Below are 48,362 nucleotides of genomic sequence, written 5' to 3'. Positions count from 1 at the left end.
CACCCACGGTCACCACGGTCACGGTTGAACCCACCGCGCTCGCCGCCCCGGTCGTCCCGACGCTCGAAGGAACGCCCACCACGGTCATCGCGACGGAAGCCGCCACGGTCGTTGTCCCGACGCTCGAACCCACGGTCACCACGGTCACGGTTGAACCCACCGCGCTCGCCGCCCCGGTCGTCCCGACGCTCGAAGGAACGCCCACCACGGTCATCGCGACGGTCGTCCCGACGGAAGCCGCCACGGTCGTTGTCCCGACGCTCACGACGCTCGTACGCCGGAGCCTCCGACTTGTCCACGTCCTGCGCCACCGGCTGCTCGGGCACGGCCACCTCGACGGCCTCGACCGCCGCGGCCTGCGCCTCGGCCACCGCGGCCTCCGGGTCCTCGCCCCGCTCACGCGCCGCGCGGGCGACGAGCCGGTCGGACTCCTCACGGAGCTCCGCGGCACGCCGCTGCGCCCGCTCCAGCTGCTTGGTGAGCTGGGCGACCTCGCGCTCGGCCTGCTGAGCGGCGTTGCCCGCCGACTCCGCCTGCACCTCGGTCATCGAACGGGCGCCGGTGATCTCGGCGACCTCCGGGTCGAACGCGGCCCCGCCCTGGATGATGTGGCGCGAGGCGTCGACGCCCGCGTCCTCCATCAGCCGGAAGATCTGGCGGCGCTGGTGCGGCAGGGACAGGGAGACGACCGTGCCGGAGCGGCCCGCGCGAGCGGTACGGCCGGAGCGGTGCAGGTAGTCCTTGTGGTCACCGGCCGGGTCCACGTTCAGGACGAGGTCGATGCCGTCGACGTGGATACCGCGGGCGGCGACATCGGTGGCGACGAGCGCGTTGACGTAACCGTCCTTGAAGTCGGCCAGCGTCCGCGTCCGCGCGCCCTGCGTCATACCGCCGTGCAGCGCGTCGGCCTTCACACCGGCGTCGCGCAGCTGCTCGGCGATTCGGTCGGCGCCCAGCTGGGTGCGGACGAAGATGATGGTGCGGCCCTTGCGGGAGGCGATCGCGGCGGTGACCGGCGCCTTGTCCTTGGGCTTCACGATCAGGATGTGGTGCGACATGGTCGTCACCGCGCCCTGCGCCGCGTCGACCTCGTGCAGGACCGGGTCCTTCAGGTACCGGTCGACGAGGGTCTTGATCTCGTTCTCCATCGTCGCGGAGAACAGCATCCGCTGACCGCCCGGCGGGACCTGGTCGAGCAGCTCGGTCACCTCGGGCAGGAAGCCCAGGTCGGACATCTGGTCGGCCTCGTCGAGCACGGCGACCTCGACGTGCTCCAGCGAGCAGGCGCCGCGGTTGATGATGTCGCGCAGCCGGCCCGGGGTCGCGACCAGCACGTCGACGCCCCGCTCCAGGGCGTAGATCTGGTTCCCCATCGACGTACCGCCGCAGACGACCTTCATCTTCAGGCCGAGCTGGTCGCCGTAGGGCTGGAGCGCGTCCGCGACCTGCATCGCGAGCTCACGGGTCGGGGTGAGGATGACGGCGCGCGGCTTGTGCTTCTCGGTGCGGCCGCCGGACAGCCGGGCCAGGGCCGGCAGACCGAACGACAGTGTCTTGCCGGAGCCGGTACGGCCACGGCCCAGGATGTCCTTGCCGGCCAGGGCGTCCGGGATGGTCGCGGCCTGGATCGGGAAGGGGGTGGTCACGCCGTTCTGCGCGAGCTTGCGCACGACTGCCTCGGGGAGACCGAGGTCGGCGAAGGTGACCGTGGGGGTCTCCTCGACGGGCTCGTTCTCGCCGTTCTCGGACACTACGACGTGATCAGTACTGGAAATGGACATGCGTAAGCGAAACCTTCCGGAGTCTCGTCGGCACGCGCCCGTCAACTCCGTGATTCGCATTACGACCGCCTCTATGCGGTCCGCCACGGCAAGGGAGAGTACGCGCCACACGGCGCGCTCTGCGTTGGCGCCGGGCAAATGGGATCAAACGATCTACCACCATACGCACCCCCAGCCCCCCAAGGCAAATCAACCGAGGCCGGTGTAGGCGACGTCACTCGCCGGACGTCACGCCGGCGTCCCCGCGGCCGGCGCCGGCTCCCGCTGGCCCAGCTGCGGCCCGGTCTCCTCGTGCGCGGACGAGGACGGCTCGGCCTCCGTGGGCGTGGGCGCGGCGGACGTCGGTTCCTGCGTCGGCGTCGGCTCCGGTTCCACCGTCCGGGTGGGCGTCGGCTCGGCCGTACGCGTGGGGCCCGGGTTCTCAGTCTGCCCCGGCCCGTCCGGCCTGCCGCCCCCCGCCGGAGCGGACACACTCACCTCGGCGGACGGCGAGGCCGAGGGAGGCGCCGACTTCGCGGCCCCCTTCGCGCCCTTCTTCCCCTTGTCCTTCGCCCTCCCCCGCTTGCCGTCGTCCGCGTGCGGCCCGTACCCGGACCCACCGCCCGACACGGCCGACCCCCCGTCGGGCGCCTCACCGCCTCGCTGCCCGGCGGAGTGCGACGGCTTCGCGCTTCCGCCTCCCTCGTCGTCGCCCACGCTCATACAGCCGGCGGCAGCCGCGACGGCGATGACCGTGGCGGCCAGACGGACAGGTACGTACAAGGGGCGCACGGCGGCCACCTCCAGTGGCGGGCGAAGAAGTCAACCTGCCCAACTCCCGCCGCCCACAAGAGGACACGCGCCCCGCGACACAGCCCGGCCGCACCTTCGTAACAGCGCTCGCTCACCCGTAACCGAGCGCGTGCAACCGCTCGTCATCGATCCCGAAGTGATGCGCGATCTCATGCACCACGGTCACCTCGGTCTCCTCGACGACCTCCTCCCGCGACGCACACATCCGCAGCGTCGGCCCCCGGTAGATCGTGATCCGATCCGGCAGCACCCCGGCGTACCACTCACCGCGATCCGTCAGCGGAGTCCCCTCGTACAACCCGAGCAGCTCGGGATCGTCCGCGGGCGGTTCGTCCTCGACGAACACCGCGACGTTGTCCATCAGCCGCGTCAGCTCCGGCGGAATCCGGTCCAGCGCCTCGGCGACCAGTTCCTCGAACTCCTCGCGCGTCATCTCCAGCACAGCCCCATTGTCGGGTACGACACCCCCGCGCAGGAGCCGCGAACGGCCCCGCATATCAGCCGCCGCGGTTGGGCATACGGGACCAATGGCCCGCGTCCCCGCCGCCGTAATGAAGGTTCTAGGTCACCTACCCAGGGCGCCACGCGCTCTCGCCCGCCGCTACGCCACCCGCCGCCCGCTCCCCACGCTGGAACTGGTCACCCAGCCGCACCCCTGGACCCGCGCCCTCGGCCTGGTCACCGTCGTCCTGCTCGGCGCCTGGCTGGGCCTGCTGATCGTCGGCAACGTACGCGTCCCGGTCGGCCCCATGAACACGACGATGACGCTGCGCCCGTCCATCACCGGCGGCACGAAGATCAACGTCTCCCCGCTCGGCGCCCTCCAGCTGGACAGCCACATCGCCCCGGTCCGCCTGGACGTCAACGTCGACCAGCTCGACCCCGCCCGCGCCCAGGCCCTGGTCGACCACCCCGAACGCCTCTCCGGCCTCCAGGACGAGGTCACCCAGGACGTCGCCGACGGCACCCGCGACCTGGCCGTACGCAGCTGCGTGGCCGTGGTCACCGGCGCCGCCGCCCTGGGCCTCGCGATCTACCGCCGCCCCCGCCGGGCCCTGGCCGCCGGCGGCCTCGCCCTGACCCTCCTGGCCGCGTCGGGCGGCACGGCGTACGCCACCTGGAACCCGGAGTCGGTCCTGGAACCGAAGTTCTCGGGCCTGCTCTCCTCCGCGCCGTCCCTGGTCGGCAACGCCCGCAGCATCGTCACCGAATTCGACGTCTACCAGAAGGAGTTGGCCCGCCTGGTCACCAACGTGACCAAGCTCTACGACGCCACCTCCACGCTCCCCGCCTACGCGCCCGACCCGAGCACCATCCGCGTCCTGCACGTCTCCGACATCCACCTCAACCCGGCGAGCTGGAAGATCATCGCCTCGCTCGTCGACCAGTACAAGGTCGACGTGATCGTCGACTCCGGGGACACCATGGACCACGGCACGGCCGCCGAGAACGGCTTCCTCGACCCCATCGAGGACCTCGACGCCCCCTACGTCTGGGTCCGCGGCAACCACGACTCAGGCTTGACCCAGCGTTACCTGGAGGACCTGAAGAACGTCCACGTCCTGGACGACGGCAAGGCGCAGACCATCGCCGGCCTGCGCTTCGCGGGCATCGGCGACCCCCAGTTCACCCCCGACCGCTCCCAGGTCGCCGGCGGCGACGCGGCGAACGAACTGGCGGGCGCCCGCCTCGCCACCTCCCTCCGCGACCAGGAAGCCGCCGGCACCCCCGTGGACGTCGCCATCGCCCACGAACCCGTCGCCGCCCGCCAGACGGACGGCGAGGTCCCACTGGCCCTGGCCGGCCACCTCCACCACCAGGAGATGGAAGTCATGCCGTACGGCACCCGCCTGCGCCTCGAAGGCTCCACCGGCGGCAGCGGCCTGCGCGCGGTCGAGGGCAAATACCCCGATCCCATCCAGACCTCGATCCTCTACTTCGACCGCGACACCCACCGCCTCCAGGCCTGGGACGAGATCGAACTGGGCGGCCTGGGCCTCACCACCGCGGAGGTGCGGCGCAACCTGGTGGAGGAGAACCAACCGGGCGCGACCGACTCCCCTACTCCCCCACCCAGCCCCTCCCCGTAAACCGTTTTGGCGATACCTCCCGCCATCCCATATGCTTCTCACGTCCCCGACGCGCTGAGAAGCGCCCAGGCGGGCCGATAGCCCTCATCGTCTAGCGGCCTAGGACGCCGCCCTTTCAAGGCGGTAGCACGGGTTCGAATCCCGTTGGGGGCACGCAGTACGGTGTGCGACACTGTCGTACGCATCGCAAGGTCCTGTGGAGCAGTTTGGAGTGCTCGCCACCCTGTCAAGGTGGAGGCCGCGGGTTCAAATCCCGTCAGGACCGCCGAGGCTTCCCCGGAAGCCTCGTGGCTGGGTAGCTCAGTTGGTACGAGCGATCGCCTGAAAAGCGATAGGTCGCCGGTTCGACCCCGGCCCCAGCCACAGAAAAGACCCCCGTCGATCAGATCGACGGGGGTCTTCTCGTGCCACCCGCGGCAAAACCGTTCGCCATGGATTTCGGGGGGATGAGATCCTGGATCCCGTATGTCTACGCACCCTGCCCCCGCCCTCGGCTCCCTGGCCCCCCGTCTGACCGAGCTCTCGCTGCGCGACGCACAGCGGCTCGGCCGGCGGCTCGAAGGTGCACGCAAGATCCGTAAGCCGGAGGCGCGTGCCGCCGTGCTCGCCGAGATCGAGACGGAGATCGCCAAGGGCGAGGAGCGCATAGCCGCTCGCCGTGCCCGCGTACCCGCCGTCACGTATCCCGAGCAGCTGCCGGTCAGCCAGAAGAAGGACGTGATCGCGGCCGCGATCCGCGATCACCAGGTCGTGATCGTCGCCGGTGAGACCGGTTCCGGGAAGACGACCCAGATCCCGAAGATCTGTGTCGAGCTCGGGCGCGGTGTCAGGGGAATGATCGGGCACACCCAGCCCCGCCGGATCGCGGCCCGTACGGTCGCCGAGCGGGTGGCGGAGGAACTGGACACCCCGCTCGGTGAATCCGTCGGCTGGAAGGTGCGGTTCACCGACCAGGTGAACCCGGACGGCACCTTCATCAAGCTGATGACCGACGGCATCCTGCTCGCCGAGATCCAGACCGACCGCGAGCTGCGCGCCTACGACACGATCATCATCGACGAGGCGCACGAGCGCTCGCTCAACATCGACTTCCTGCTCGGATATCTGGCTCAGCTGCTGCCCAAACGGCCGGATCTGAAGGTCGTCATCACCTCGGCGACCATCGATCCCGAGCGCTTCTCCCGGCACTTCGGCGACGCCCCGATCATCGAGGTCAGCGGGCGGACGTATCCGGTGGAGGTGCGCTATCGGCCGCTGCTGGAGGAGGATTCGGAGGATTCCGACCGCGACCAGATCACCGCGATCTGCGACGCGGTCGAGGAGCTGATGGGGGAGGGGAAGGGCGACATCCTCGTCTTTCTCTCCGGTGAGCGGGAGATCCGGGACACCGCGGACGCGCTGACGAAGAAGCAGTACCGCTTCACGGAGGTCCTGCCCCTCTACGCCCGCCTCTCACACGCCGAGCAGCACCGCGTCTTCCAGCCCCACACCGGCCGCAGGATCGTTCTGGCGACCAACGTCGCCGAGACCTCCCTCACGGTTCCGGGCATCAAGTACGTCATCGACCCCGGCTTCGCCCGGATCAGCCGGTACAGCCATCGCACCAAGGTGCAGCGGCTCCCCATCGAGCCGATCTCGCAGGCCAGCGCCAACCAGCGCAAGGGCCGCTGCGGCCGGACCAGCGACGGTATCTGCATCCGGCTGTACTCCGAGGACGACTTCCTCGCCCGCCCGGAGTTCACGGACGCGGAGATCCTGCGTACGAACCTCGCCTCCGTCATCCTGCAGATGACCGCGGCCGGCCTCGGCGACATCGAGAAGTTCCCGTTCATCGACCCGCCGGACCACCGCAACATCCGCGACGGCGTCCAGCTTCTGCAGGAGCTCGGCGCGATCGACCCGGCCGAGAAGGACGTACGCAAGCGGCTCACACAGACCGGCCGCAAGCTCGCGCAGCTCCCCGTCGACCCGCGGCTGGCCCGTATGGTCCTGGAGGCCGACAAGAACGGCTGTGTCCGCGAGGTCATGGTCATAGCGGCCGCGCTCTCCATCCAGGACCCGCGCGAGCGCCCGGCGGACAAGCAGACGCAGGCCGACCAGCAGCACGCGCGCTTCAGGGACGAGTCGAGCGACTTCCTCGCCTATCTCAACCTCTGGCGCTATGTCCGCGAGCAGCAGCACGAGCGCGGCTCGTCGTCCTTCCGCCGGATGTGCAAGCAGGAGTACCTGAACTTCCTGCGCATCCGCGAATGGCAGGACATCTACTCCCAGCTGCGCACGGTCGCCAAGCAGATGGGCATCCACCTCAACGAGGACGACGCCCCCGCCGACCGCGTACATGTCTCCCTCCTCGCGGGCCTCCTCTCCCACATCGGGATGAAGGACGTGAAGGAGGGCGCGAAGAACGATTACCTGGGCGCCCGGAACGCCAAGTTCGCGATCTTCCCCGGCTCGGCCCTCTTCAAGAAGCCCCCGCGCTTCGTGATGTCGGCTGAGCTGGTGGAGACGTCACGGCTCTGGGCCCGCGTCAACGCCAAGATCGAGCCCGAGTGGGTCGAACCGCTCGCCGAGCACCTCCTGAAGCGCACCTACTCCGAACCGCACTGGGAGAAGGACCAGGCGGCCGTGATGGCGTACGAGAAGGTGACGCTGTACGGCGTCCCGATCATCGCCCAGCGCAAGGTCAACTACGGCCGTATCGACCCGGAGGTCAGCCGGGAGCTGTTCATCCGCAACGCCCTCGTCGAGGGGGACTGGCGCACGCACCACAAGTTCTTCGCCGACAACCGCAAGCTCCTCAGCGAGGTCGAGGAGTTGGAGCATCGCGCGCGGCGCAGGGACATCGTCGTCGACGACGAGACGCTGTTCGACTTCTATGACCAGAGGGTGCCCGAACACGTCGTGTCGGGTGCCCACTTCGACTCCTGGTGGAAGCACAAGCGACACGAGGAGCCGGAGTTCCTGGACTTCGAGCGCGAGATGCTCATCCGGGAGTCGGCGGAGGCGGTCACCAAGGCCGACTATCCGGACTCGTGGCGGCAGGGGCAGCTGAAGTTCCGTGTCACCTACCAGTTCGAGCCGGGGGCGGACGCGGACGGTGTGACGGTCCACATTCCGCTCCAGGTCCTCAACCAGGTCACGGACGAGGGCTTCGACTGGCAGATCCCGGGTCTCAGGGAGGAGCTGGTGACGGAGCTGATCCGTTCCCTCCCCAAGCCGATCCGCCGCAACTACGTACCGGCGCCGAACTTCGCGAAGCGCTTCCTCGATACGGCCGTCCCGTTGCAGGAGCCGTTGCCGGTGACGATGGCCCGGGAACTGAAGCGCATGGTCGGAGTGCCCTTCACCGCCGACGACTTCGACTGGTCGAAGGTCCCCGAGCATCTGCGCATCACCTTCCGGATCGTCGACGAGCGCCGGCGCAAGCTGGCCGAGGACAAGGACCTGGAGGCCCTGAAGCTCCGCCTGAAGCCGAAGGCGCGCAAGGCCCTGTCGCAGGCCGCCGCGGCCACCGCCTCCCGCCAGGGCGGCGAGTCACTGGAGCGCAAGGGCCTGACCGACTGGACCATCGGCTCGCTCACCCGTGTCTTCGAGACCCGCCGGGCCGGGCAGCCCGTCAAGGCGTACCCGGCGCTGGTCGACGACGGCGACACGGTCTCGGTGCGCCTCTTCGACACGGAGGCGGAGCAGCAGCAGGCGATGTGGAAGGGCACGCGCCGCCTGATCCTCCGCAACATCCCGGTCAACCCGGCGAAATTCGCGAGCGATCACCTGACGAACGCGCAGAAGCTGGCGCTGTCGGCGAACCCGCACGGCTCGATCCAGGGCCTCTTCGACGACTGCGCGATGGCGGCGGCGGACAAGCTGATCGGTGACTTCGGGGGACCGGCGTGGGACGAGGAGTCGTACCGGAAGCTGTACGAGAAGGTGCGCGCCGAGATCGTCGACACGACGGTCCGTACGGTGGGCCAGGTGCAGCAGGTACTCGCCGCCTGGCAGGCCGCTGAACGCCGCCTGAAGGCCGTACGCAGCCCCGCGTTGCTGGCGAACCTCACGGACGTCCGCAAGCAGTTGGACGCCCTTGTGAAGCCCGGCTTCGTGACGGAGGCGGGGTTGCGGCGCATGCCCGACCTGATGCGCTACCTGATCGCGGTGGACCGCCGGCTCCAGCAGATGCCGACGAACGTCCAGCGGGACACCACGCGCATGGAGAAGGTCCACGAGATGCAGGACGAGTACGCCTGGCTCCTGGAGCAGATGCCGCAGGGGCGGCCGGTGCCCGCGCAGGTCCTGGACGTCCGCTGGATGCTGGAGGAGCTCCGCGTCAGCTATTTCGCGCACGCGCTCGGTACGGCGTATCCCATCTCGGACAAGCGGATCGTGAAGACGATCGACACTCTGGCACCGTAACGGGGCGCGCACGCTGGGTGAGTTCGACCAGCGGGCTCCCCCTCCTGTACAGTCTCTTCTCGCAGCGCAACGCACAAATGGCGCCGCGAAACCAGGTCCTGTGGAGCAGTTTGGAGTGCTCGCCACCCTGTCAAGGTGGAGGCCGCGGGTTCAAATCCCGTCAGGACCGCAGTAGAAGCGAGGCCCGCTTCCCGAGAGGGAAGCGGGCCTCGCTTGTTGCTTCGGTGGCCGGGAGAACCCGGCGCACGCCCCCCGCGCCGGGCGACCTGGCCCCCCAGGCCGCCTTGACGGCGTCGCATTCGCTCGGTACCCAGAAATCAGGGCCCTTCCCCGCGTGGCCCCTGGAGGTGGCGTATGGCGGCATCGGCGAGGCACGAGACGCGAGCACTGCTCCGCGCACACCTGGCGGCCGCTTCCCCCTACCGGCATCGCACCCGCCACTGCCCGATCTGCCGCCAACTGCTGCGCCTGGCGATGGACCCCGGCACCCGCAGCTACGAACCGGTCCCGGACGAGGTCATCGTCGACGAAGCCCCGTCCACCGCGTGACCCGGCATCGCGTCACCGACGCCAACTCCCGCCCGAGCAAGGGCCAATGGATCACTGGCCTCCCAATAGCGCACATAGGCCAGAGGCAACAAGCATCACGGCATGTGACGGGTGTCACCGCATAAGTTTCCGGGCAGGTAGGGCTTACACCTCTCCTACAACTGGTCAATTTAATATGTGCAATTGCACCAGCTTCCGGGGCTCACCCCAGCCCCCTCCAGCCCTGCCCCGCCGCCGTCCGACCGCACCCTCGGCGACCACGCAGAGTGAGTCCACAGGAGATCCGACAGCCCTCCCCAGACTCCGACAAGCCCACTCACAGGACCACCGCCGGCACACATCCCGCGCACAAAAAAGATCGCGCTGGACCCGGCGGAGTCCAGCGCGATCTACGACGCACCCTTGTTGCGTGCCTGAAGTGCTCTGACGGCTTGGGCGTGAGCTCTGTTGGGGCAGAACCCGCGTCGCTTGGAGCTAGAGTTCGGGCGCTGCGGCAAGTTGGGGGAACTGCCGGTTTGCCCGGTTATGCAGCTGTTCAGGCCTCGCTGCGCTGCTGCGGGATGCCCGCGAGCAGAGCGCGGACCTCAGCCTCGCGGTAACGGCGATGTCCGCCGAGCGTACGGATGGAAGTAAGCTTCCCGGCCTTCGCCCACCGCGTGACCGTCTTGGGGTCGACGCGGAACATCGTGGCGACCTCAGCCGGGGTCAGCAGCGGCTCGGCATCAGGGGTGCGAGCGGTCATGAGCGGCCTCCTCGGGAGAACCGAACCTTCTCGGTTCTTTCCTCTAAATTCTGCACCTTGACCCGCGTTGCCCGAAATGGCGGACGCGAGTCGAGTCGGTTATAGGACGAACGGCTTGTCCTCGGCACTACAACTACACCATCTGTCCAGCCGCGTCGGCCAAACCGATGGAATTGCCCTCCCAGGTGTTCATCAGCGACGGAAGCCGATGGACCATGCCATAGCGGACAGTCACGCCACTGTGACGATCAGTCACAGCGGCGTGCAGGAGTCACAAGACCCCCCAAAGTGTGCAATGTCGAGATGGAGTCCTCCCCGGACTCCTTGTCCTATTTTGGCACGAGGGGGGGTTGGGGGCGCAAGGGCCGCGTACGTGCGGTCCGTCACGCTTACGCGCGTTGAGGCACTCTTGATGCATACGCCCGGATCGGGTTCTACGTCCCTTGTTGACGAGGCATCAAGAACCTCAGAACGAGCACGAAACCCCAAAACGGGCGTGTCGTCAAACGCCAGTTCGTTACATCACACGGTGCGCTACATCACACCGGACGTCAGTTCGCCGACCGTCGGTCCCGCACCGAGCGCCACCGCTCCATGAGCCGCCCGTAGGCCTCCCCGGCGCCCGCCCCGTCGCCCTGCCGCAGCGCCTCGATGCCGTCGGCCACGTCCGCCGCCGAGTGGTCGTCCTCCAACTCGCCGGCCGGCAGGGTGTGCACCAGGCCGCCGTAGTCCAGCTCGACCAGCGAGCGCGGGTGGAACTCCTCCAGCCAGCGCCCGACGTCCACCAGGCCGTCGATGAGCGGCCCTTCGTCGACGGTGTCCCTCAGCGTCCGCAGCGCCCGCGCCACCCGTCGCCGCGCCTGCACCATCGGCGTCCGGTAGCGCAGCATCGGCGGGATCTCGCCCGAGCCCTTCTCGAAGCGCCGCTCCTCGTCCGACACCAGCACGAACCAGTGCAGCGGCACCTGCCAGGTCGAGGTGCGGATCCACGGCCGGGCGTCGGGGTTGCGGGCCAGCCAGCGCTCGTAGTCCTGGGCGGCCTGGCGCCGTACGACCTCCGGGAGCACCGCGTCCAGCACCGGCCCGGGCAGTTCGTCGGCCAGCTCCCCGAGGGCCTGCCAGCCGCGCAGCCGGGTGCGCCACGGGCACACGCACAGCACCCCGTCGATCTCCAGCACGAAGGCGTCGCCGCTCTCGTGCACCGGAACGGCGACGGGCGGGGTGGGCAGCAAGTCCGCCAGGGAACGGCGTAGTTCGTCCTGGTACGACGGCCGGTCGGCGTTGCGGGCGTAACGCGCCCAGTGGCCGCGCTCCGGTTCCGGGAAGGCCGCAAGCGGTTCGTACACCCGCAGATAGGTCGCGTACGGGACGATCACCGAGGACACCTTGGGCACGCCTGCTCCCTCCCCCGCCGTCTGCCAGGGAAACCTGCGAAACCCGCTTACAAACGTGCGGGAAAACTATGCAAATCGTCGCACGGCCGTACTCCGGGAGTGGGTGATCCTGAGCACTGCGGGTTGGACGAGCGCTCACGGGTCTAATCTCATGCTCACAGCTCCCGCCACCCGTACGGGAGCTCCGCTCCAACCGCCGCACCGTACTCAGGAGTCACCACAGTGACCGACGTAACACACGGCGTCCTGCACACCCTGTTCCACTCGGACCAGGGGGGTCATGAGCAAGTCGTGCTCTGCCAGGACCGCGCCAGCGGCCTCAAGGCCGTCATCGCCATCCACTCCACCGCCCTGGGCCCGGCCCTCGGCGGTACGCGCTTCTACCCGTACGCCACCGAGGAAGAGGCCGTCGCCGACGCGCTGAACCTCGCGCGCGGAATGTCGTACAAGAACGCCATGGCCGGGCTCGACCACGGCGGTGGCAAGGCCGTGATCATCGGCGACCCGCAGATGATCAAGTCAGAGGAGCTGCTGCTGGCCTACGGCCGGTTCGTGGCCTCGCTGGGCGGCCGCTACGTCACCGCGTGCGACGTCGGTACGTACGTCGCCGACATGGACGTCGTGGCCCGCGAGTGCCGCTGGACGACCGGCCGCTCCCCGGAGAACGGCGGCGCCGGCGACTCCTCGGTGCTCACCGCCTTCGGCGTCTACCAGGGCATGCGGGCCTCCGCCCAGCATCTGTGGGGCGACCCGTCCCTGCGTGGCCGCAAGGTCGGCATCGCGGGCGTCGGCAAGGTCGGCCACCACCTGGTGGAGCACCTGCGGGCGGAGGGCGCCGAGGTCGTCATCACGGACGTCCGCGAGGAGGCGGTCGGGCGGATCCTCGCGGCGCACCCGACGGGTGTGACGGCCGTCGCCGACACCGCGACTTTGATCCGCGTCGAGGACCTCGACATCTACGCCCCCTGCGCGCTCGGCGGGGCCCTGAACGACGACACCGTGCCCGCGCTGACCGCGAAGATCGTGTGCGGCGCCGCCAACAACCAGCTCGCCCACCCGGGCGTCGAGAAGGACGTCGCCGACCGCGGGATCCTCTACGCGCCCGACTACGTGGTGAACGCCGGCGGTGTCATCCAGGTCGCCGACGAGCTGCACGGCTTCGACTTCGACCGGTGCAAGGCGAAGGCCGCGAAGATCTACGACACCACGCTCGCCATATTCGCACGTGCGAAGACAGATGGGATTCCGCCGGCCGCCGCGGCCGACCGGATCGCCGAGCAGCGGATGGCGGAGGCACGCGGCGCGCACTGATCCGCCGTATCGAACCCCTGACCGGGGTTTGGCAGGGACCCGTCGGCGCACACTTAGAGAGAACTCTCACGTTCGTCGGCGGGTCGGCTGCCGAGAAGTGGTTAAAATCGCGGTTGACCAGCGAGGACAAGGCGCCTCGAGGGTCCTGGGCAGACGCGCGTGCTGCGGGCGACGTACCGTATGGGCGTGGGCTCAGGTACCGTGGAAGCCCTACGGACCGGTCTCTCCGAGGAGAGCCCGTTCCAGATCATGAACGCGTGTCAAGACTCTGGGGCCGTCGAGCCCCGTCACCGAGGGGGTCGAGCCATGGGGCGCGGCCGGGCCAAGGCCAAGCAGACGAAGGTCGCCCGCCAGCTGAAGTACAACAGCGGCGGGACTGACCTGTCGCGTCTGGCCAACGAGCTGGGCGCTTCGACTTCGAGCCAGCCGCCGAACGGCGAGCCGTTCGAGGACGACGAAGAAGACGACCCGTACGCCCAGTACGCGGATCTGTACAACAACGACGATGAGGACGAAGAGGACGACGAGTCCGGTCCCACGTCGCAACATCGCCGCGGCGCTTGACTATCCAGCAGTGCCTGACCCGGTCCTGAGCGGTTACCCGCCGGACCGGGTTTTGCGCTGCTTTCGCCGGTCTCAGCTCGCGGCGCGCTTAGCGCGCATACGTTCCGACCAGGGCGGCACCGGTGGTGTGCTCGCCCCGGTCCGTGATCTCGCCTGCGACCCAGGCGTCCACGCCTCGGTCGGCCAGCGTCGCCAGGGCCACGTCCGCGGACTCCTCCGGGAGGATCGCGATCATGCCCACGCCCATGTTCAGGGTCTTCTCCAGCTCCAGGCGCTCGACCTGACCGGTCTTGCCGACGAGGTCGAAGATCGGGGCCGGGGTCCAGGTGGAGCGGTCGACGATCGCGTGCAGACCGTCCGGGATCACCCGGGCCAGGTTGGCCGCGAGGCCGCCGCCGGTGATGTGCGAGAAGGCGTGCACGTCGGTGGTCCGGGTCAGCGCCAGACAGTCCAGCGAGTAGATCTTCGTGGGCTCCAGCAGCTCCTCGCCGAGGGTGCGGCCGAACTCCTCGATCCGCGCGTCCAGGGCGAGGCCGGCCTGGTTCAGCAGGACGTGCCGGACCAGCGAGTACCCGTTCGAGTGAAGCCCGGACGCCGCCATGGCGATCACCGCGTCACCCGTACGGATGCGATCGGCGCCCAGCAGCCGGTCGGCCTCCACGACGCCCGTACCGGCGCCGGCCGCGTCGAAGTCGTCCTCGCCCAGCAGACCCGGGTGCTCGGCCGTCTCGCCGCCCACCAGGGCACAGCCGGCGAGCACACAGCCCTCGGCGATGCCCTTGACGATGGCGGCGACCCGCTCGGGGTGGACCTTGCCGACGCAGATGTAGTCGGTCATGAACAGCGGCTCGGCGCCGCACACCACGATGTCGTCCATGACCATCGCGACCAGGTCGTGGCCGATCGTGTCGTAGACACCCATCTGGCGGGCGACGTCGACCTTGGTGCCGACTCCGTCGGTGGCGGAGGCGAGCAGCGGGCGCTCGTAGCGCTTGAGGGCGGAGGCGTCGAAGAGGCCGGCGAAACCGCCGAGGCCGCCGAGGACCTCGGGGCGCTGGGTCTTCTTCACCCACTCCTTCATCAGCTCTACCGCGCGGTCGCCCGCCTCGATGTCGACGCCCGCGGCTGCGTAGCTGGCACCAGTTGTCTCAGACATGGCTAATGAGAACCTTCGTGTCGTACGGCAGGTGTTACGGGCCGTCTACGGACGGCGGATGGCGTCGGCGGCGGCCGTGGCGGCCGGGCCGGCGGCCAGCTCCGTCTCCAGCAGCTGCTTGCCGAGCAGCTCGGGGTCGGGGAGCTCCATCGGGTACTCGCCGTCGAAGCAGGCGCGGCAGAGGTTCGGCTTGGCGATGGTGGTCGCCTCGATCATGCCGTCGATGGAGATGTAGGAGAGGGAGTCGGCACCCAGCGAGGTACCGATCTCGTCGATGGACATGCCGTTGGCGATGAGCTCGGCGCGGGTGGCGAAGTCGATGCCGAAGAAGCACGGCCACTTCACCGGCGGGGAGGAGATCCGGATGTGGACCTCCGCCGCGCCCGCCTCGCGGAGCATGCGGACCAGGGCGCGCTGGGTGTTGCCGCGCACGATCGAGTCGTCGACGACGACCAGCCGCTTGCCCTTGATGACTTCCTTCAGCGGGTTCAGCTTCAGGCGGATGCCGAGCTGGCGGATGGTCTGCGAGGGCTGGATGAACGTACGTCCGACGTAGGCGTTCTTCACCAGACCGGCGCCGAACGGGATGCCGCTGGCCTCCGCGTAGCCGATCGCGGCCGGGGTGCCGGACTCCGGGGTCGCTATGACCAGGTCGGCCTCGACCGGGGCTTCCTTCGCGAGCTTGCGGCCCATCTCCACACGGGAGAGGTAGACGTTCCGGCCGGCGATGTCGGTGTCCGGGCGGGCCAGGTACACATACTCGAAGACACAGCCCTTGGGCTTCGCTTCCGCGAATCGCGAGGTGCGCAGGCCGTTCTCGTCGATGGCGACGAACTCGCCCGGCTCGACCTCACGGACGTAGCTGGCACCGCAGATGTCGAGGGCGGCGGACTCGGAGGCGACGACCCAGCCACGCTCCAGGCGGCCGAGGACCAGCGGGCGGATGCCCTGCGGGTCACGGGCGGCGTAGAGGGTGTGCTCGTCCATGAAGACGAGGCTGAAGGCGCCCTTGACCTGGGGGAGGACCTGGTGGGCGGCCTCCTCGATGGTCAGCGGCTTGCCGTCCTCGTCGACCTGGGCCGCGAGCAGCGCGGTCAGCAGGTCGGTGTCGTTGGTGGCCGCGACGCGCGGGGTGCGGCCGCCCTCCTGCTTGGGCAGATCGGCGACCATCTCGGCGAGCTGGGCCGTGTTGACCAGGTTGCCGTTGTGGCCGAGCGCGATGGAGCCGTGGCCGGTGGCACGGAACGTCGGCTGGGCGTTCTCCCAGACGGAGGCGCCGGTGGTCGAGTAGCGGGCGTGACCCACCGCGATGTGACCCTGGAGCGAGCCGAGGGAGGTCTCGTCGAAGACCTGGGAGACCAGGCCCATGTCCTTGAAGACGAGGATCTGGGAGCCGTTGCTGACCGCGATTCCCGCGGATTCCTGGCCCCGATGCTGGAGGGCGTAGAGCCCGAAGTAAGTGAGCTTGGCGACCTCTTCGCCCGGAGCCCAGACACCGAAGACGCCGCAAGCGTCCTGGGGGCCTTTCTCACCGGGGAGCAGATCATGATTGAGTCGACCGTCACCACGTGGCACGGCACCGAGTGTAGGCGAGATCGACCACTGGTCCGAATTGGGGAATACCTGATCAGCGCTGTCGCAAAGGATCACTCTGCGGCGGTCGCGTTCACGCGCTCGCCGTTTTCGCTGGTCAGAGTGAGGTTGCGGTGATCGATCCGGTAATCGACGGTCCCGTCGAAGAGGCCCAGCAGGGCCTTCTCCGTCTTCATGAGTGAGGTGTCGCACATCATTCGTGTGGTGGACGCCGTGCCGAGCGTGATACTGCCGTCGCGGACCGTCGCCTCTGCCTTCACCTTGTTGCAGCCCAGGCTTCCGCTGACCTGTCCGGTCTTCGGGTCGATGGTGAGGTGGGCCTTGCCGTTCGCGTCGGGGCTGGTGACGGTCCACTTCGTGCCCTTGAGCGGGGCCGCCTTCTGCTTGCTGAGGGCCACGCGGTCGCCGTCCGCGGTGGTGAGGGTGAGCTTGTCGCCCTCGACCTCGGTCCTGAGGTCGCCGTCGGCGAGGGTGCGGGCGAGGGTCTGCTCGAAGTTCGCGGGGACGCCCTCGCAGGCCATCTCGGTCGCCTGCATCTGCTCGAAGGTGACCTGGCTGTCGGCGAAGGCGGCGTCGGCGCCGAAGTTGTTGCAGCCGAGGTTGCCCTTGACCGCGCCGCCGTCGGCGATCTTCAGCCAGGCGGTGCCCGGGGCGTCGCTCTTCTTCCCGTCGACGGTGATGTCGTCGACGGCCCAGTGGACGCCGGTGACCGAGGCCGCCGCCCCGGCACCGACCGATTCGCTGCCCGCGTCCTCGCTGCCGCAGGCGGCGGCGAGCGGGAGGAGGGTGAGCGCGGCGAGGGCGGCCAGTCGCTTTGTGTCCATGCCGAGTGTGTCCATGCCGGTGGGACGGGAGGGACACGGGACCGGTTCCGTTCGCCGCCCTCAGGGGTGTCACAGGGGTGTCACCCCATGAGCGGCAGCAGCCCGCCCAGGTCCGCCCGCTCCCCGCTCGCGCTCACCTTGGCCTCGGCGACGGCGTCCTTCCAGGCCACGCGCCCGGTCGCCAGCCGGATCCAGGTCAGCGGGTCGGTCTCGACGACGTTCGGCGGGGTGCCCCGGGTGTGCCGGGGTCCCTCGACGCACTGCACGACGGCGTACGGCGGGATCCGCACCTCGGTCGAACCGCCGGGCGCCTTCGCGGCGAGCGCGTCGGCGAGCAGGCGGGTGCAGGCGGCGAGGGCCTGGCGGTCGTAGGGGATGTCGAGGCCGGGGACGGCGGCGTTGAGGTCGTCGGTGTGGACGACCACTTCGACGGTTCGGGTGACCAGGTAGTCGGCGAGAGTCATCGCGCCGGTGCGGGCCGCGAGGAGGCGGTCGCCGGACACGTCCGCGAGCCTCTCGGTGAGCCGCTCCTCGGTACGGGCGTAGAGGGCGTCGAGGTCAGGGTTGGCGGCGGCGAGGTCCTGAGTGCGGTCGGCGATGTCGCCGGCCCGGGCGGCGGTGGCGAAGGGCCACTCCAGGAGGGTCAGTTCGGCCTTGCCCGGCTCGTCGCGGTCGAGGTTACGGCTGACGCTCTCCACGGCCATGGTCACGTGCGCGGCCAGGTCCCGCACGGTCCAGCCCGGCAGCCGGGTGGGCAGCGCGAGCTGCTCGTCGGTGAGGGTGCGTACGGCCTGCCGTACGTGCCCGAACTGGGTGAGCACCGCGGTGCGGATCCTGGCGGGGTCGTAGGCGCGGGCGCGCTTCTTGGCCGGGGGCATGGGGGGCAGCCTATGTGGGCTGCGATGCCGTCGTGGGCGGCTCGAAGATCTCACGGCCGCGGGGGACGCCGACTCCGCGCCAGGTGAAGGGGATACCGCGGGCGGTGTCCGGGTCGGCGCCGTTCATCAGCTGGAAGTGGAGGAGCGAGCCGCGCCGCAGGTGGACGTAGAGGGCGTGGGTGCCGTCGCCGAGGTCGAGGACGACGTGGTTGCCGACGACCCGCTTGACGCCGGACAGGTCGCGTACGGATGCCTCCACGATCATCAGGTACAGCAGCCCGAGGAGAGAGGTGCGGCTGAGGTGGTCGCGCTGGTCGTCGACGGCCCGTACGACGGTGGCGTCGGCCACGGCGTGGAGGGGGGCGCCGTAGGCGGGGAAGGCGCTGTTGCGGCGGGCGGGCGGCCACGGCGCGCGGAGCCCGGGGAGGGTGCCCGGCTCGGGCTCGGCGACGATGTCGATGGGGTAGGTCCGGCCGTATGCGTGGGTGCCGTGGCTCGGGGTGCGGGCGGCCGGGATGTTGAGCGCCGACCGGCGGCCGGCGACGGGCGGATCGGCCTCGATGGGCTCGCGGGCGAGCCGGGCGCCGAGTTTGGATCCATGGTCGGTCACCTGTCCGGGTGATCGGCTTTGGAAAACATCCCGCACCGCCGGATCCACCCCACACTGGTCTCCGCCTGGGAGGAGGGGAACATGACGGCTATGGCCGAGCGCACGTCTCAGATGTCGGTGGCGGAGTTCGAAACGATCGCCGCCGCCGCTCCCGAGACCGTCACGTTGGAGTTCATCAACGGACGGATCGGAGTCAAAGCGGCGACGGACGGGGGCCACAGCACCATCGTGTCCTGGCTGGCCCGGCGCTGTATGCAGACCCGGCCCGACCTGGACCTGTATCAAGGTCAAGGACTCCGGGTCGAGGCGTACCGGGAGGGCAGGGCGAAACCGGACGCGGTGCTCGCGCCCGAAGCGCACTTCGCGGGGCACGGCGAGTGGGCCGACCCCGACGGGGCTCTCATGGTCGTCGAGGTCACCTCGTACGACTCGGACACGGACCGCCGGGACCGGCACGAGAAGCCGGCCGCCTACGGCCAGTCCGGCATCCCGCTGTACCTCCTGATCGACCGCGACAGCTGCACGGTCACCGTGCACAGCTCCCCTGACCGGCAGGTCGGGGGCTATCGCGAAGTTCAGGTCGCGAAGTTCGGCGAAAACGTGGTCGTCCCCGACCCGATCGGCATCGAGCTCGACACGGAGATCCTCAAGAGCTACGTGCGGTGAGCCGAGAAGGTCCCGTCCGTTGACCGGACGGGACCTTCATGTCGTACTGCCGACTACGCCAGCAGCGCCGGAATCGTCGCCTCGTGCGTCTCGCGCAGCTCCTCCAGGGTGAGCGCGAACTCGCCCTGAAGCTCCACGGAGTCACCGTCGACGACACCGACGCGGGTGACCGGCAGGCCCCGCGCGCCGCACATGTCGTTGAAGCGGACCTCCTCCGAGCGCGGGACGGCCACGATGGCGCGGCCGGCCGACTCGGAGAAGAGGAAGGTGAACGCGTCCAGGCCGTCCGGGACGATCAGCCGCGCGCCCTTGCCGCCGAGCAGCGCCGACTCCACGACCGCCTGGATCAGACCGCCGTCGGACAGGTCGTGCGCCGAGTCGATCATGCCGTCGCGGGAGGCGGAGATCAGGATCTCGGCGAGCAGCCGCTCACGCTCCAGGTCGACCTTCGGGGGCAGCCCGCCGAGGTGGTCGTGGACCACCTGTGACCAGGCCGAGCCACTGAACTCCTCACGCGTGTCGCCGAGGAGGTACAGCAGCTGGCCCTCCTCCTGGAAGGCGACCGGCGTACGCCGGGCCACGTCGTCGATGACGCCGAGGACCGCGACGACCGGCGTCGGGTGGATGGCGACCTCGCCCGTCTGGTTGTAGAGCGAGACATTGCCGCCGGTCACCGGGGTGCCGAGCTGCTGGCAGGCGTCCGCCAGACCGCGCACGGCCTCCGCGAACTGCCACATGACGGCCGGGTCCTCGGGCGAGCCGAAGTTCAGGCAGTCGGAGACGGCCAGCGGCTTGGCGCCGGTGGTGGCGACGTTGCGGTACGCCTCGGCGAGGGCCAGCTGGGCGCCCGTGTACGGGTCCAGCTTGGCGTACCGGCCGTTGCCGTCCGTCGCGATGGCGACGCCGAGGCCGGTCTTCTCGTCGATGCGGATCATGCCGGAGTCCTCGGGCTGGGCGAGGACGGTGTTGCCCTGCACGAAGTGGTCGTACTGCGAGGTGACCCACTTCTTGGAGGCCTGGTTCGGGGAGCCGACCAGCTTCAGGACCTGGTCCTTCAGCTCGTCCGACGTCCCGGGCCGCGGCAGCTTGTTCGCGTCGTCGGCCTGGAGGGTGTCCTGCCAGTCCGGACGGGCGTACGGGCGCTCGTAGACCGGGCCCTCGTGCGCCACGGTCCGCGGGTCGACGTCGACGATCTTGCCGCCGTGCCAGTAGATCTCCAGGCGGTCGCCGTCCGTCACCTCACCGATGACGGTGGCGATGACGTCCCACTTCTCGCAGATCTCCAGGAACCGGTCGACCTTCTCCGGCTCGACGACCGCGCACATGCGCTCCTGCGACTCGCTCATGAGGATTTCCTCGGGCGAGAGCGTGGAGTCGCGGAGCGGGACGTCGTCCAGCGTCACGCGCATGCCGCCGGAACCGTTGGAGGCCAGCTCGGACGTGGCGCAGGACAGACCGGCCGCGCCGAGGTCCTGGATGCCGACGACCAGCTTCTCGGCGAACGCCTCCAGGGTGCACTCGATGAGGAGCTTCTCCTGGAAGGGGTCGCCGACCTGGACGGCCGGGCGCTTGGAGGGCTTGGCGTCGTCGAAGGTCTCGGACGCGAGGATCGACGCGCCACCGATGCCGTCACCACCCGTACGGGCCCCGTACAGGATGACCTTGTTGCCCGCGCCGGACGCCTTCGCGAGGTGGATGTCCTCGTGCCGCATCACACCGATGGCACCGGCGTTGACCAGCGGGTTTCCCTGGTAGCAGGCGTCGAAGACGACCTCGCCGCCGATGTTGGGCAGGCCCAGGCAGTTGCCGTAGCCGCCGATGCCGGCGACGACGCCCGGCAGGACACGCTTGGTGTCGGGGTGGTCGGCCGCGCCGAACCGCAGGGGGTCGACGACGGCCACCGGCCGCGCACCCATGGCGATGATGTCGCGCACGATGCCGCCGACGCCGGTCGCCGCGCCCTGGTAGGGCTCCACGTACGACGGGTGGTTGTGCGACTCGACCTTGAAGGTCACGGCGTAACCCTGGCCGACGTCCACGACACCGGCGTTCTCACCGATGCCGACGAGGAGGGCGTCGTTCTCGGGGGCCTTCTCGCCGAACTGGCGCAGATGGACCTTCGACGACTTGTAGGAGCAGTGCTCGGACCACATGACCGAGTACATGGCGAGCTCGGCACCGGTGGGCCGGCGGCCGAGGATCTCCACGACCCGCTCGTACTCGTCCTTCTTCAGGCCGAGTTCGGCCCAGGGCAGCTCGACGTCGGGGGTCGCGGCCGCGTGCTCGACCGTGTCCAGAGGCGTCCGGCTCATGCGTTGACCAGCTTCTTGAGGATCGAGGTGAAGAAGGGGAGGCCGTCGGTGCGGCCGGTGCCGATGAGCGGCTCCACGGCGTGCTCCGGGTGCGGCATCAGGCCTACGACATTCCCGGCCTCGTTGCTGATGCCGGCGATGTCGTTGAGCGAGCCGTTCGGGTTGAAGTCGAGGTACCGGAAGGCGACGCGGCCCTCGGCCTCCAGCTTGTCCAGCGTGTACCGGTCGGCGACATACCGGCCGTCCATGTTCTTGAGCGGGATGTGGATCTCCTGCCCGCTCTCGTAGTCGCTGGTCCAGGCAGTGGCGGCGTTCTCCACCCGCAGCTTCTGGTCGCGGCAGATGAAGTGCAGGTGGTCATTGCCGAGCATCCCCCCGGGCAGCAGGTGGGCCTCGGTGAGGATCTGGAAGCCGTTGCAGATACCCAGCACCGGAAGGCCGGCCTTCGCCTGCTCGATGACCGTGTCCATCACCGGCGAGAAGCGGGCGATGGCACCGGCGCGCAGATAGTCGCCGTAGGAGAAACCACCGCACAGCACCACGGCGTCGACCTGCTTGAGGTCCTTGTCCTTGTGCCAGAGGGCGACCGGTTCGGCGCCCGCGAGGCGGATCGCGCGCTGCGTGTCCCGGTCGTCAAGGCTCCCGGGGAAAGTGACGACGCCAATACGAGCGGTCACTTCGCGGCCTCCGCGACTTCCTCCACCTTGACGGTGAAGTCCTCGATCACGGTGTTGGCGAGGAAGGATTCCGCAAGATCGTGGATGCGGGCGAGCGCGGCGTCGTCGACCGGCCCGTCAACTTCCAGTTCGAAACGCTTTCCCTGACGGACGTCGGAGATGCCTTCGAATCCCAGCCGCGGCAGTGCGCGCTGCACCGCCTGGCCCTGGGGGTCGAGGATCTCCGGCTTGAGCATGACGTCGACTACGACGCGTGCCACGTGCACTCCCGGTGGTGTGGTGCTGAGCAGGTTCCTGCAGTGGTTTCAGACTACCTGCACAAAATTTCTACGCGCGTCGACTTGTAGGAATCTACGTGATGGCCATCACGGGCCGACGGAGGCGCGTCTGTCGATGAAAAGTTCCGGAAAAGATCCCGGATCGACACCTGATACCTATTGCGCATCGGACACGCGGGAGGATTTAGTCGAGCTTCACATTACATTGCCCGGCACTGTACAAATGAATTGTCTACGTGCCGTACGAAGGGACCGATATTCGTGGCGCAGAAGGTCGTGGTCACTCTCTTTGACGACATCGACGGCTCGGAAGCGGCGGAAACGATCGCCTTCGGACTCGACGGCAAGTCGTACGAGATCGACCTGAATGAAGCCAATGCCAAGAAACTGCGTAAGGCGCTCGCGCCCTACGTGGACGCCGGCCGCAAGCGGTCGAAGTCAGGCAAGGCGTACAAGCAGACCGAGGTCGCCCCGGATCCGGCGGCCGTCCGGGCCTGGGCGCAGGCCAACAAGATGGAGGTGCCGGCCCGCGGCCGCATCCCCAAGAAGGTCTACGAGGCGTTCGCCTCGGCGCAGTGAGGGGCCCGCGGGCCGCCCTCGGGGCCCTGCCCTCAGGGTCCGTCAGCATGCCCTGAGGGCGGCCGACTTGAGCCGGTGCGACAACCGACTTGCGCTACCCCCCTGCTGATCAGCTAATGTCTGGAGCACGCCGCCGGGCGGGGCAGAAAAAGCCCAGCTCGCCGAGCATGCGGGTGTAGTTCAGTAGCAGAACATCCCCCTTCCAGGGGGAAGGCGCAGTGTGCAATTCCTGTCACCCGCTCTGCACCGCCGTACTGAGCACTGATGTGGATCAGGTAGGCTGGTGCTCGCACCGATCGGTGAGAGCCGGTCGGGGGCAATGCGGACGTAGCTCAGTTGGTAGAGCGCAACCTTGCCAAGGTTGAGGTCGCGAGTTCGAGCCTCGTCGTCCGCTCGGGAATGAGACCCCCGGTCCTGATGGACCGGGGGTCTTTTCGTGTCCCGCGCCGGATCTCTGACATTTGTCATGCGGAGCGGTGACACCGCGCACTGCTGCCGGCTTCGATTCGCCGGGACGCTGATGTCATGGACATCAACGAACACGAACACGTGATTGAGGTCAGCGACCTGCGGCGTGTGTACGGGGGCGGGTTCGAGGCGGTGCGCGGCATCTCCTTCCACGTGGACCGCGGGGAGGTATTCGCGCTGCTCGGCACCAACGGCGCCGGCAAGACGTCGACCGTCGAGCTGCTGGAAGGGCTTGCCCGGCCGGCCAGGGGACGAGTGCGGGTGCTCGGGCACGATCCCCACGCCGAGCGGGACGTCGTACGGCCGCGGACCGGGGTGATGTTGCAGGACGGCGGCTTTCCGTCCGAGCTGACCGTCGCCGAGACCGCACGGATGTGGGCCGGGTGCGTGAGCGGGGCGCGGCCCCCGCTGGAGGTGCTGGAGCGGGTGCGGCTGGCCGGGAAGGCAGACGTACGGGTGAAGCAGTTGTCCGGGGGTGAGCGGCGGCGCCTGGACCTGGCGCTCGCGCTGCTCGGGAACCCCGAGGTGCTGTTCCTGGACGAGCCGACGACCGGGCTCGACGCCGAAGGGCGCCGGGACACCTGGGAGTTGGTGCGGGAGCTGCGCGACACCGGGACGACCGTGCTGCTGACCACGCACTACCTGGAGGAGGCCGAGGGTCTCGCCGACCGGCTCGCGATCCTGCACGACGGGCGGATCGCGGCCGCCGGGACGCCCGCGGAGGTGACCGCGGCCCAGCCGTCGCGGATCGCCTTCGAACTGCCCGAGGGCTACTTCCTGGGGGACCTGCCGCCGCTCGGTGAGCTGGGCGTGGCCGGGCACGAGGTCGACGGACGGGTCGTACGGCTGCGCACCCACCAGCTCCAGCGGGCGGCGACCCGGCTGCTGGTGTGGGCCGAGGAGGCCGGGGTGGAGCTGCGGCGGCTGGATGTGCGGTCGGCGTCGCTGGAGGAGGCGTTCCTGGGCATCGCCCGGGAGGCGGCAGGCGCCGCCGAGAAGAAGGAGTACGCGGCATGAGTGGGGTACGCGGCATGAGTACGGCGATGACCACCCCGGTGGGACGGATGGCGGCGTTGGCCCGCGCGGAGGTGACGCTGCTCGGACGCAGCAGGGGCACGCTGTTCGCGGCGCTGTTCGTGCCGCTGCTGCTGCCCTTCAGCGTGCGGGAGGCGGCGAAGGGGATGGACCTGGCGGAGGCCGGCCTCTCCCTCGGCGCGGTCATCCTGCCCGCCTCGATCGGCTTCTCACTGCTCTACGCGGTGTACGCGACGCTCGTCTCCGTCTACACCGCCCGGCGCGAGGAACTCGTCCTCAAACGGCTGCGCACGGGCGAGCTGAAGGACGCGGAGATCCTGGCCGGGGCCGCGCTGCCGGCCGTGGTCACGGGGATCGCACAGAGCATGGTGCTGGCGGTCGGCTGCGCCGTCCTGCTCGACGTGGGCGCGCCCGACGCTCCCCATCTCGCCGTGCTGGGCCTGCTGTTGGGGATCGTCCTGAGCGTGTCGCTGGCCGCCGTGACCGCGTCGTTCACCCGCACCGTCGAGAGTGCGCAGGTCACGACCCTGCCCGTGGTCTTCCTCTCCATGATCTTCTCCGGGATGTTCGTCCCCCTGGAGGTGCTGCCGGACCGGGTGGCGTCCGTATGCGAACTGCTGCCGCTGACGCCTGCGATCACCCTGCTGCGGGGTGGCTGGACCGGTGAGCTGTCGGCGTACGAGGTGATCGGTCCCGTGATGACCGGGCTGGCCTGGACGGCTCTGGGCGTGTTGGCTGTGCGGCGGTGGTTCCGTTGGGAGCCGCGGCGCTGAAGCAGGGGGACGGTACATGCGCGGGCCGGGGAGGATTTGGCGGGGCAAGAGCACGCCGGCGAAGGTCGAGACGTACACGCGGTGGTCGTTCCACTTCTTCGCGGTGATGGAGGTCGCGTCGACCGCATTACCGGTCACCGGCCAGGCGGGGCCCGAGCTGGGCGGCTGGCTGTTGCTCGCGGTGTGCGCGCACGCGGTGGTCTGCGCCCTGATCGTGTCGCGGGCGGTGGACTGGGTCTGCGGTCGGCGTGAGCAGCCCGTACGCCTGCTGTGGACGCTCGGCGCCATCACCGCGGCGGTCGCCGCCACGGCTCTCGCCCTTGTCGCGTACGGGCCGAAGGGCGATGGCGTCGACTCCGCGGCGGGCACCGTCTTCAGCGTCGTCACGTTCTTCGGGGTGGGCATCATCGCGCTGGGGGTGCGCGACCGCAGGCGCGTGATCGCCGTGGTCGTCGGCTTCGCGACGGGTGCGGGGCTCTTCGTACTCCTGATCAGCGGGTCCGCTTTCGCCGCGCTGGTCATCGCCCTGATCTCACTGCTCGGCAGCACCTTCATCGCCTTCGTCGCCGTCTTCTCCGTCTGGCTGCTCAGGGCCGTCTACGAACTCGACGAGGCCCGCGAGACCCGCGCCCGGCTCGCGGTCGCCGAGGAGCGGCTTCGGTTCGGGCGGGATCTGCACGACGTGATGGGGCGCAATCTCGCGGTCATCGCCCTCAAGAGCGAACTCGCCGTGCAACTCGCGCGGCGCGGACGGCCCGAGGCCGTGGAGCAGATGATCGAGGTGCAGCGGATCGCGCAGGAGTCGCAGCGCGAGGTGCGGGACGTCGTACGGGGGTACCGGGAGGCCGACCTGGAGGTCGAACTCGCCGGTGCGCAGGGGGTGTTGACGGCGGCCGGGATCGAGTGCGAGGTGACCGGCCGGGCGGCCGGGCTGCCTGTCGAGGTGCAGTCGGCGCTGGCCTGGGTGGTGCGGGAGGCGACCACCAATGTGCTGCGGCACGGGAATGCCGGGCGGTGCTCGGTGGGAGTACGGGTGCACGAGGGACGTGTGGTGCTGACGGTGGAGAACGACGGGGCCTCCGGGGCCGGCGACGCAGGTGGCGGCTCCGGGCTCACCGGGCTGCGGGAGCGGCTGGCCGCGGTGGAGGGGACGCTGGAGGCCGGTCGGGTCGGCGAGGGGGTGTTCCGGTTGGTGGCGGAGGTGCCGTTGGCCGGGGCCGGTGTGCGGGAGGTCACCGTATGAGCGGGCCGGTGCGGCTGCTGCTCGCCGACGACGAGCATCTGATCCGGGGCGCGCTCGCCACGCTGCTCTCCCTGGAGGACGACCTCGTGATCGTCGCCGAGGCGGCCACTGGGCCCGAGGCGCTGGCGATGGCCCGTGCCCACGTGCCCGATGTCGCCGTACTGGATCTGCAGATGCCCGGGGCGGACGGTGTGAGGGTCGCCACATCCCTGCGCGCCGAACTGCCCGGCTGCCAGGTGCTGATCGTGACCAGCCACGGGCGGCCCGGGCATCTGAAGCGAGCGCTTGCGGCAGGTGTGCGCGGGTTCGTCCCGAAGACCGTCAGCGCTCAGCGGCTCGCGGAGATCATCCGTACCGTGCACGCCGGAAACCGCTACGTCGACCCCGAGTTGGCCGCCGACGCCATCGCCGCCGGGGACTCGCCGCTGACCGCGCGGGAGGCCGAGGTGCTGGAACTCGCCGCCGACGGGGCGCCCGTCGCGGAGATCGCGGAGCGGGCGGCGCTGTCGCAGGGGACCGTGCGGAACTATCTGTCGTCGGCCGTCTCGAAGCTGGGGGCGGAGAACCGGCACGCGGCGGTGCGGCTCGCGCGTGAGCGAGGTTGGGTATAGTTGCTCTCGCGCCACGGCGCAGTGCGGACGTAGCTCAGTTGGTAGAGCGCAACCTTGCCAAGGTTGAGGTCGCGAGTTCGAGCCTCGTCGTCCGCTCTCTTTCGAAAGGCCCCCGGTTCTCCGGGGGCCTTTTCCGTTACGCCCAGCTCGTGCCCGTCAGGCGCTCGTACGCCTCCACGTACTTCGCCCGGGTCGCGTCCACGACCTCCTGCGGCAGCGGCGGCGGGGGCTGCTCGCTCTTACGGTCCCAGCCGGAAACCGGCGAGGTCAGCCAGTCACGGACGAACTGCTTGTCGTACGACGGCTGCGCCCGGCCCGGCTCCCACTGGTCGGCCGGCCAGAAGCGGGACGAGTCCGGGGTGAGCACCTCGTCGGCGATGACCAGGGTCTCCCCGTCGAAGCCGAACTCGAACTTGGTGTCCGCGAGGATGATGCCCCGCTCACGGGCGATGTCCCGGCCTCGGGAGTAGACGGCGAGGGTGGCCTGGCGCAGCCGGGCGGCAGTGTCGGCGCCGACCTGGCGGGCGACCTCCTCGTAGGAGACGTTCTCGTCGTGCTCGCCGACCGCGGCCTTGGTGGCCGGGGTGAAGATCGAGGCGGGCAGCTCGCTGCCGTCGACGAGGCCCTCGGGGAGGGCGAGGCCGCAGACCGTGCGGGAGTCGTTGTACTCGACCAGGCCGGAGCCGGTGAGATAGCCGCGGGCCACGGCCTCCACCGGGATCATGCTCAGGGACTTGCAGATCATGGTGCGGCCCGCCCAGTCGGCGGGGGCGCCCGCGGGCACGTCGGTGCTGATCACGTGGTTGGGGACCAGGTCGGCGAGCTGGTCGAACCACCACAGGGAGAGCTGGGTGAGGACGCGGCCCTTGTCGGGGATCTCGGTCGGCAGCACCCAGTCGTAGGCGGACATACGGTCACTGGCGACCATCACGAGGTCGCCCGCCTCGTTCTGGTACAGCTCGCGCACCTTTCCGGTGTGCAGATGCACCAAGCCCGGAACCTGGATCGGCTCGGGCTTTTCTACGAATCCGGACACGGTTCCTCCCCGTGGTTCTGTCCAACGGGTCGATTGTCCCGTATGGGCCGCTGACCTTGGACTTGGGGGTGTGTTGGGTGAGGGGCTGGGGTGTGCTGGGTGAGGTGTTGGGGCGCGCTTGGTGAGGTGCTGGGGGCGTGCTGGGTGTGAGGCTGGGGCGTGCTGGGTGAGCTCAGTCACGTTTGCAGATGCGGTCCAGGAGGTTCGCGGTGGCGCGCTGGACGCGGGCGTCGACATGGCCCGGGCGGTCCAGCGCCGGGGACCAGGCGAATGTTCCGGACGCGAAGACCAGGGCGCCCGAGGGGGATCGGTACAGGGACGTCTCCTGGTGGCGGAGGACCCCCTCCTTGTCGGTGTACGGGGAGTGCGCGAGCAGGATGCGCTCCTCGTGCTCGGGCAACCGAGCGCGTGGGAAGTAGCGGTCGGCCTCGCCGGCGACCAGGCCCTCGATCTCGTCGCCCTCTTGGGCGCCGGTCGCCTCCCACAGCCAGTGGTCGGCGTTGCGGACGATCAGGGGGTGCGGCTCCGGGACCTGGCCCGCGTACTGGATTCCGATCAGCTCCTGCTCGGGGCGGTCGATCTCCCGCCACAGGACCGGGCGGCCGGGGCCCTTGCGCTTGCGGCAGGTGAGCAGGCGGTCGGGGACGCCGGACGGGGAGGGGCCCAACTCCACCTGCCAGTACATGGAGTTGGCGGAGAGGAAGACGAGGGAGGTGCCGTTCTCGCGGGCGAGCTCTACGGTGCGGCGCATGTTCGACGACCAGTACTCGTCGTGGCCGGGGAAGACCAGGCCGCGGTAGCGAGTGGGGTCGACATGGCCGCCGTGCAGGTCGCGTGCGTCGGCGTAGGCGATGTCGTAGCCGTAGCGCTCGGCCCAGCGGATGAAGTCGTAGGCGTGGCCGACATGCATGGGCAGGCCCGCGCCCGCGTACGGGCGGTCGAAGGAGACGGTCGTGGCGGCGTCGGCCTCGCCGAGCAGCCGGCCGTCCCCGTCCCAGGCGTGGTAGAGGCTGGCGCCGGTGCGGCCGTCCTCGGGGTAGAGGTTGTAGGCCTGCCAGGTGACGTCGGGCAGGAGCAGAAGCAGGTCCGCGGGGTGGTTGTCGCGGACGGTGAAGGGGATGTGGGAGCGGTAGCCGTCGGCGGTGGTGAGGACGGCGACGTACGCGCCGATGCTCCAGAACGAGGGGATCTGCAGGCGCCAGGACAGCCACCAGTGATGGCAGGAGACCGTGCGGTCGGCGGTGAGCGGCCGGGGCTGGACGATGCCGGAGAGGCGAGGGCTGGTGGTGATCTTGGCCGCGCCGTCGCCGCCGTAGTGGCCGATCCGGTAGATGTCGACGCTGAACTCCTGGGGCGGGTCCACGGTGATGTGGAAGTCGACCGCCTCCCCGGGGGAGACCGCGCCGGTGGAGGTGAAGCCCTTGATCTGACGGCGGACGTCATCGGCGGAGCGCGGGCCGGCACTGCGGGGGGCGGGGACCCTGGGGGTGTCCGACGTCGGCGGGTGGGCCTGGCCGTCGACGTACCAGGGGACGACCTGGCCGGTGTCGTCGAAGTACGTGACGTTTCCGCGCAGCCAGGGGACCGGGCCCTGGCCGAAGGGGTCCGTCACGGCGTGCGCGAGTGCTCCGGACTCCCAGCGGCGGATCTGCTCCGACCCCATGGCCATACCCCTCCCTCGTCCCCCGTGGTGGTGCAGCGAGCGTTGTGTGGTGCGTTGTCTGGTGCGTGCTGTGTGGGTGTGTGCTGTGTGGCGTGGGCTTTCGCATGGCTGCCGTATGGCTGTCGTATGACGTAAGCCCTTGCCATTTGCGCTATCGGTCCCAGCACATCACATTACGCACGCATGCTGTCACTATTCGTTGCGAATTGGCCGAAAGTGGAACCGGGGACTCCGGCCGCGAACGGCACGTACGGCTTCGCGTATGTGGTGTGATGCTGCCGGATCCGCCGGTGTGCGGAGGTCGCACATGCGTCGGTCACACCAGGCGCACCGGCTTCTCCGGGCGTATCCCCGACTCCACGAGCCAGGCGCGCAGAGGTGCCGGGTCGCCGTCCTCGATGAGGCTGAGGACTCGGGGGGTCAGATCGGCGGCCCGTTCGCCGTTGATGAGAAGCGTGGGGCCGTCGAGCCAGTCCAGGCCGGGGGCCGCGCCCGCGGTGTCCATCGCCGCGCAGCAGACCATCGCCGTCACATGGTCGGTGAGCAACTCACGCGAGGTGCGCGGCGGTTGGAGCGGGAAGAGGGGGAGCGCACCGATGTCCAGAAGCGTGTTGCCGGGGTCGGGGGACGCCGTCCGCTCCGCGGGGGCCGCGGCCTCCTCGCGGGCCAGCTCGGCGGTCAGGCCGGCGGCCAGTGCGGAGCTTCGCTCGGTTTCGGGGTCGTCGGTGGGGTGGTCCTCGGCCATGGCGGCGTAGGGGGGTTTGGGGAGCTTGGGGGGCTTGGGGGGCTTGGGGAGGTTGAGGGGAGGGGACGGGGCGGAGGGGCTCGGGGTGTTGGGGGCGACGTCGGAGGGCGTTGGGGCGTCGGCGTCGGTGTTGTCGCGGGAGAGCCTCGGGGCGCCGGTGTCGGCGTCGGCGTCGGCGTCGGGGTCGGCGTCGGTGTCGGGGTCGGCGTCGGTGTCGGGGTCGGCGTCGGTGTCGGAGAGGCTTTGCGCGTGGCCGTTGGAAGGCTCGGCGGGCTGGGGTGGGGTGTCGGTCGGTGGGGTCGACAGGTGGTCCAGGACGCGGGCCAGGGTGGGGCCGTCGGTCTCCAGGGAGGTGTCGTCGGTGGTGCGGCGGACGCCCAGGGCGTCGAGGACGCGGTGCAGGCGGGCCGCGTCGGTGCGCCACTTCCGGTCGACGACCTCCTCCGGATACTCCTGCCACTCCACCGGGGACCAGTCCGGGCCGCGCTCGGCGGGGCCGCCGTGGAACAGACGGGCGGCGAGGAGTGAGGCGGCCTCGTCGACCGTGCCGGGCTCTTCGAGCAGGTCACAGGCGGGGCGCTCACCCAGCCGGGAGGCGAAGCCCTCGGCCAGCCGGTCCCGCCGGGACAGCTCGGTGAGAGCGGCCACGACGCCCGCGTCCAGCCGGGACGGCCAGCGGCCCATCCGCCAGGCCGGCAGCGCGACCCGCGTGAGCAGCCGGTCCCAGCCCGCGTACGCCAGCCCGACCTGCTCCTGGGCGACGATCCGCAGTCCGTAATCCACAGCCTGTGCACGCTCGGCGGCCGCGGCGGCCACGCCCCGCTCCATCTCCGTGGCGTGCTCCCGGCAGCTGCGCAACAGCAGCCGTGCGACCCAGCCGAGGCCCGCGCACACCGCACGCGACCCCGGGCAGCGGCCGCGCGTCGAGGCGACGGCCACCGTGGCGTCCAGGCCCCGGACGAAGCGCCGGGCCTGGGCTATGTCCGGATGCGCCGAAGGTCCCGTACCGGCGACGACGGGGGCGAGGACCGCGCGCAGCTCGCCCACGCGCATCCACCACAGGAACGGGGAGCCGATGACGAGGACGGGGGCTGCGGTCGTACGGCGATGAGTGGCGCGCGTGCTTCCGCCATGCAGGCCGTTGAGCCCGTCGTCGTCACCCTCGGCCGGGGGCGGGCCGTGAGCCCGGTGGGTGCGGTCCTCCAGCCAGCTGTCGCAGTCCGGGGTGAGCGCTATCGCGGACGGGGCGGGGACGGCGAGGCGGTCGGCGAGGTCGCGCACCATCCGGTACAGGTCCGGGGCCTGTTCCTCGGCGATGGGGACCGTCGGGCTGACGGCGGGGCGGGCGCGGGCGACGACCAGGGCGATGCCGGCCGCGGCGAGCAGGACGAGGGCGGCGACCGGAGTGAGGACCCAGCGGGCGGCGTGCCAACCCGGGCCCACGAAATGTCCGGTGGAGACGCCGGCGAGCAGCACCACGGCGACCGCCGCGGGCAACAGGGCGACGGCCAGCGCTCGGCTGCGAATGCGCAGCACCACGAGGGCCCGGGCACGCGCTGCCTGCGCACCCGCCTCCACACCCATACCGGTCACGGCCGGACCTCACCCCCTCCCCACTGCCCTGGCTGTCCGGACTGTCCTGGCTTTGCTCACTCCCCCACTGTGGCACCCACCACTGACATCGCAATGCCGGTGGGCCAAGTGCCGGAACGCTTGCGCCGCACCCTAGTTGGGGCGTCGACCCACGTCAGCCGGATGGGGCATCGGTCACTCGATGGAATGGCTTTGGGGAGAGGTGGCTGACGGAATGCAAGGATCAGGCCCCGAATCCTGAGACGGACTCGGGGCCTGCCGGGTTTATCGGGAGCGGGATTTCGAAGGAGCGTCGTGGCTACGCGCCGGCCACCTTCGCCGCGATGTCCGTGCGGTACTGGGAGCCGTCGAGCTTGATGCGGGCGACTGCCTGGTACGCGCGGTCGCGGGCCGTGGTGAGGTCCTTGCCGGTCGCCGTGACGGACAGGACGCGGCCACCGGCGCTGACGACCGCGTCGCCGTCCTGCTTGGTGCCGGCGTGGAGGACGTAGGCGTGCGGGGCGTCCTCGGCGGCCACCTCGTCGAGGCCGGTGATCGGGTCGCCGGTGCGCGGGGTGCCGGGGTAGTTGTGCGAGGCGACGACCACGGTGACCGCGGCGTCGTCGCTCCAGCGCAGGCGCTCCAGGGCGGCGAGCTCGCCCTTGGCGGCGGCCAGCAGTACACCGGCCAGCGGGGTCTTCAGACGGGCCAGGACGACCTGCGTCTCGGGGTCGCCGAAGCGGGCGTTGAACTCGATCACCCGCACGCCCCGCGAAGTGATCGCAAGGCCGGCGTAGAGCAGTCCGGAGAACGGGGTGCCGCGGCGGCGCATCTCGTCGACGGTCGGCTGCAGCACCGTCTCCATGACTTCCTCGACCAGCTTCGGGTCGGCCCACGGAAGCGGGGAGTACGCGCCCATGCCGCCGGTGTTCGGACCCTCGTCCCCGTCGAGCGCCCGCTTGAAGTCCTGGGCGGGCTGGAGCGGGACCACCGTCAGGCCGTCGGTGATGGCGAAGAGGGAGACCTCGGGGCCGTCGAGGAACTCCTCGATGACGACGCGCTCGCAGGAGTTGGCGTGCGCCCTGGCCGTCTCGAGGTCGGCGGTCACGACGACGCCCTTGCCGGCGGCGAGGCCGTCGTCCTTGACCACGTACGGGGCGCCGAAGGCGTCGAGGGCCTCGTCGACCTCGTCGGGGGTCGTGCAGACGTAGGAGCGGGCCGTCGGGACGGCGGCCGCCGCCATCACGTCCTTCGCGAACGCCTTGGAGCCCTCGATCTGCGCGGCCTCCCCGGAAGGGCCGAAGACCGGGATGCCCGCCTCGCGCACCGCGTCGGCGACCCCGGCGACAAGGGGTGCCTCCGGGCCCACGACCACGAGGCCGGCGCCGAGCTGTTCGGCCAGCGCGGTTACGGCCGCGCCGTCCAGGGCGTCGACCTGGTGCAGCTCGGCGACCTCGGCGATACCGGCGTTGCCGGGGGCGCAGTGCAGCGCGGTGACGTCGGGGTCGAGGGACAGGGAGCGGCACAGGGCGTGTTCGCGGGCGCCGCTGCCGATGACGAGGACCTTCACGGGGGTCAGCCTAACGGGGTTTTTGTGCGGGGTGCCGAGGGGCTGGGGGTTGGTGACCTGTACGTTCCTCCAAGCCGACGTCCGGATCGGGGGCGCAGAGGGCGTGATGGATGCCGCCGCTGGGGGCTTGCCGCCCTGGCTCCGACCCCCTCCCCCGGAGTCCCTACTCGTGTGTGATCTCCTCCACCACCGTCGCCCCCAGCTCTCGCACGATCAGGTCGTGGCCGGACAGCGCCGACTCGTTGAGGTCGGGGTCGTCGTCCTCGGGGATGTCGTCCTCGGGGGCGACCGGGTGCGGAGGCTCCGGGGCGGAGGTCCTGGACGGCTGGGGGGCCGGGGTGGGCGCGGCGGTGGATCCCGTCGGGGCCGCCGGCGGTGGGGTGGGTGTGGCGGACGTCGTCGGCTCGGGAGCGGGCGGGCGCTGGGCGGTCGTACCGCCACCGCCGTAGCCACTGTTGCCGCCGCCACCGCCGTAACCGCCGGCGCTGCCTCCGCCGTAGCCACCGCCTCCGCCGCCGAAGCCGGAGGAACCGGAGGAACCGCCTGTGCCGCCGCTCGGCGGGGGCGCCGAACTGCCGCCCGACGGGTCGATGATCGACTCGATCTTCCACTGGACGTTGAACTGCTCCGCCAGCGCCTGTCGCAGCACGTCCTCGCTGCCGCTGCTCGCGAAGTTGTCGCGCGCGCCGGCGTTGACGAAGCCGAGTTGGAGGGTGGTGCCGTCGAAGCCTGCCACCTGGGCGTTCTGGCTGAGCAGGATCCAGGTGAAGCGGCGACGGTTCTTGACCGCCTCCAGGATGTTCGGCCAGAGCATGCGGGGGTCGAGGCCGCCGCTCGGGGTGGGGGTGGGGCCTGGTGCGGGGGCAGGCGTGGGGGCGGGAGCCGCGGGCTGCGGAGCGGGCGCGGGGGTGCTGCCGGGTCCGGCCTGGGACTGGGCGCCGCCACCCGCCGGGGCCGCCGTGGGCCAGCCTCCGGGGCGCCGGCCACCGCCTGCGGGCGCGGCGGTGGGCCACGCGCCGGGGGCGGGGGCGGAGGCCGGGGGTGCCTGCGGGGGCGCGGCGGCCGGGGCGGGCGTGGGCGCCGGGGTGGGGGGAGCCTGCTGCGGCTGCGGCTGTGGCTGCTCGCTCTGCGGTGCTCCGGCGGGGGGCTGCCCCGTCGGAGCCGCGGCCGCACCGGCACCGGCGCTGGCCCCGGCGCCGGCCGGAGGCGGGCCGGAAGCCCGTACGGCAGCCCGGGCCGCGGCCGGCCCGCCGCCCGGCGGAACCGGCGCGGCGGCCGCTCCGCCGTGCGCGTCGGGACCGGGCACGTACCCCATCGCGGGCATGCCACCGCCCCCGGAGAAGTTGACGCCCCGCTCCAGCCGGTCGAGCCGGGCCATGACCGAGCGCTCGTCCCCGTACGCGGCCGGCAGCAGCACGCGCGCGCAGATCAGTTCGAGCTGCAGTCGGGGCGAGGTGGCGCCCCGCATCTCGGTCAGGCCCTCGTTGACCAGATCGGCGGCACGGCTCAGCTCGGCGGCGCCGAAGGTGCCGGCCTGGGCCCGCATACGCTCCAGGACGTCGGCAGGCGCGTCGAAGAGGCCCTTCTCGGTCGCGTCCGGCACGGCGGCGAGGATCACGAGGTCCCGCAGCCGCTCCAGCAGGTCGGCGACGAAGCGCCGGGGGTCGTTGCCACCCTCGATGACACGGTCCACGACCTCGAAGGCGGCGGCGCCGTCACCGGTGGCGAAGGCTTCGACGACGGAGTCGAGGAGCGACCCGTCGGTGTACCCGAGGAGAGAGGTGGCCATGGCATACGTCACACCCTCCTCTCCCGCTCCGGCGAGCAGCTGGTCCATGACGGACATGGAGTCACGCACGGACCCGGCGCCCGCGCGGACGACGAGCGGCAGCACGCCCTCCTCGACGGGGATGTTCTCGCGGCCGCAGACCTCGCCGAGGTAGTCCCGCAGGGTCCCCGGCGGCACCAGCCGGAAGGGATAGTGATGGGTCCGCGACCGGATGGTCCCGATGACCTTCTCGGGCTCGGTCGTGGCGAAGATGAACTTCAGATGCTCGGGCGGCTCCTCGACGACCTTCAGCAGCGCGTTGAAGCCGGCCGACGTGACCATGTGGGCCTCGTCGATGATGTAGATCTTGTAGCGACTGCTCGCGGGTCCGAAGAAGGCCTTTTCGCGCAGCTCACGGGCGTCGTCCACACCACCGTGCGATGCCGCGTCGATCTCGATGACGTCGATGGAACCCGGGCCGTTGCGCGCCAGGTCCTGGCAGGACTGGCACTCCCCGCACGGGGTCGGCGTCGGCCCCTGCGCACAGTTCAGACACCTCGCGAGGATCCGCGCGCTGGTCGTCTTGCCGCACCCGCGCGGGCCGCTGAACAGGTACGCGTGATTGACCCGGTTGTTCCGCAGCGCCTGCTGCAACGGGTCGGTGACATGCTCCTGCCCGATGACCTCGGCGAACGACTCCGGGCGATAGCGGCGGTACAGCGCGAGAGACGACACGCATACGAGGTTATAGGCGGCCACTGACAACGGGATCCGCCCAGGGCCTCCCGCTCGGGCTCGGGCCCGGCCGCGCCCCTCCCGGGAACGCAAGCGCCCCCCACGCACCCGCCAGAGCCAACCTACCCTTGCTGCCTTCCGGCCCTGGGGGAGTTCAGTCAGATAGCGCCGCGTGAGGGGCTCCGCAAAGAGTACCCGACGTCAGCGGGTAGGAACGAGTTCGCGAGCACTCCTCTCGGTCATGTAATGTTTCCGGCGGAGGATTCGCCTAGAGGCCTAGGGCGCACGCTTGGAAAGCGTGTTGGGGGCAACCCCTCACGAGTTCGAATCTCGTATCCTCCGCCAGTGCCTCACCGGGCACGATGTCGAAGGGCCCCACCGCTTGCGGTGGGGCCCTTCGACGTTGTCCGTCTCAGTTTCCGTCTCAGTTGGGTTCTCGGCCCGTGCCGGGTGGCTCCCAGAGGGCGTCTCCGACTTGCTGAGCGACCTTCCGGAGCATTGATCCGGTGACATGCATGTAGCGAGCGCGCATGCGGGCCGCTCCCCCGGGTTCCCATCCCATGATCGCGTCGACCACGACGTCCGGGACGCCGAGGATCAAGAGGACGGTCGCGGCGGTGTGGCGAGCGTCATGGAGACGGCCGTCCCGTACGCCCGCGTCCCGCAGCAGTCGCTTCCAGATGTGGAAGTCGGTGTTCGGGCTGAGAGGGCCGCCGGTCGGAGAGGCGAAGACGTACCCCTTGTCCTCCCAGTCAGTACCCGCCTCGATCCGTTCCTTCTCCTGTACCTCCTGGTGCTGCCGGAGGAGCTTGATCAGCGGATCGGGCAGTCCGACCGTGCGACGTCCGGCGCGGGACTTGGTGGACTTGTGTTCGCGACGGGTCTGCTGCTTCTGGGGGCAGTAGCCGGCCTTCCGGCCGCAAGGGTTGTCTCCGCAGCCGTGGGCGTACTTGGGACGCAGCCGGTTCTTGCGGATCCGGACGTATCCCGCGTCGAGGTCGACGTCTTCCCAGTGGAGCCCGAGTGCCTCCCCCTGGCGGAGGCCGAGCGCGAGGGCGACGACCCATCGGGCGCTGTTGCGGAGCTTGGCCGCCTCGACGAGCAGGCTCTGAACCTCCTCGATCGTGTACGGCTCGATGTCCTCTTTCTTCGAGCCGCGGAGCCTTGGCGATCTCGGCCACGTTGGTGGCGACGTGCCCACGCCGCACAGCCTCACCGAGGGCGACCCGGATCGTCCGGTGAGCGTGGTGAGCGGTGCCGGCGGAGCTCCCGGCATCCTGCATCTTCCGGTAGAAGCGCTCCAGGTGCTCGGGCTCCAGCTTGTCGAGCTTGTGCGCGCCCAGGCCGGGCACGAGGTGAACGCGTACGTCGACCTCGTACCCGTCGTACGTGTTCTCGGAGACGTACGGCTTGGCGATGTTCTCGACCCAGTGTTCAAGCCAGGCCTGGACGGTCCAGCTTTGGCCCGGCTTCCTGAGCTTCTTGTCATCCCGCGCCCGCTCCATCTCGCGGACAGCCTTGGTCACCTCAGCCTTGGTCTTGCGCTCGATGTGGCGGCGGTCCGGCCTGCCGTCATCACGGACGCCGACCGTCACGCGTCCGTGCCACTTGCCGTCCTTGCCGAAGTAGATCGAGGAGGCCCCGTTCGGCTGGCGCGTGCGCTTCTTCTCTGCCATGGCGTCCCCCTCAGGCCGCTTCGACGGGTCGGTGGCGGAGCTTGGCCACGTAGGCGGGCACGGCATCAGCGGGCACTCGGCGCAGCCGCCCGACCGTCACGGATTCGATCTCTCCTGCGCGGACGAGCCGAAAGCATGTCGTACGGCCGATGCGGAGCCGTCGAGCGGTCTCTTCCACGGTCAGGAGGACCAGGGAAGGATCGGCAGCGGCAGCCTCCTTCACAGCAGCTGCGGCTCGGTGCTCAGCCATGTGTTGGTTCTCCTTCCGTTCCGGGGGCGGGTTCGAGGGAGGCGGCGAGCCAGGCTTCAGCGGCGCTCAGGCCTGTTCCGGCGAACACCCAGTGAGCGAGGACGAGAGTCGTCTCGCCGTCCTGCGGAGCGGCCGGAGCAGCTTGGGCGCGGCGCCATTCGGCGCGGGCGTCGCGGAGGGCGCCAAGGGTGGTGGAGTACCGGCGGGACTTGGTGGAGAAGTGGCCGCGGAAGCCGAGCATGTGTGCCCAGGCCCGGAGTCGGAGGTCTGCCAACTCGGGACGCGCGCCGAGAGACCATGCGGTGCGGATCATGTGCCGGGCGTGGTCGCTGATCCTGGCTTGGGCCAGCTCCGCAAGGAAGCGGATCGGGCGGTCCAGGGTGCCGGTCGCCGTTTCGGCGCCTTTGGTGGCGTACTTGGCGATGTACGCCGCTACGGCTCGCTCAGTCAGCTCCTGGCCGTCGTTGAAGTCGGTAGAGCGGATCGGGCGGACGTCTAGCTGTCGGCCGAAGACGAAGCTGTGGGCCCGCCCGTCGACTTCCGGTCCGTGGACACGGGCGGCTGTAGCTGCCGCTCGGATCGCGTCGGTGAGCAGCTCGGCCGAGGCCCAGGCCGGTGGTGTGGTGTCTCCTCCCTCAGGCCCGTCGAGCCGGACGACGGCATGGAAGTGGACGGCACCGCGCTTCTGGTACTCGGCCACCTTCGCGAAGGAGATCCGCGCGTGATCGCGGAAGGCCCGTTGGGTGAGGCCGGCGCGCTTGGCGACCTCCCGGCGGAGGTAGATGGAGAAGCGCCGCCACAGGGCACCGGCATGCGCGTTCCAGAGCACGGCCGCTTCGTAGTCGTACGTGTCCTGGTCGAGCGGGGTACCCAGCGCGGGATCCTGCTCGTCGTGACGGACGCCGCAGCGGCAGTCCCGGCCACCGCTCGGGCGGTTGTGGACTGGCCCGAAGCTCGGCGCGGTGAACGTGGCGAAGACGCGCGGGTGGGCGGTGACCTGTTCCGAGGTGCCCTTGCCGCCGCGTAGTCCGGCGGTGATCAGGTGGTAGGTATCGCGGCGATACGTCTCGGCGCATGCCGCACAGCGGGTTGCGCGGCGGTTGTTGCACCGGACGAGGAGATGACCGGACGGGAGGGCACCGGAGTCCAGGTGGTGGAGGACTCGGCCTATCTCGCCGGTTGCCTTGTTGACCGCGTACTCCGTGCGGTGGCCGTCGAGGCGGACAGGATGGGTGCAGCCGCCCAGGCCGGAGAGTTGGTGGGCCAGCTCGGGCATGGTGCCGAGGGAGGCCAGCATGGAGAGTTCCGCCAGCGGGGGCGGAGTCTGCCGGGTGATGATGGGACTTCCTTTCGGCTGTTTCGGCGGTTGAGAGGGACGGCCCCGGGGCGGCGGGATGCTTGGCGGCGTTGTTGCCGCCCCGGCGGCCGGTCAGCGCTGATTCGCGTTGCTGACGAGGGAGCGCAGGACTACGGCGGCGATGGCCAGGGACACGGCCGAGACGGCGACCGCCGCCAGGAGCGCGGTGAGCACGACGCCGACGACGACCACGGCGGCGACCGCGCCGACACCGACGCCCACGTACGGGACGACCGGGCGGCCGGCGGACGTAGCCGGGGTGGGTGTGTGGTCCTGCGGGATGTGCGTGGTGATGCGCGGGACGTGTGGGGTGTCAGGCAGCTTGGGGCGCAACATCGCGATGCTCCTTGTCACTTGTGAGTGCCGTTGACGACGTCAACCCCGGTGCGGGTGCCGGACTCGATGGCCGGGGCGAGGAAGGTGTGCGAGAGCCAGAAGCCGAACAGCGCGATCACGACGGCGACCCAGAGCCGGACGCCGAGGAACTTGATCGCGGCCCAGGCGACGACGCCCAGGACGAAGACGAGCGGGAGCGAGACGGTCACGGGATCTCCTCAGCGGATCAGCGGACGCGGCAGCGGTGCGTACGGGCGGCCAGCTCGGCAGCGGCCCGGCTGTCGTAGTCGGTCGAGAAGCCGCAGCGCGGAGCCGTGCAGGCGGCGGTGTGCTTCTCACGGCCCCGGCTGTCGTTGTAGGTGGCGACCTGGACGGGGCCGATGCGGACGACTCGGCGGAAGCGGCGGTTGGCGGGCATCAGTCGTTCTCCTTGTTCGTCTCGCCCGTGAAGTCGGTGACGTGGTCGGCGAGCCAGCGCAAGATCTCGTCGCCCTCGTAGTTGTCGGCGGCGAGGATGACCGGCTCCGCGATCAGCACGGCTTCGGTGAGGCGGTTCTGTCGGGTCAGCTCGGCGGCTCGTTTCAGCGCGCGGAGCGTGGACGGGCGCATGTGGGAAAGTCCTCCGGGGTCAGGTGAGTTGGGCGGCGATGGTTTCGGCGAGCGGCATCGGTACGCCGAGCCGGGCGCGAAGCGTCGAGGTGTCGATGGCGGTCCCGGTCCGGGCGCGGTGTTCGTCGGCGACCTTGCGGGCCAAGGCGACGAGGGCGGGCGGGACCGTGGACGGCGACGGCGGGGCCCACTCCGTTTCATTTGCGGGCAGTTCGGCCACATCCGAGGGCGTCTCGACCTCTGCTGCGATGGCACCCGGTGCTGTGACCGTCGAGGACGGTTCTGGCACCGTCGCCGGAGCCTGACTCGGCTTCGGCGATCCGTGGGCGAGGAGCGTGCCGCCGAGGAAGGCGACAGCGGGCCAGCCCGCGACGAGGATGCGCAGCCAGGCCGGTACGTCGTCCAGGTCGAGCAGCCCGGCAGTGGCGACGTTGGCGCCGAGCGACGCGGTCAGCGCGACGAGGAACCAGCACCACCCGGCCGCTTTCGCTTCGCCGGAGCGGAGCCGCCGCCAGGCCGCCACCATCAGCAGGTCGACAGAGACCGGATAGGCCCACGCCTTCCAGCCGTGCTGTCCGGCAGCCGAGGCCAGGTCGTGCAGGTGGGCGAAGGACAGCGCGGCGGCGATCAGCGCTCGGACGAGCACGGCGTCAACGCGGACGGGCAGGGCACGCACGGCGCCACTCCTTCCGGATTCGGGCATGGAGGGGGTAGGGACTTGGCACGGGACGGCCGCGCCGACCTGGGAGCGGGTACGCCTACTCGGCGACCGGGCGCGGAGCGGCTACCGGCCCAGAGCCCTTCACGGGGACAGGCGGGACGTACGGCCGGAAGGGTGTGAGCGCCGGTACGTCGCGGGCAAGGTGGGCCGTCTCGCGGCAGGTAGCCGCAGCGTCGGCGAGGGACAGATAGGGAGTGCGGATGCGGGACCAGCCACCGGAGGTGTCGCCGACGACGGCCAGGCCGGGCAGCTCGGCGGCGATGGCGCAGGCGGCGAAAACAGCCTCAGGGGCAATGTCGCCGAGCGCCATCTTGGCGGAGGCTTCGTCGTTGACGCGGTGGCAGACACGGCCGGTGAGCTGAGCGCGGAGCATGGTGGCGCCCTTGCCCAGCTCGGCGCCGAAGCGCTGCCCGCAGACCTCCAGGTAGATGCCGGCGGCCCGGCCGAGCTGAGCGAGACGGATGAGCTGGGTCACCATCTCGTCGCGCCGTTCCTCCTCCTTCCGCGTGGCGACGAGGAAAAGTTCGGCCACCTCGTCGATGAACAGCACGATCGGAGCGGGCCGTTCGTCCTCGGACAGTCCCCAGATGTCCGAGGCGATCAGCTCATCCGGAGTACCGGGGGCGAGGCCCTGCCGAGCCTTGATCAGGTCGTACCGGTCCTCCATCTCCCTCACGAGCACAGGAAGCAGCTGGGCCGCCTGATCACGATCGGTCGCCAGCGCCGACAGCCGAGGGGCGAAAGGCGCCAGCTCAACCCCGCGCTTGCAGTCGATCCCGACCAGGACCACCGGCTGAGCCGCCAGCCCGGTGAGCAGGTTCCGCAGGTACATGGACTTGCCCGACAGCGTGGCGCCGAGAACGAGTTCATGAGGTACGGCCTGATAATCGCGGACGAACGCGGTCGCGTCCTCCCGCAGCGCCACCGGCACCCGGAGAGGCCCGCCGACGACCCGGCGGGGCATCCGCACCTTCCGCAGGACATCGAAGCCGACGAGCCGCAGTTCAACGACGCCGGGCTTGACGTCCCGGACGTACACGGCGTGCACACCCCAGGCGTGTCGGAGCCGTTCGGCCGAGGCCGCCACGTCCGCGGGTTCCTGGCCCGGGGCCAGCCGCAGTCGAAGCCGTAGGCCGGTCGAGGTGGGCCGGATCAGACCCCGGCGGGGCGGGACGGGCCGGACCTCATGGCGGGTAGTCGCCCTGACAGCAAGCGCCCGCCAGCGGGACGGCTCGATCGTCAGGCCGCACGCGTCCATGGTCGATGAGTAGGAGGCCAGCAGCCGGGCCACCGAGACCGGCAGCCCGACCGTGGACCAGTACGCCGCCGGGTGGGCGTGCCGGGCGTATGCCGCGCCGCCTATCGCAGCGAGCGACCCGCCCAGCTCGGCCCACGTCACGAGGTCGGTCATGGTGGTCAGCCCGCCTGAGCCATCGGGAAGGCGCCGGGAGCAACGGCGGTGGCCCGATAGGCGATGCCGTGCCGCTGCTGGCCGTTGAACACGCTCTCCCACGGACGGGCGATGAGCCCCGGCAGCGAGACCGGAGCGCCCACGGTCAATCCCTCCGAGATACCGCTCTCGGGGATGGTGACCTGGATCAGCGACGATTCGCCCTCGTCGATGAAGACGACGCCGACCGTCATCAGTGCCTCACCACTCACGGCGTCCTTGGCGATCTCACCGGTCTGCCGGTCGCGCACCTTCGGTGCCGGAGCCTCGGTCAGCAGGATCGTGGCAGACGAGGCGTCAATGCGAATCACACGCACAGGGATTTCTCCTTCTGAGTCGATCAACCTGCCACCTGACAAGTTGACTTAGCAAGTTCGAAGTTAGGGATGCCAGGTTGACTTGTCAAGTGGAGATTGGGGAGAACTGACCCCGATCGAGGCTCAGTTCAAGCGATAGGTGTCTTCGAGTTCCTGCCGATCGGCAGGAAGCAGCACGTCAGAGACTTGTAGTGCCTGCCCGGAGGCGTCACACGCAATGACCAGGACGCTCAGGACGGGCGCACCCTCCGGCAAGTCGAGCAGCTCAGCTTCGTCGCCTTCCGGCAGTCGAGCCGACACTCGCTCCGTCACGTGGTCGAAGCGGATCTTCTTCCGGGCTTCCAGATGCTCACGAGGGCTGCCGCTCAAAGCTTCAGGACTGCCCAACTCGGTGCCTTCGACCAGGCTGGCGGGGAAGTACGACGAGACCAACTCGACAGCTTCGCCGTCCGCTTCGACGAGGAACCGGCGCACAAGAGCCTTGGCCCTCTTGGGCAGCCCGAGCGCGGAAGCAACGCGGGCCGGCACCGGGACTTGGCCGACCTCGACGAGGCGCCCCGAGGCCAACGACTCATCGCGCTCCAGCGCGTCACGACCCCGACTGTCTCTCTGCTCGGCGATGGCCGGACGACCGCGCACGATCGTGCCGTAGCCCTGCCGGGACTCCAGCCAACCATCCCGCTTCAGCAGCTCCAGCGCCCGTACGACGGTCGGGCGGGACATCCCAAAGGCCTGCACCAGCTGATTCTCACTGGGAACGCGGGTGCCCGGCGGATACGTGCCGTCCTCAATGCGACGCTGAATCGTCTGCGCGAGGCGAACGTACTTCGGTGCCTCCACCTCATACGCCATGAACGCCGCCCGTCGAGATTGGCCAAGTCAACTGGTCAACCAGACTAGCGACACTTCGAGCGTCAGAACAGACGGGGTCGTGCATCAAGACGGCCAGGCATCAGCCATCACGAAAGACACGACCGTACCGCCGAAGCGGCTCGGGCCGGAGTGCCACGAGTCGGCGATGGAGTCGACCAGGAGGAGACCACGCCCGTGCGCGTCATTGGCGTCCGGTTGGCGCACGCGCACATTCGCCGGGAATCCGGGATTGTGCACCTCTACACGGAGCGAAGTTTCCTCACGGAACCACTCCACCCGCACGACCCACGGATCATCCGACCGTCCGTAGACGATGGCGTTGGTGACCAACTCGGAGATCATCAGCGCGCAATCGTCGACTGAGCAGGCCGGGTTGTACGGGGCGATGAACTTCTGGAACCAGCGCCGGGCCCGGGGTACCGACTCCGCGATGGGATGCAAGACCATCGCCCCGAGTCGCGGTGCGTCCGGGCCCGGGTGCCGGTCGATTGTGTAGGCCATCCGTGCTCACTTCCTGCCGGTGCCGTCGCAGTCGAGGCACCGTCGCTTCGATGTGGCACGGGCACGGTCGTTGACGGTGGAGAGCGCCAGCGCCGTACGCGAGCTGACGCGTTTCCAACCACGCCCCCGGCAACCCCGGCAAGCTAAGCGCGCGTCCTGTTCCGGCCGCTGACCCGTCACGCCGTGCCCCCTTCCGATCAAGTGGCCTTAGCCACTTACTGGATAGTGGCATTAGCCACTCGCTGCATGCAAGCGGTTCGGCGGAACTTGCGAACCGTCAGGTGAGCGGGTAGCCCTGTTCGAATGCCCAGCGGTGCGGCGGGTAGGTAGCTTCGGCGAACTCCAACGGCCGGTCCTGGAGGTCGAAGACGACGTGATGGACGATCAACACGGCTGAGCCGGAAACCAGTTTCAGGTCTGCTGCTTCCTCGTCCGTGGCGGCCCGAGCGCACATGCGGTCTTCGGCGTAGCTTCCCTGGCGTCCCGTCATGTTCTCGACGTACATCAGGGTGCCTTCCTGGATCCGCTCGGGATCCAGAAGCTTGGGCGCCTTCTGGCCGACGTCAGGAGCGAACCACGAGGTGGACAGCGTGATGGGCCCGTCCTGGTTGTTGGTGATGCGCCGGCGATGCACGGCTCGACGATCCTTGACCAGGCCCAACGCCTCGGCAACGTGGTCCGGCGCCTCCAGCCAGCCCGCAGAGGTGATGACCGCGTATTCACCCGAGGTGTAGATCTTCCCGGTCTGCCGGGCCCTCCCGTACAACTCCCGTGCGCGCCGGTTGACTTCGAGGCTCCGCACGTACGTGCCCGACCCCTGCCGCTTCTCGACCAGGCCCTGATGGCTCAGCGCCTCCAGCGACCGTGCTGCTGTCGGCCTCGACACCTTCCAGTCAGCAGCGAGTTGCCGTTCCGAAGGAACCTCGTCCCCCGGCCGCAGATCTCCCCGCAGGATCTGATCACGGATGAAGTGCGCGATCTGGAGATACTTCGGCTGAGCCTCCTCAATCTGAGGCATGCTCCCTCCCTGTTCAAGTGGCTATGGCCTATAGCCACTATAGGGTGAGTGGCAAATGTTCGACGCCGTACGCTGTCCGCATGACGCGGTTGATCGTCGCAGCAGGAGGAGGGGGCGACGCAGTCGCCGCCGCAATGCTTGACGCCGCCCTCTACGGCGACGGGGACCAGGCGGTGATCCTCACGTACGCGTGGGACCGTCTCCTGATCGACCCGGTTCCGGGGCCCCGAGGAGCGCACGATTTCACCGGCCTCGAACAGATCACCCCGGCCGTCTGGGCAGTGCCGGCCGAAGCCCGCCCGATCGCTCCGGCTGGATCCACCCTCCCGCGACTCGCGGCAGAGCTCCCGCACACCTTCGCGCTGATCGACCCGTACCACGGAGCCGAGGGCGTCACGCGCCAACTGGAAGAGCTGATCAGCCACTTGGAGCCGACGTCGATCGACCTCCTGGACGTCGGCGGCGACGTCCTGGCCCGAGGGGATGAGCCGACGCTCAAGAGCCCGCTTGCCGACGCCCTCACACTGGCCGCGTGCTGCCAAGTGAACGCGCCCATCCGTCTGTTGGTCGCAGGCCCCGGCCTGGACGGCGAACTGCCACCCGATGACCTGCGCGGCATGCTCGGCCCTCCGGTCTACACCTTCACGGCGAAGGATGCAGAGCCGATCAGCTCGGTTTTGGAGTGGCACCCATCCGAGGCGACGGGGATGCTCGCGGCGGCGGCACGAGGAGTGCGAGGTACCTGCGAGGTACGGGACGCAGGCCTCCCCGTGCCCCTCACGGACGAAGGTCCCACGGTCCACGAGGCCGACATGGACGAGGCGTTGAGCCGTAACCAGTTGGCCCGCGCGATCACGGCGACGGTCAACCTGGACGAGGTGGAGGCGCACAGCCGTGAAATCTGCGGCTACTCCGAGATCGACTACGAGCGCAACAAGGCTGCATGGCTCAACGAGCAGCGGCCGTTGAAGCTGGACCCGAAGGCCGTCTTGGCCCAGCTGGATCAGTTCGAGGCCGATGCCCGAAGCCGCGGAGTCACCCACACGACGTTCCGACACATCACCGAGGCCCTGAACCTCAACGGCTTCCAACGCACGGACCTACGGCAGCTTCTCATCAGCAGCCGACCGGAGCAGTACGCCGCCCCGCTGTGGCGTGTTGGATAGACGCCCGTCACACTTCGAGCCGAGCCACCCGCATGAACGCATGCCGACGTTCGCGCTTAGTTGGGGAAACGTCATCCTCCGCAGTTCCACGCATTATGTGGTGCAAGGCTTCGGCGTAGATGAGTGCCGCGTGCCCAACCTCACGTGAACACATCAGTTCGACCTTTTTACATGCCAACCAGAGGGAATGCAGCTTTTCATCTTCCGGTCCGTCGGTGATCGATAGACCAAGGTTTCGCCGGTCTAGCACCAGTTCGACTCGTTGTGCGTCAGCCAGGAACCCAAGGATCGCTTCCCGACGCTCGGTTCGCTTCACCTCTGCTCGAAGCTGCTGGTCACGTCGCGTTTCGGTGCGCATCGTCAAGTGCTGCCCCACGAGAGTGCCCAGGGTCCCGAGCAGGACACCGACCAAGGCAAGAAGCGTTCCCCCGCTGACTCCGCTCATGGCGTACAGACTGCTGGCTCCACACAGTGTCGTCCACTACTCGGTTGCCCAAGCCGTCCTCCCATCCCAACCAGGGCAATGAGGCCTCAACGTCACGCATCAACCGAGACAAGACATGCCTCCGCGCCTCCGACTGAGTTACAACCTTCCTTACGGGTTTCAAGGCGGCTCGCTCCGCTCCCCGCGCGCGGCCCGGCCCCCGGCCGGGCCTGCGCTCCTGCCTTCGTCCCGCTCAAGCCCGGCCGGCGCCCCTGCCGCGTGCACAGCAATCAACCACCTGATGCCAGAGAAGGGGTACGCCGTGGCTGGGGCGGTCGGCTCCGCGGCTTTACGCAGCCACTTTGGCGCGAGCCTCGAAGATCATGGCCCCAACGTCGTGCTTCACCGGGCAGGTCCACAGACTGCCCGACGCGCCGGAAGCTTACGGGGCCATGATCACTCGCACCAAAGCGGCTCCAGCCCAAAGCCGCTCCACCGACCTCGGATGCCCAACTCCCGCCCGAAACGCGGCGACCAGTGCCGATCCACCTCATTGTCTCAACTGTTGTTGGCCATGCCGTCACACCGGCCAGCCCTAGCTTCTAAGACCCATTCTGCGAGTGGCGCGCCCTCCAGTTCGGGTGTCGAATAGTGGGTAGGGCATACCGGGAGGCCGCAGCTAGGACTGCGGCCCCTGATACCGTCAACGTGAAATTCTCTGATCATAGCGCACTCCTGCCCCGAGAGAGCTAAGACGGCACCCATAGGCGCAGCCATGAACAACACCCCAGGCAGCAAACTTGTATTCATCACGGGCGATCAGACGGTGGATTGGGCAGTCCTCCCGTCAAGTGACTACAACAGCCGAACCGCAGACGAGCGACTCCATGTATCGGTTAGGCTGTTGTGGCACAAAGGAGGAGTATTTCTCCTCAAACACATGATTAACGATGCCTTGAAGAGCACCCCTGGAATTGATTCCAGAAACTATGAACCAGACTGCTCGGCGAAAGCACCCGACATTAACCATTTGACCGCCTATGAGAGCGGATTCAATCATTCTTTCGCAGTTCTGCGTGACTACAAGACAGAAAAAGATGGCCAGAAGAAGGCATACAGAGTTGATCAGTATATCGGATTCCGGCACATTCGAGACCAGAGAGGCAGGAAGAGGCAGCAATTCAAAGGGTCCACATTCGACCGACACAAGGTGGTCGTAATAGACGACGCCGATTTGGG

General features: G+C 69.5%; 44 protein-coding genes, 8 tRNA genes, 1 other RNA gene and 1 pseudogene (1 of these 54 running past the window's edge). 21 read left to right on the top strand and 33 right to left on the bottom strand.

What is annotated here, in order from left to right; genetic code table 11:
• The 3 genes from ACZ7NC_RS17150 to ACZ7NC_RS17140 all read right to left on the bottom strand — a co-directional run.
• Window positions 1–1,781, bottom strand: a 1,781-nt coding sequence (locus ACZ7NC_RS17150; RefSeq protein ID WP_471489001.1) for a DEAD/DEAH box helicase, incomplete at its 3' end; no start/stop codon positions are given.
• Window positions 1,782–2,009: 228 nt separating this feature from the next.
• Window positions 2,010–2,552: a hypothetical protein gene (locus ACZ7NC_RS17145; RefSeq protein ID WP_471488999.1), complete on the bottom strand. Its 543-nt coding sequence runs from the start codon at window positions 2,550–2,552 to the stop codon at window positions 2,010–2,012.
• Between the two features lie 112 nt (window positions 2,553–2,664).
• On the bottom strand, window positions 2,665–3,015 hold the full coding sequence (locus ACZ7NC_RS17140) for a metallopeptidase family protein (protein ID WP_471488997.1): 351 nt from the start codon (window positions 3,013–3,015) through the stop codon (window positions 2,665–2,667).
• Between the two features lie 85 nt (window positions 3,016–3,100).
• Between ACZ7NC_RS17140 and ACZ7NC_RS17135 the strand changes: the two genes are divergently transcribed.
• The 7 genes from ACZ7NC_RS17135 (at window position 3,101) to ACZ7NC_RS17105 (ending at window position 9,622) form a co-directional block, all read left to right on the top strand.
• Window positions 3,101–4,663: a metallophosphoesterase family protein gene (locus ACZ7NC_RS17135; RefSeq protein WP_471488995.1), complete on the top strand. Its 1,563-nt coding sequence runs from the start codon at window positions 3,101–3,103 to the stop codon at window positions 4,661–4,663.
• Between the two features lie 80 nt (window positions 4,664–4,743).
• Window positions 4,744–4,816 (top strand) — tRNA-Glu (locus tag ACZ7NC_RS17130).
• A 37-nt stretch (window positions 4,817–4,853) separates the two neighbouring features.
• A tRNA-Asp gene (locus ACZ7NC_RS17125) sits at window positions 4,854–4,928 on the top strand.
• 24 nt (window positions 4,929–4,952) lie between these two features.
• Window positions 4,953–5,026, top strand: a tRNA-Phe gene (locus ACZ7NC_RS17120).
• Window positions 5,027–5,128: 102 nt separating this feature from the next.
• Window positions 5,129–9,073: an ATP-dependent RNA helicase HrpA gene (gene hrpA, locus ACZ7NC_RS17115; protein ID WP_471488993.1), complete on the top strand. Its 3,945-nt coding sequence runs from the start codon at window positions 5,129–5,131 to the stop codon at window positions 9,071–9,073.
• Window positions 9,074–9,167: 94 nt separating this feature from the next.
• Window positions 9,168–9,242: transfer RNA gene (locus ACZ7NC_RS17110), tRNA-Asp, on the top strand.
• A gap of 185 nt (window positions 9,243–9,427) precedes the next feature.
• The gene (locus ACZ7NC_RS17105) at window positions 9,428–9,622 is read left to right on the top strand and encodes a DUF6274 family protein (protein WP_471488991.1); all 195 of its coding nucleotides are present in this window, start codon (window positions 9,428–9,430) and stop codon (window positions 9,620–9,622) included.
• Window positions 9,623–10,157: 535 nt separating this feature from the next.
• Here ACZ7NC_RS17105 and bldC read toward each other — a convergent pair.
• Together bldC and ACZ7NC_RS17095 are read right to left on the bottom strand one after the other, a co-directional pair.
• The gene (gene bldC, locus ACZ7NC_RS17100) at window positions 10,158–10,364 is read right to left on the bottom strand and encodes a developmental transcriptional regulator BldC (RefSeq protein ID WP_003949541.1); all 207 of its coding nucleotides are present in this window, start codon (window positions 10,362–10,364) and stop codon (window positions 10,158–10,160) included.
• 551 nt (window positions 10,365–10,915) lie between these two features.
• Complete coding sequence (locus ACZ7NC_RS17095) at window positions 10,916–11,758, bottom strand: DUF8083 family protein (RefSeq protein ID WP_471488989.1); 843 nt, start codon at window positions 11,756–11,758, stop codon at window positions 10,916–10,918.
• Window positions 11,759–11,980: 222 nt separating this feature from the next.
• Between ACZ7NC_RS17095 and ACZ7NC_RS17090 the strand changes: the two genes are divergently transcribed.
• Together ACZ7NC_RS17090 and ACZ7NC_RS17085 are read left to right on the top strand one after the other, a co-directional pair.
• Window positions 11,981–13,069, top strand: coding sequence for a Leu/Phe/Val dehydrogenase (locus ACZ7NC_RS17090; protein WP_471488987.1), 1,089 nt, complete (start codon window positions 11,981–11,983; stop codon window positions 13,067–13,069).
• 306 nt (window positions 13,070–13,375) lie between these two features.
• On the top strand, window positions 13,376–13,633 hold the full coding sequence (locus ACZ7NC_RS17085; protein WP_471488985.1) for a DUF3073 domain-containing protein: 258 nt from the start codon (window positions 13,376–13,378) through the stop codon (window positions 13,631–13,633).
• A gap of 88 nt (window positions 13,634–13,721) precedes the next feature.
• On the opposite strand, the gene purM is transcribed toward ACZ7NC_RS17085, so the two are convergent.
• The 5 genes from purM to ACZ7NC_RS17060 form a co-directional block, all read right to left on the bottom strand.
• Window positions 13,722–14,789, bottom strand: a complete 1,068-nt coding sequence (gene purM / locus ACZ7NC_RS17080; protein WP_471488983.1) for a phosphoribosylformylglycinamidine cyclo-ligase — start codon at window positions 14,787–14,789, stop codon at window positions 13,722–13,724.
• A 45-nt stretch (window positions 14,790–14,834) separates the two neighbouring features.
• Window positions 14,835–16,364, bottom strand: coding sequence for an amidophosphoribosyltransferase (purF, locus tag ACZ7NC_RS17075; RefSeq protein WP_471488981.1), 1,530 nt, complete (start codon window positions 16,362–16,364; stop codon window positions 14,835–14,837).
• 71 nt (window positions 16,365–16,435) lie between these two features.
• Entirely contained in the window at window positions 16,436–17,206 is a 771-nt protein-coding gene (locus tag ACZ7NC_RS17070; protein WP_471488979.1) for an META domain-containing protein, read from the bottom strand.
• A gap of 80 nt (window positions 17,207–17,286) precedes the next feature.
• Window positions 17,287–18,084: a maleylpyruvate isomerase family mycothiol-dependent enzyme gene (locus ACZ7NC_RS17065; protein WP_471488977.1), complete on the bottom strand. Its 798-nt coding sequence runs from the start codon at window positions 18,082–18,084 to the stop codon at window positions 17,287–17,289.
• 10 nt (window positions 18,085–18,094) lie between these two features.
• Window positions 18,095–18,694 (bottom strand): M23 family peptidase, encoded by a 600-nt coding sequence (locus tag ACZ7NC_RS17060; RefSeq protein WP_471488975.1) that lies wholly within the window; start codon window positions 18,692–18,694, stop codon window positions 18,095–18,097.
• An 81-nt stretch (window positions 18,695–18,775) separates the two neighbouring features.
• Between ACZ7NC_RS17060 and ACZ7NC_RS17055 the strand changes: the two genes are divergently transcribed.
• Window positions 18,776–19,360: a Uma2 family endonuclease gene (locus tag ACZ7NC_RS17055; protein ID WP_471488973.1), complete on the top strand. Its 585-nt coding sequence runs from the start codon at window positions 18,776–18,778 to the stop codon at window positions 19,358–19,360.
• A gap of 53 nt (window positions 19,361–19,413) precedes the next feature.
• On the opposite strand, the gene purL is transcribed toward ACZ7NC_RS17055, so the two are convergent.
• The 3 genes from purL to purS are packed head-to-tail and all read right to left on the bottom strand — an operon-like array spanning window position 19,414 to window position 22,609.
• The gene (gene purL, locus ACZ7NC_RS17050) at window positions 19,414–21,672 is read right to left on the bottom strand and encodes a phosphoribosylformylglycinamidine synthase subunit PurL (protein WP_471488971.1); all 2,259 of its coding nucleotides are present in this window, start codon (window positions 21,670–21,672) and stop codon (window positions 19,414–19,416) included.
• Entirely contained in the window at window positions 21,669–22,349 is a 681-nt protein-coding gene (gene purQ / locus ACZ7NC_RS17045) for a phosphoribosylformylglycinamidine synthase subunit PurQ (protein WP_471488969.1), read from the bottom strand. Before purQ ends, purL begins: the two co-directional genes overlap by 4 nt.
• On the bottom strand, window positions 22,346–22,609 hold the full coding sequence (gene purS / locus ACZ7NC_RS17040) for a phosphoribosylformylglycinamidine synthase subunit PurS (protein WP_019982969.1): 264 nt from the start codon (window positions 22,607–22,609) through the stop codon (window positions 22,346–22,348). Before purS ends, purQ begins: the two co-directional genes overlap by 4 nt.
• A gap of 279 nt (window positions 22,610–22,888) precedes the next feature.
• Between purS and ACZ7NC_RS17035 the strand changes: the two genes are divergently transcribed.
• The 8 genes from ACZ7NC_RS17035 (at window position 22,889) to ACZ7NC_RS17000 (ending at window position 27,432) form a co-directional block, all read left to right on the top strand.
• Window positions 22,889–23,206, top strand: a complete 318-nt coding sequence (locus tag ACZ7NC_RS17035; RefSeq protein WP_148000186.1) for a histone-like nucleoid-structuring protein Lsr2 — start codon at window positions 22,889–22,891, stop codon at window positions 23,204–23,206.
• A 169-nt stretch (window positions 23,207–23,375) separates the two neighbouring features.
• A tRNA-Gly gene (locus ACZ7NC_RS17030) sits at window positions 23,376–23,447 on the top strand.
• 80 nt (window positions 23,448–23,527) lie between these two features.
• Window positions 23,528–23,600: transfer RNA gene (locus ACZ7NC_RS17025), tRNA-Gly, on the top strand.
• 131 nt (window positions 23,601–23,731) lie between these two features.
• Window positions 23,732–24,691, top strand: a complete 960-nt coding sequence (locus tag ACZ7NC_RS17020) for an ABC transporter ATP-binding protein (RefSeq protein WP_471488966.1) — start codon at window positions 23,732–23,734, stop codon at window positions 24,689–24,691.
• Between the two features lie 14 nt (window positions 24,692–24,705).
• Window positions 24,706–25,482: an ABC transporter permease gene (locus ACZ7NC_RS17015; protein ID WP_471489081.1), complete on the top strand. Its 777-nt coding sequence runs from the start codon at window positions 24,706–24,708 to the stop codon at window positions 25,480–25,482.
• 16 nt (window positions 25,483–25,498) lie between these two features.
• Window positions 25,499–26,725, top strand: coding sequence for a sensor histidine kinase (locus ACZ7NC_RS17010; RefSeq protein WP_471488964.1), 1,227 nt, complete (start codon window positions 25,499–25,501; stop codon window positions 26,723–26,725).
• Window positions 26,722–27,336, top strand: coding sequence for a response regulator (locus tag ACZ7NC_RS17005; RefSeq protein ID WP_471488963.1), 615 nt, complete (start codon window positions 26,722–26,724; stop codon window positions 27,334–27,336). The genes ACZ7NC_RS17010 and ACZ7NC_RS17005 overlap by 4 nt, the downstream gene beginning before the upstream one ends.
• Before the next feature lie 23 nt (window positions 27,337–27,359).
• A tRNA-Gly gene (locus ACZ7NC_RS17000) sits at window positions 27,360–27,432 on the top strand.
• A gap of 40 nt (window positions 27,433–27,472) precedes the next feature.
• On the opposite strand, the gene ACZ7NC_RS16995 is transcribed toward ACZ7NC_RS17000, so the two are convergent.
• The 6 genes from ACZ7NC_RS16995 to ffs form a co-directional block, all read right to left on the bottom strand.
• A complete protein-coding gene (locus ACZ7NC_RS16995; RefSeq protein WP_471488961.1) occupies window positions 27,473–28,372 on the bottom strand; it encodes a phosphoribosylaminoimidazolesuccinocarboxamide synthase in 900 nt (299 codons plus the stop codon).
• A 172-nt stretch (window positions 28,373–28,544) separates the two neighbouring features.
• The gene (locus ACZ7NC_RS16990; protein WP_471488959.1) at window positions 28,545–30,035 is read right to left on the bottom strand and encodes a N,N-dimethylformamidase beta subunit family domain-containing protein; all 1,491 of its coding nucleotides are present in this window, start codon (window positions 30,033–30,035) and stop codon (window positions 28,545–28,547) included.
• A gap of 316 nt (window positions 30,036–30,351) precedes the next feature.
• Entirely contained in the window at window positions 30,352–32,364 is a 2,013-nt protein-coding gene (locus tag ACZ7NC_RS16985) for a M48 family metalloprotease (protein ID WP_471489079.1), read from the bottom strand.
• Window positions 32,365–32,671: 307 nt separating this feature from the next.
• On the bottom strand, window positions 32,672–33,922 hold the full coding sequence (gene purD, locus ACZ7NC_RS16980) for a phosphoribosylamine--glycine ligase (protein WP_471488957.1): 1,251 nt from the start codon (window positions 33,920–33,922) through the stop codon (window positions 32,672–32,674).
• Window positions 33,923–34,085: 163 nt separating this feature from the next.
• On the bottom strand, window positions 34,086–36,425 hold the full coding sequence (locus ACZ7NC_RS16975; protein ID WP_471488955.1) for a DNA polymerase III subunit gamma and tau: 2,340 nt from the start codon (window positions 36,423–36,425) through the stop codon (window positions 34,086–34,088).
• An 86-nt stretch (window positions 36,426–36,511) separates the two neighbouring features.
• Window positions 36,512–36,610: signal recognition particle sRNA small type (gene ffs, locus ACZ7NC_RS16970), an RNA gene on the bottom strand.
• 72 nt (window positions 36,611–36,682) lie between these two features.
• Between ffs and ACZ7NC_RS16965 the strand changes: the two genes are divergently transcribed.
• Window positions 36,683–36,770, top strand: a tRNA-Ser gene (locus ACZ7NC_RS16965).
• A gap of 79 nt (window positions 36,771–36,849) precedes the next feature.
• On the opposite strand, the pseudogene ACZ7NC_RS16960 reads toward ACZ7NC_RS16965, so the two are convergent.
• The 13 genes and pseudogenes from ACZ7NC_RS16960 to ACZ7NC_RS16900 form a co-directional block, all read right to left on the bottom strand.
• Window positions 36,850–38,101 (bottom strand): annotated as a pseudogene (locus ACZ7NC_RS16960) (tyrosine-type recombinase/integrase).
• A gap of 10 nt (window positions 38,102–38,111) precedes the next feature.
• Window positions 38,112–38,351: an excisionase family DNA-binding protein gene (locus ACZ7NC_RS16955; RefSeq protein ID WP_471488953.1), complete on the bottom strand. Its 240-nt coding sequence runs from the start codon at window positions 38,349–38,351 to the stop codon at window positions 38,112–38,114.
• Complete coding sequence (locus tag ACZ7NC_RS16950) at window positions 38,344–39,648, bottom strand: replication initiator (protein ID WP_471488951.1); 1,305 nt, start codon at window positions 39,646–39,648, stop codon at window positions 38,344–38,346. The genes ACZ7NC_RS16955 and ACZ7NC_RS16950 overlap by 8 nt, the downstream gene beginning before the upstream one ends.
• A gap of 132 nt (window positions 39,649–39,780) precedes the next feature.
• A complete protein-coding gene (locus tag ACZ7NC_RS16945) occupies window positions 39,781–40,044 on the bottom strand; it encodes a SpdD protein (protein ID WP_471488949.1) in 264 nt (87 codons plus the stop codon).
• A 14-nt stretch (window positions 40,045–40,058) separates the two neighbouring features.
• The gene (locus tag ACZ7NC_RS16940; RefSeq protein ID WP_471488947.1) at window positions 40,059–40,253 is read right to left on the bottom strand and encodes a hypothetical protein; all 195 of its coding nucleotides are present in this window, start codon (window positions 40,251–40,253) and stop codon (window positions 40,059–40,061) included.
• 17 nt (window positions 40,254–40,270) lie between these two features.
• Entirely contained in the window at window positions 40,271–40,462 is a 192-nt protein-coding gene (locus ACZ7NC_RS16935) for a mobile element transfer protein (protein ID WP_471488945.1), read from the bottom strand.
• Window positions 40,462–40,653 carry an RING finger protein gene (locus ACZ7NC_RS16930; RefSeq protein ID WP_471488943.1) on the bottom strand — a complete coding sequence of 64 codons (192 nt, stop codon included), beginning with the start codon at window positions 40,651–40,653 and terminating at the stop codon, window positions 40,462–40,464. Before ACZ7NC_RS16930 ends, ACZ7NC_RS16935 begins: the two co-directional genes overlap by 1 nt.
• Before the next feature lie 19 nt (window positions 40,654–40,672).
• Complete coding sequence (locus ACZ7NC_RS16925; protein ID WP_471488941.1) at window positions 40,673–41,329, bottom strand: DUF2637 domain-containing protein; 657 nt, start codon at window positions 41,327–41,329, stop codon at window positions 40,673–40,675.
• 82 nt (window positions 41,330–41,411) lie between these two features.
• Window positions 41,412–42,785, bottom strand: a complete 1,374-nt coding sequence (locus ACZ7NC_RS16920; protein WP_471488939.1) for an FtsK/SpoIIIE domain-containing protein — start codon at window positions 42,783–42,785, stop codon at window positions 41,412–41,414.
• Between the two features lie 5 nt (window positions 42,786–42,790).
• A complete protein-coding gene (locus ACZ7NC_RS16915) occupies window positions 42,791–43,141 on the bottom strand; it encodes an SCO3933 family regulatory protein (protein WP_471488937.1) in 351 nt (116 codons plus the stop codon).
• Between the two features lie 123 nt (window positions 43,142–43,264).
• The gene (locus tag ACZ7NC_RS16910) at window positions 43,265–43,993 is read right to left on the bottom strand and encodes a GntR family transcriptional regulator (RefSeq protein WP_471488935.1); all 729 of its coding nucleotides are present in this window, start codon (window positions 43,991–43,993) and stop codon (window positions 43,265–43,267) included.
• Window positions 43,994–44,077: 84 nt separating this feature from the next.
• Window positions 44,078–44,515 (bottom strand): ATP-binding protein, encoded by a 438-nt coding sequence (locus ACZ7NC_RS16905; protein ID WP_471488933.1) that lies wholly within the window; start codon window positions 44,513–44,515, stop codon window positions 44,078–44,080.
• Between the two features lie 277 nt (window positions 44,516–44,792).
• Complete coding sequence (locus ACZ7NC_RS16900) at window positions 44,793–45,533, bottom strand: GntR family transcriptional regulator (RefSeq protein ID WP_471488931.1); 741 nt, start codon at window positions 45,531–45,533, stop codon at window positions 44,793–44,795.
• An 80-nt stretch (window positions 45,534–45,613) separates the two neighbouring features.
• Between ACZ7NC_RS16900 and ACZ7NC_RS16895 the strand changes: the two genes are divergently transcribed.
• Window positions 45,614–46,699: a DUF1152 domain-containing protein gene (locus ACZ7NC_RS16895; RefSeq protein ID WP_471488929.1), complete on the top strand. Its 1,086-nt coding sequence runs from the start codon at window positions 45,614–45,616 to the stop codon at window positions 46,697–46,699.
• Between the two features lie 7 nt (window positions 46,700–46,706).
• On the opposite strand, the gene ACZ7NC_RS16890 is transcribed toward ACZ7NC_RS16895, so the two are convergent.
• Window positions 46,707–47,144, bottom strand: coding sequence for a hypothetical protein (locus ACZ7NC_RS16890; RefSeq protein ID WP_471488927.1), 438 nt, complete (start codon window positions 47,142–47,144; stop codon window positions 46,707–46,709).
• Between the two features lie 754 nt (window positions 47,145–47,898).
• Between ACZ7NC_RS16890 and ACZ7NC_RS16885 the strand changes: the two genes are divergently transcribed.
• On the top strand, window positions 47,899–48,362 hold the beginning of the coding sequence (locus ACZ7NC_RS16885) for a hypothetical protein (RefSeq protein ID WP_471488925.1). Its footprint extends 1,762 nt past the window's final position; 464 of the gene's 2,226 nt are visible here — the first part of the coding sequence; the start codon lies at window positions 47,899–47,901; its stop codon lies beyond the right edge, outside the window.

This window comes from Streptomyces sp. NPDC111802 (genome assembly GCF_055634335.1).
Note: the sequence above shows the minus strand (reverse complement) of the source record. Positions and strands in the feature narration are given on the sequence as shown.

What these genes read in the sequence shown, in the direction of transcription:
- ACZ7NC_RS17005 (WP_471488963.1), top strand. Translation starts at nt 26,722, where the DNA reads ATGAGCGGGCCGGTGCGGCTGCTGCTCGCCGACGACGAGCATCTGATC.
- ACZ7NC_RS16945 (WP_471488949.1), bottom strand. Translation starts at nt 40,044, where the DNA reads ATGTTGCGCCCCAAGCTGCCTGACACCCCACACGTCCCGCGCATCACC.
- ACZ7NC_RS16955 (WP_471488953.1), bottom strand. Translation starts at nt 38,351, where the DNA reads ATGGCTGAGCACCGAGCCGCAGCTGCTGTGAAGGAGGCTGCCGCTGCC.
- ACZ7NC_RS16890 (WP_471488927.1), bottom strand. Translation starts at nt 47,144, where the DNA reads ATGAGCGGAGTCAGCGGGGGAACGCTTCTTGCCTTGGTCGGTGTCCTG.
- ACZ7NC_RS16930 (WP_471488943.1), bottom strand. Translation starts at nt 40,653, where the DNA reads ATGCGCCCGTCCACGCTCCGCGCGCTGAAACGAGCCGCCGAGCTGACC.
- ACZ7NC_RS16990 (WP_471488959.1), bottom strand. Translation starts at nt 30,035, where the DNA reads ATGGGGTCGGAGCAGATCCGCCGCTGGGAGTCCGGAGCACTCGCGCAC.
- ACZ7NC_RS17020 (WP_471488966.1), top strand. Translation starts at nt 23,732, where the DNA reads ATGGACATCAACGAACACGAACACGTGATTGAGGTCAGCGACCTGCGG.
- ACZ7NC_RS16910 (WP_471488935.1), bottom strand. Translation starts at nt 43,993, where the DNA reads ATGGCGTATGAGGTGGAGGCACCGAAGTACGTTCGCCTCGCGCAGACG.
- hrpA (WP_471488993.1), top strand. Translation starts at nt 5,129, where the DNA reads ATGTCTACGCACCCTGCCCCCGCCCTCGGCTCCCTGGCCCCCCGTCTG.
- ACZ7NC_RS17010 (WP_471488964.1), top strand. Translation starts at nt 25,499, where the DNA reads ATGCGCGGGCCGGGGAGGATTTGGCGGGGCAAGAGCACGCCGGCGAAG.
- bldC (WP_003949541.1), bottom strand. Translation starts at nt 10,364, where the DNA reads ATGACCGCTCGCACCCCTGATGCCGAGCCGCTGCTGACCCCGGCTGAG.
- ACZ7NC_RS16935 (WP_471488945.1), bottom strand. Translation starts at nt 40,462, where the DNA reads ATGCCCGCCAACCGCCGCTTCCGCCGAGTCGTCCGCATCGGCCCCGTC.
- ACZ7NC_RS16985 (WP_471489079.1), bottom strand. Translation starts at nt 32,364, where the DNA reads ATGGGTGTGGAGGCGGGTGCGCAGGCAGCGCGTGCCCGGGCCCTCGTG.
- purM (WP_471488983.1), bottom strand. Translation starts at nt 14,789, where the DNA reads ATGTCTGAGACAACTGGTGCCAGCTACGCAGCCGCGGGCGTCGACATC.
- ACZ7NC_RS16900 (WP_471488931.1), bottom strand. Translation starts at nt 45,533, where the DNA reads ATGCCTCAGATTGAGGAGGCTCAGCCGAAGTATCTCCAGATCGCGCAC.
- ACZ7NC_RS17055 (WP_471488973.1), top strand. Translation starts at nt 18,776, where the DNA reads ATGACGGCTATGGCCGAGCGCACGTCTCAGATGTCGGTGGCGGAGTTC.
- ACZ7NC_RS16950 (WP_471488951.1), bottom strand. Translation starts at nt 39,648, where the DNA reads ATGCTGGCCTCCCTCGGCACCATGCCCGAGCTGGCCCACCAACTCTCC.
- ACZ7NC_RS16920 (WP_471488939.1), bottom strand. Translation starts at nt 42,785, where the DNA reads ATGACCGACCTCGTGACGTGGGCCGAGCTGGGCGGGTCGCTCGCTGCG.
- ACZ7NC_RS17070 (WP_471488979.1), bottom strand. Translation starts at nt 17,206, where the DNA reads ATGGACACAAAGCGACTGGCCGCCCTCGCCGCGCTCACCCTCCTCCCG.
- ACZ7NC_RS17105 (WP_471488991.1), top strand. Translation starts at nt 9,428, where the DNA reads ATGGCGGCATCGGCGAGGCACGAGACGCGAGCACTGCTCCGCGCACAC.
- ACZ7NC_RS17085 (WP_471488985.1), top strand. Translation starts at nt 13,376, where the DNA reads ATGGGGCGCGGCCGGGCCAAGGCCAAGCAGACGAAGGTCGCCCGCCAG.
- ACZ7NC_RS17015 (WP_471489081.1), top strand. Translation starts at nt 24,706, where the DNA reads ATGAGTACGGCGATGACCACCCCGGTGGGACGGATGGCGGCGTTGGCC.
- ACZ7NC_RS16895 (WP_471488929.1), top strand. Translation starts at nt 45,614, where the DNA reads ATGACGCGGTTGATCGTCGCAGCAGGAGGAGGGGGCGACGCAGTCGCC.
- ACZ7NC_RS17065 (WP_471488977.1), bottom strand. Translation starts at nt 18,084, where the DNA reads ATGCCCCCGGCCAAGAAGCGCGCCCGCGCCTACGACCCCGCCAGGATC.
- ACZ7NC_RS17135 (WP_471488995.1), top strand. Translation starts at nt 3,101, where the DNA reads ATGGCCCGCGTCCCCGCCGCCGTAATGAAGGTTCTAGGTCACCTACCC.
- purL (WP_471488971.1), bottom strand. Translation starts at nt 21,672, where the DNA reads ATGAGCCGGACGCCTCTGGACACGGTCGAGCACGCGGCCGCGACCCCC.
- ACZ7NC_RS16905 (WP_471488933.1), bottom strand. Translation starts at nt 44,515, where the DNA reads ATGGCCTACACAATCGACCGGCACCCGGGCCCGGACGCACCGCGACTC.